Source organism: Nocardioides sp. WS12, from assembly GCF_014108865.1.
Lineage (GTDB): Bacteria > Actinomycetota > Actinomycetes > Propionibacteriales > Nocardioidaceae > Nocardioides.
In genome coordinates this window covers 4,255,960-4,312,346 of the sequence record NZ_CP053928.1, presented here as the reverse complement: position 1 = coordinate 4,312,346, position 56,387 = coordinate 4,255,960, and the positions used below count along the sequence as shown (strand labels likewise).

Sequence of the window (56,387 nt, the reverse complement as noted above, 5' to 3'; positions counted from 1 at the left end):
AGAAGTGGCAGCCGTGGGCGGCAACATCACCGACCTGACCACGCGCCTGGCCGGTGACCTCTACCTGCTCGTCGCCGAACTCGACCTGCCTGCCGGCACCGACGCCTCCGGCCTCGACGCGACCGTCCGCGCGGCCGCCGCGGAGCTCGGCGTGACCGCGACCCTGCGCCCCGTCGAGGCCGACGAACTGTGAGCCCCGAAGAAGGGACCGCGCGACTCGCCGCGTGGTCCGAAGCAGAGCTCGGCATCGAGGGCAATCTCCTCGAGGTCGTCCGAGCGCCGGCTGGCGTGTTGTCCGCCCGCGGTGCCGACGTCGACCCGACCGCACCCGAGATGGTGCAACTGGCGGCCGACTTGGTCGCCACGATGCGGGTCAGCCCCGGTTGCGTCGGCCTGGCCGCCAACCAGGTGGGTGTCGGCGTCCGCATGTTCTGTGTCGACGTCACCGACCACCCCAAGGCCCGCACCCTGCACGGCACGTTCGTGCTCTGCAACGCCGAGGTGATCGAGGCCAGCCGCAACGAGAAGGCCCGCGAGGGCTGCATGAGCGTCCCCGACTTCACCGGGGACGTGAAGCGCGGATCGCGGCTCACCGTGCGCGGCCAGCTGCCCCTCACCGGCGAGGAGGTCGAGTTCGCGACCGACGCCTTCGAGGCGCGCGCCCTCCAGCACGAGATCGACCACACCGACGGACTGTTGTTCCTGGACCGCGTCGCCGGTGCTCACGCGATCTACCCTCGCCAGACGTACTTATAGGCCCGCGCCTGCGCGGCCCCCGTATCCCAACTGGCAGAGGAAGCCGACTTAAACTCGGCACAGTCTGGGTTCGAATCCCAGCGGGGGCACCAGTTTCAGAACGCGCGATGCTCGATCAGTTCGTGCATCGTCGGTGGCGTGTGCCGGACCAGGTGTTGCTGTGACTGCGGTGTCGCCCACACCTTCTGCAGCGCGACGCTGAAGGCACCGGCCTCGTCAGGGGAGTCGAAGTCGAGGTCGATCATCACCTCGTGCGCGTCGTCCGCTCGGCGAGTGACGCGGTAGGAACGGACGCCCTGCTCGGCGCGGAATCTGTCGAACTTGTCGAACACCTCCTTCCAGGCAACGAAGTCGTGGACGGTGTTCTCGATGTGGAGTGTGGTGGTCATGGGACAAGCCTGCGCGGCGGCAGCGCCCCGCAACATCCCCGAACTCGGGGATCCTGCGCGTCCCTGAACGGACCTACGCTGCAGACGTGGACCTGATCGCACGTGCCGAGCAGCACTGTCGTGCCGGCCTCTCCGACCGTGTGTTGCGGGAGCGTCTGCTCGAGGCCGTCCGCTCCGCCGTGCCCTTCGACGCCCACGTCTTCGCCCTCACCGACCCGGTCACCGGTGTGGGGAGCTCGCCCCATGCCACGGTCCCGCCCGAGGCGATGGCCCAGTTGCGGGACGTGATCCGGCGGCGATACCTGGACCCCGACCCCGACGAGTGGTGTGGGTGGCTCGGCAGGTTCGGGGTCACCGACGTGGCCCGGGTGAGCTTTGCCGACCGGTACGGCGCCTGGGGCTGGCTCGAGCTCTGGCGGACCGGTGGGCAGCCGTTCGGGGCCAGCGAGCGGGTCGCGCTCGACGCCCTGGGGCCGGTGGTGACGACCGGGTTGCGCGCCGCCGCGGCCCGCACCTTCGTCGATCCGCCGGAGGGCCAGGTGTCACTGGAACCGGGCATCGTGCTTCTCGACGCCGACCTGCAGGTGCGGTCGCAGACGGATGCGGCCGCCGAGGCATTGTTGCGCCTGCTTCCGCCGGAGGAACCCGTCCCACCCGTGCCCGCGGCGGCGTACAACGTCGGCGCGGCTCTGCTCGCTCGCGAAGAGGCTGGCCGCCCGTGGGAGCCCTCGGCGCGGGTGCACCTCGGAGCCAATCGCTGGGTCAGCGTGCGCGCGGCCCGGTTGGGTGCGGACATCGCGGTGTCGATCGGACCGGCCACGGGTGCGGAGCGGACGGACCTCCTGGCCCGGGTCCACGGCCTGTCCCCGCGAGAGACCGAGGTGCTCGGACTGGCCGTGCACGGGCTGGACTCGCGTGCGATCGCCGAGCGCCTGACCATCGCTCCGACAACCGCCGAGGACCACCTCCGTGCGCTCCTCGCGAAGACCGGCGCCGCGTCGCGCCAGGTCCTCCTGTCGCGCGTGCTCGGCATCTGATTGCGTCCGCTTGACTTCATGTTGGCCTGAAGCGAGAGAGTGTTCCCATGCGCCATCACGATCACCGGCACGACCACGGGCACTCGCACGACGAGGGCCTCGAGACGCTCCGCCAGGCGCTGAGCGCCGAGGCCTGGAACGAGCGGTACTCCGGCAGCGACCGCGTCTGGAGCGGCAAGCCCAACCAGCGCCTGGTCGAACAGGCCAAGGACCTCGATCCCGGTACGGCGCTCGACGTGGCCTGCGGCGAGGGCGGCGACGCCATCTGGCTCGCGCGGCAGGGCTGGGAGGTCACCGCGGTCGACGTCTCGGAGGTCGCCCTGGAGAAGGTCGCAATCCACGCGGAGGAAGCGGGCGTCTCCCGCCACCTCAGGATCGGCCTGTACGACGCCCTGAGTGACCCGCGTCCTGCGGGCCACCGCACCTTCGACCTGGTGACCGTGAGCTTCCTGCACGTCCCGATCCCCGACTTCAACGACATCTACCGCGGCATCGCCGAGGCGGTCGCTCCGGGAGGACGGTTGCTGGTCACGGCGCACCACCCCCACGACGTCGAATCGGGCGCTCGCCACTCGCACGGCGACGGGTTGCTGTTCGAGCCCGAGCGGGTGCTCGAGGCGCTCGGCGTCGGCACGGACGACAGCCCGTGGGTGATCGAGGTTGCCGAGACCCAGGACCGCGAGCAGGCGATGCCGGAGGGCCCGATGAAGGTGCGCGACACCGTCGTGCGACTGCGCCGCGAGGGCTGACCGTCCAGCGGGAGGGTCACCTTCCGGCGCCCGCGTCGTTGAACGAGCGTGCGGACTGGAACACGTTCTACCGTCCTGGCGGCTGCGGTCGCCCTGCTGGCCGGCGCGCTGACGGGCCTGAGCCCGGCGCGCGCCCAGGAGTCGGCTCCGCTCGCGCAGCCAGCGGTCGTCGTACCGGCTCAGGCGGCGGGTGAGCCCGAGCCGGTTCCGCAACTGCGCCGCCAGGGGCGCTGGCTGGTGGACGAGCGCGGCCGGGTCGTCATCGTGCACGGCTTCAACCTGGTGTGGAAGCTCGACCCGTACGTGCCGCCGGACAGCGCCGAGGGCTTCACCGAGGCCGATGCGGCGTGGCTGGCGCAGTACGGGTTCAACGGCGTGCGCCTCGGCACCTTGTGGGCAGGCCTGACTCCGGACGCGCCCGGCGTCGGTGACCCGGCGTACCGCGACGGGTGGCAGCGGGTGATGGACCTGTTCGCCGACCGCGGCATCTGGATGCAACTCGACATGCACCAGGACCAGTGGCACGAGACGTACGGCGGCGAAGGGGTGCCGGACTGGGCGCTCCATCGCCCGAAGCTGTTGAGCCTGCTCCCGCCGATCAACCTGCCGTTCCCGATGGGTTACTGGACGCCGGAGAACTCACTGATCTTCGACGAGTTCTGGGCCAACCGGCACCGCGGTGTGGACGACTGGGCGGCCGCCTGGCAGGTCGCGGCGGGTTGGTGGAAGGACCAGCCGCACCTGATGGGCTATGACCTGATGAACGAGCCGTGGATGGGTCTGGAGTGGCTCGCCTGCTTCACCGGCGGCTGCGAGAACTCCTACGTCAAGGAGCTCCAGCCGGCGTACGAGAAGGTCACCCGGGCCATCCGCCAGGTCGATCCCGACAACGTGGTCTGGTGGGAACCGCAGCAACTCGCGGCCGGCCGACAGGTGCCGACGTACCTCAAGCCGATGGCAGGCGAGGACCAGCTCGGCTACTCGTGGCACAACTACTGCCAGGACGTGTTCCTGGAGTCCCAGGGCCTGCCCTTCGGCAACGTCGAGAACTGCTGGAAGTTCAGCCAGGAACGGTCGACGACGGCGCTCACCCAGGCCCGGCGGATCAATGCCGCGCCGATGATGAGCGAGTGGGGCGCGACCGACAACCTCCGCGCGATCGAGATCGACTCCGCGGTGGCCGACCAGAACCTGATGGGCTGGTCGCACTGGGCCTACAAGCAGTGGCAGGACCCGACGACCGCTGACGACGCGCAGGGGATGTTCCACGACGACACGGACTTCTCCACGGTCAAACAGGAGAAGCTGCGGCTGCTGGTGCGGACCTATGCGCAGGCGACCGCCGGCGAACCGCTGGCGATGAGCTTCGACGCGACGACGGGAGCCTTCTCCTATCGCTACCGCGCCAGCGCGATCGAGGCGCCGACCGAGATCTTCGTCAGCCCCCTGCACTACGCCGACGGCTACCGGGTCGAGGTCACCAACGGCGCCTGGGAAGTTGGTCAGGCCGGCCGGATCCTGGTGCGCCCGGTCGTCGTCGGCGCGGACGTGGTCGTCCAGATCACGGCACGCTGAGGCGCAGCGCGGGAACGTTCCTGCCCGGTTGAGCGTTTTCTCTTCATCGAGCCGCCTAGACTGGCGGTACAGACGACAGCGTGACCAGGGCAGCCACCGTGGCGGTCCGGCAGACGCCCAAGCCTGCGGAGGAGATCATGCGCAGCAACAACCCGGTGTTCAACCGCTCGGAGGAGTTCAACCGCTCCGGTGGTGCCGCCTACCAGGACTTCGGCCAGCAGTACGACGGCTACGCCCAGCCGGGCAGCCCCACCACCGAGTCCCGCACCCAGGGCCGGATGACGATTGACTCCGTCGTCCAGTCCACCGCCATCACGCTCGGCATCACGATGATCGCGGCGATCGCAACCTGGCTCGTGACGCCGGAGATCACCCCCGAGACGGGTATCCCCAGCAGCCTGCTCGCTGCGGTCACCCTCGGCAGCGGCGCGGCGTTCATCCTGTCGCTGGTCAACTCGTTCAAGCGGGTCATCAGCCCCGCGCTCGTCATCGCGTTCGCGGTGGCCGAGGGCGTCGCGATGGGTGCGCTCAGCGAGCTGTTCAACGCCGTCTACGGCGGCAGCATCATCGTGCAGGCCGTGCTCGGCACGTTCGCAGCCTTCGCTGGCACGCTCGCCGCCTACAAGTTCTTCGACATCCAGGTCGGCAACAAGTTCCGCACCTTCGTCATCGCGGCCATGTTCGGCATGGTGGCGCTGAGCCTCCTCGAGGTCGTGCTCGGCATGTTCGGCGGCAACAACCTCGGACTGTTCGAAGACGGCATGCTCGGCCTGGTGTTCGCCATCGCCGGCCTGGTGCTCGGTGTGTTCATGCTGATCCTCGACTTCGACTTCGTCGAGCGGGGTGTCGCAGCCGGCATCCCCGAGCGCGAGTCGTGGCGTGCAGCCTTCGGTCTGCTCGTCAGCCTGGTCTGGATCTACACCAACCTGCTCCGGATCCTCGCGATCCTGCAGTCCGACTGATCTGATCGTCGTACGACGGCCCCGGCCCTCCACTTCGGTGGGGCCGGGGCCGTTGTGTTTGCGCGGGGGTGGCGGTTCAACTACCGAATTTGCTCTGCTGAGCGCCTGAGAAGAGCAAATTCGGTAGTTGAACCGCCACCCCGCGCACTACGGTGCGACCTCACGACGCGAGTCGGCGCAGCCAGATTCGCCGCGACTCGTCATCCAGGGAGCGGCGCAGGGCCACCGTCGAGGTGTCGGTCCACCAGTGCGGCTGCTCCAGCGTCCATCCGGTGGACCTCGGCCGTCGCGCCGATCGACGGTACGCCGCTTCCAGCCGATGGTCGAAGGAGCCCAGGTCGCGCAGGTCGCGCGAAACCATGGACACCACCTCGAGTCCGAGGTCGCGGCAGAGTTCCTCGGCCTCGAGATCGCGTCGGCGGACCCTGAGTTCGGTGTGAACGATCCCGTCGTACTGCCCGATCACCCCGGCCGCGGGATCGAACAGGTCGGGAGTCAGCAGGTGGTTGCCTTGCAGGTCGAAGATCGGGCGATTGCACAGCAGCCGAACGCCGTCGCGTTGGCGCCGCCACCTCATCAGCATGGTGACCTCCTGGGGTGACCACACATTCTCGTCCGACAGATCGATCGCGGCGTTGAGCCTGCGGGTGTGGGGCCGTCCCCGAATGCGGGCCGCGTAGGCGCCGATCTCCATCAGATCCGCCAGATCGTTGGCCATGGCCATGCAGATGATGCGAACGGTGTCCTCGAGAGACCTCGCTCTCAGCGCCGCGGCGCAGATGGACCGTTCCGGGCGAGTGACGGGCAGGCCATCGACGTCGATGATGTCCCCGTCGAACAGCCAGTCGCGCCACAGTTGGACACCGGTACGGCGAACAAGGTGCGCCCGGTCGCCGATCGCCAAGGGGACGGGGAGCGGCTCGCCCCGCGCGGTCCGGCCGGGGAACCAGCGGGCACCTTGCCAGTGCAACGCAGCCCAGCCGGTTGCGGCTGATCCCTCGGGGGCGCTGGCGACTGCTTCGACGATCCGTTGTGGTTCGGCGTCTCCGCAGACGTGGGACGGGACGAACATCCCGGTGCCTGCGCCACCAGTGCGGCGCCAGCGCGGTCCGCGCGCCTGTCCCGGGGTCGGGCCGGTGAGTCCGCGAGGGTCGACGCGCACCGGAACCGTGATGTCGGGTCGGCGGATGTGCAGGTCCATCGCCCCAGCATCGGTGCCGTCGGCGTACAGGCCGGAGGTTCTCCACAGGGCCGCTCCGGGGGTGGCGGTTCAACTACCGAATTTGCTGCCTCCGGGGGCCGGACACGACAAATTCGGTAGTTGAACCCGAGCCAGACCAGCCACGAGCCAGACCGGCCACGAGCGAGGTCAGGGCGCAGCCGGCGCGTTCTCATGCTCCTCGGGTGCCTCACCGGGCACGTGCTGGCGACTGCGGCGGTGCCGCAGTTCGACCCAGAGGCCGCGGACGCCGGCGCGCAGGCCGCCGATCTCGGTGCCGTCCAGCTCGGTACCGGGCTCGTTGACGGCCTGGATCGCGGCCCGACTGACCGGGAGCACGCCCTCGCCACGGACCGCCTCGAGCTCGGTCTCGGCAGGCGGCACCTGTTCCAGGGCGGCCAGGACGGACGGGATGAGGACACCGGCGAGGGCCCGGTAACCCTCCACCGACGGGTGGAACTGGTCCGGGCCGAACAGCAGCGCAGGGGCGGCCGCGAACTCCGGGCCGAGCACGTCGCCGAGCGAGACGGTACGCGCGCCGGCCTGGATGACGGCGATGGTCTGCGCGGCAGCGAGGCGGCGTGACCATGCCCGGGCGACCTGGCGTAGTGGGGGAGCGATCGGCTGGACGGTGCCCATGTCGGGACAGGTGCCGACGACGACCTTCGCGCCGGCATCCATCAGGCGTCGTACGCCCTCGGAGAGGTAACGCACGGACTGGGACGGTCGCATCGTGTGGGTGACGTCGTTGCCACCGATCAGGATCACGGTGACCTCGGGCTCGATGGGCAGCGCCCGATCGACCTGGGACGCGAGGTCGGAGGACTTCGCGCCGACGACGCAGAACTCCTTGAGATAGACCCGCCGGTTGGCGTGTTCGGCGACGGCTGTGGCAATCAGCGCACCGGGCGTCTCCTCGACCCGGTCGACGCCGTAGCCGGCCGCGCTGGAGTCACCGAGCAGGGCGACCTTGATCGCCGGACCGGGGCGGCCGCGGCCGTACCAACCGGTCGCGTCCGGCGGCGGCTCTTCGCGAGCAGGACCGATGGTGCGGCGGGCGAGCTTGGCCTCGGCGCTGAGGACGCCGTAGAGACCGGCGCCCAACGCGGACAGGCCACCTCCGCCGTACAGGGCGGCGGCGGCCAGCTTGCGTGCTGCAGCGGCTTTGCTCACGCGCCAACCTTACGGAGCGGCGGCTACGGTGAGCGCATGGAGTACGTCGAGTCACTGCTGCAGCTCATCGGGAACACCCCGCTCGTCCGGTTGAACAAGGTCCTGGACCTGCCCGGCGACGGACCGTTGGTCCTCGCGAAGGTCGAGTACCTGAACCCCGGCGGGTCCGTGAAGGACCGGATCGCGAGCCGGATGATCGAGGCCGCGGAGGAGTCCGGTGCCCTCAAGCCCGGTGGCACGATCGTCGAGCCGACGTCGGGCAACACGGGCGTGGGCCTGGCGATGGTGGCCCAGCAGAAGGGCTACAAGTGCATCTTCGTGTGCCCCGACAAGGTCAGCGAGGACAAGCGCAACGTGCTCAAGGCGTACGGCGCCGAGGTCGTCGTGTGCCCGACCGCTGTCGCACCCGAGCACCCCGATTCGTACTACAACGTGAGTGACCGGCTGGCCTCGCAGCCCGGCGCATGGAAGCCCGACCAGTACTCCAACCCGCACAACCCGCGCTCCCACTACGAGGAGACCGGTCCGGAGATCTGGCGCCAGACCGAGGGGCGGATCACGCACTTCGTCACCGGAATGGGCACCGGCGGCACCATCAGTGGCGTCGGCCGCTACCTCAAGGAGCAGAACTCCGCCGTCAAGGTGGTCGGCTCCGACCCGGCCGGTTCGGTCTACTCCGGTGGCACCGGCCGCCCGTACCTCGTCGAAGGTGTCGGCGAGGACTTCTGGCCCGAGACCTACGACCGCGACGTCGCTGACCGGGTCATCGAGGTCTCCGACGCCGACTCGTTCGCCTTCACCCGGCGACTGGCCCGCGAGGAGCAGATGCTCGTCGGTGGCTCGTCCGGCATGGCGGCCTTCGCTGCCCGACAGTTGGCGCACGAACTGGCCGCCGAGGGCAAGACCGACGCGATCATCGTGGTGCTGTTGCCTGACTCCGGCCGCGGCTACCTCAGCAAGGTCTTCAACGACGACTGGCTGGCGCAGTACGGCTTCAGCACCGGTCAGCCCGCCCCGGCCCGGACCGTCGGCGAGATCCTGCACGGCAAGACCGGCGGGCTGCCCACCCTCATTCACACGCACCCGAACGAGACCATCGCCGAGGCGGTCGCCATTCTGCAGGAGTACGCCGTCTCGCAGATGCCCGTCGTCCGCGCCGAGCCGCCGATCGTGGCTGCGGAGGTCGCGGGATCGGTCTCCGAGCGGGCGCTGCTGGACGCGCTTTTCACCGGAAAGGCCAAGCTGACCGACCCGGTCGAGGCGCACATGTCGCCGGCGCTGCCGACGATCGGATCGACCGAGGACGCCACGGACGCCGTGCCGCTGCTGGAGTCCGCGGACGCCGTCCTCGTGCACGAGGACGGCAAGCCGATCGGTGTGCTCACGCGGCACGACCTGTTGATGTTCCTCGCCCGCGGCTGACCCGATGCAGTTGCCTCACGGTGTCCGCGAGGCCACGCCCGCGGACGTCCCCGACATCCTGCGCCTGATCCGGGAACTCGCGGCCTACGAGCGGGAGCCGGACGCGGTCGCGACCACCGAGGAGTACCTCCACACGTGGCTGTTCGGGTCCGACCCGGTGGCCTCGGTGCTCGTCGCCGAAGCGGCCGAACGGGTGGTCGGGATCGCCCTGTGGTTTCGCACCTACTCGACCTGGACCGGGGTTCCGGGGATCTACCTCGAGGACCTGTACGTCGAACCCGGTCAGCGCGGCAGTGGCCTCGGCAAGGCGCTGCTGGCCTCCCTGGCCCGGATCGCCGTCGACCGCGGCTACCAGCGCGTCGAGTGGGCAGTGCTGGACTGGAACACGCCGTCCATCGAGTTCTACGAAGCGCTCGGCGCGAAGCCGATGCAGGAGTGGACGACCTACCGGTTGACCGGGGACGCGCTCGCAGAACTGTCGGGGCTCGGCGGCGCGTAGTACCGACAGGCGTGGTGCGGGGCCAGGCCCAGCGCCGCCCACAACGCCTGCGCGCCGGGGTTGTCGGTCTCGACGTGCAGCCACGCCGTCATCGCACCCTGCTCCGCCCCCCATTCGAGCAGCTCCGCCACCACGGCCGTGGCGAGCCCGCGGCGGCGATGGGTCGGGTCCACGGTCACCCCGTGCAGGCCGACCCAGTCCCCGTCGATCGCCGCGTGCCCCTCGGCGAGCGGATCGCACCCGGCGCCCACACTCGCGATGGCCCGCGGGCCATTGACCACGAGTTCGACCGGCCGGGCGGACGGCGGGAGCTGTCGTCGTACACGGGAGACGGAGGCGAGCCAGAGCTCGGACTCGCCGTGGTCGAGGGGCAGCCAGCCGGCATCGCGGAAGGCGTCCTCCTCGGGGGATCCGGCCTCGACCTGTGCCAGCGGTTCGCGGCCGCGTTCGGCGTAGAACGCCTCGATCCCGGCGAGGGCCTGGGGGAGAGGGAGGCCGGGCCCGCCCATGGCCAGGCAGGAGTTGGCGCGCTTGAGGACGCGGCCGACAGGCGCGGGGTCACAGCGCAATTCCCAGCCGCCGAGTGCGACGCGCTCCACCGCGGGCCAGAGAGCACCGGTGTGCGCTTCGGACTCACGGGCGCTGACGCGTTGCCTGATCGAGGGGCGCGGCGGCACGGGCTTGCCCGAGACGATGTCGGCGAGTGCGATGGAGACGGCCTCGCCGGTCTCGGGCTGGACGACGCAGACGCCGTCTCCCCACGCGATGCAAACCCCCAGGAGATCGGTCATGGCCGGGCCGCCGGTCGGCCCGGTCTCACCCCGGACGAGGCGTCGTACGACGACCCGCTGGCCGACCACGTGCGGCCCGAGAGCGTGGCCGGTCGGAGGGTCTGCGGATGGATCTTGTCCAGAAGAGGAGGGTCTGCGCACGGAAGGCACGGTGGGGATACTAGGCTGACCCCCTGACACGAAAGTCTTTCGTGTCACCCCCGCAGTCTCCGAAGTTGAAGGCCCTGGTCCAGGAGGAACCCCGATGACCTACATCATCTCGCAGCCGTGCGTTGACCTGAAGGACCGTGCGTGCGTCGATGAATGTCCGGTCGACTGCATCTACGAAGGCAAGCGGATGCTCTACATCCACCCCGACGAGTGCGTCGACTGTGGTGCCTGTGAGCCCGTGTGCCCGGTGGAAGCCATCTTCTACGAGGACGACGTCCCGGAGGAGTGGAAGGACTACTACGACGCCAACGTCAAGTTCTTCGACGACCTCGGTTCGCCCGGCGGTGCCGCCAAGATGGGCGAGATCGACAAGGACGCCGAGTTCGTTGCGGCGCTCGAGCCGCAGATCCACGACGAACACTGAGTAGTTCGTTGGTCGAGCTTGTCGAGACCCCTGTCTCGCGACGGCTTCCTGACTTCCCCTGGGACCAGTTGACGCAGTACGCCGAACAGGCGCGCGCCCATGCGGACGGGATCGTCGACCTGTCGATCGGTACGCCGGTCGACCCGACGCCCGAGGTGGCTCGTGCCGCGCTGGCTGCGGCAGCGGACTCGCCCGGTTATCCGCTGACCATCGGGATTCCCGAGGTACGGCAGGCCGTCGTCGACTGGCTCGCCGGCACGCACGGCGTCACCGGTCTCGGCCTTGACCAGGTGCTGCCGCTGATCGGCTCCAAGGAGTTCATCTCCACCCTGGCCGTGTACCTGGGCCTCGGTCCCGGCGACGTCATCGGTTATCCCGCGCTGGCCTACCCGACCTACGAGGTCGGCGCAGCGCTGGTGGGCGCGACCGCCGTGGCCACGGACTCCCTGACCAGTTTCGGGCCCGAGACGCCCAAGCTGCTCTGGATCAACTCACCGTCCAACCCGTCCGGCCGGGTGCTCCCGAAGGAGCACCTCAAGAAGGTCGTCGACTGGTGCCGCGAACGTGGCGTGCTGCTCGTCTCCGACGAGTGCTACCTCGACTGCGTCTGGGAGGGCGAGGCCGTTTCGGTCCTGCACCCCGACATCTGCGGTGGCTCAGCCGACGGCATCCTGATCGTCCACTCGCTGTCGAAGCGCTCCAATCTGGCCGGTTACCGCTGCGGTTTCGTCGCCGGTGACCGTGCGGTGATCGCCGAGTTGCTCGCCGTCCGCAAGAACCTCGGCCTGCTGATGCCCGGCCCCACGCAGCGCGCGATGGCGGCCGTCCTCGGCGACGAAGCCCATGTCGCTGAGCAGCACGAGCGCTACCGCGCCCGTCGTACGAGGTTGCGCGCAGCGCTGGAGACCGCCGGCTACACGATCGAGCACTCCGAGGCCTCGCTCTACCTCTGGACCACCAAGGGGCCCGACGGACCGGACTGCTGGTCGATGGTCGCTGACCTGGCCGCGCAGGGGATTCTCGTCGCGCCGGGTGCCTTCTACGGGAAGGCCGGCGCGAAGCACGTACGGGTGGCGTTGACGGCCACCGACGAGCGGATCGATGCCGCTGTCGCTCGCCTCACCTCATCGGTCTGACGACGTCAGAGTCCGGACTCCCAGTAGAGGAATCCTTCGGTCCCGCCGACGTGATAGCTGACCCGTTCGAGGGTGGACCCTTCGCGCATCAAAATGATCGAGCAACCCTTGACCGATTCTCCTGCCGCCAGGGTCTGGGGCACCTTGGGGCAGGGCGCGAAGCCCGGGCCACTGCCGAGATCGAGCAGGATGAGTGAGCTGATGAGGGTGCCGTCCTGGTCGCGACCCGACGGCGACCGGAGATCGACCGGAGCATCCGCGTTGTTCTGGAACGTGACGTCGACGTAGAACGGCGTGGTCGCCGCCTCTTCCGGATCGAGTTGGTAGCCGGCGTCGGTGAGGTCCTTGATCGCTCCTTCACGCACGGCGGTGATGGTGACGGTGCCGGGGCCTTGTACGGCGTTGCCGGCTTCGGACGAGAGGAACTCGATGTCGACGGGGGTGCCGAGGGCAGCGGCCTCGATCTCGGGAACTCCACCACCACCTCCGCCGCCACCTCCCGACCCGTCCGTGCCGTCGTCACCGCCGCAGCCGACGAGGACGGGCGCCAGGAGGGCCAGCGCAGCAAGGGCGACTCGGGCCGTGGAGGTGTCCATGGTGGGTGTCCTTCCGGAATGCCCGAGATCCCTTTCGATGGTGGCACCAACGACGCTCGCGCGCATCAGTCCGGCGCCGAATTTCTTCACGCCGGGATGGTCGCGAGCTTCTCGAGCATGTGGTTCATCACCTGCAGGTGCTCGTGCTGGGCGCTGAACAGGATCACGTCGGCGTCCTCCTCGACACGCACCGAGTGGCCGGCGGGCCAGTAGAAGACGTCGCCGCCGCTGCAGAACTCCTGGGAGTCGTCGGTGTAGGTGACGACGACCTTGCCGTTCAGCATGTAGCCCCAGTGCTCGGCCTGGCAGGCGTCATCGGGCAGTCCCTGCAGGAGTGGCGCGATGTCGACCCCGGCGGCGAGGGTGAAGTACTCGGCCGCCAGCGGGCCGGACCCGATGCCGAAGTTGGGCAGGTGGCGGGCGGTCGCGCCGAGGGCGTTCATCTTGATCGGGAGATCGGTCTTGGGGAGGTGCATGACGGGCTCCTGGTGGCTGGAATGTCGGGTTTGTGCTTCACCCCTGAGGCGTGACAAGCGGTGTCACAATGCGACAGTGACGCCCGTCGACGCCCCTGCTGCGCTGGAACTGCGCGCGATGGAGGCGTACGGCGCCGGGGAGTTCGAGGCGTCGATCGCCGCCTGGGAGCGTTTGTACGACGTCCAGTCGGCTGCCGGCGAACACGTGGATGCCGCTCGGGCGGCTGCGATGGTCGCCCTGAACCTGCTGTGTGAGACCGGTCTGCTGGCGCCCGTCCGGGGTTGGGTGGTGCGTTCGAAGCGATCGCTCGGAGACGCACCGGTGGGCCCGGTGCACGCACTGCTCGCAATCACCGACACCTACGAGCGGTTCCTGTCCGGCGATCCCGAAGCGGCGCGGGAGCCCGCACTGGCGGCGGTCGAGCTCGGCAAGCGCTTCGGCGTCGACCCCGCCCACGGCCTGGGGCGCACGGCGCTGGCCCGGTTGGCGATCCATGCCGGTGACATCGATCGCGGGATCGCCATGCTCGACGAACTGGCGGTCGACCTGGGCGCTGGTGCGTTCGATCCGCTGACGACTGGCAATGTCTACTGCGAGTTGATCTGCGCCGCGCAGTGGCTCGGACGCCACGACCGCGCGCAGGAGTGGACCGAGGTGATGGACCGCTGGCGGGAGGGGCGCGCGTTCGGCGGGACGAACGGCCGGTGCCGGATCCACCGCGCCGAACTGTTGCGTGTTTCCGGCCCGGCTGCTGCTGCCGAGGAGGAAGCGCTCGCCGCGTGCGTCGAATTGCGGCCCTGGATGCGTCGCGAGTTCGGGTGGCCCCTGGTCGAGCTCGGCAACATCCGGCTGCTCCGCGGTGACCTGGTTGGCGCCGAAGAGGCCTACCTGGAAGCCCATGAGCGGGCGTGGTCGCCGCAGCCGGGGCTCGCGCTGGTGCGGCTCGCACAGGGTCGTGCCGACGTCGCCGAGCAGATGGTCCGCGGCGAGATCGAGCACCCGATGGAGGTGCCGTGGAAGGAGCGACCGCCGTTCGGTGACCTGCGCCTGGTGCCGTTGCTGGTGGCACGGTCCGAGATCGCGGAGGCCCGTGGCGACCGGGTCGGCGCCGACGAGGCTGCCGAAGGCCTCACCGCGATCCAGGCCCGCTACCCGAGTCCGGTGGTGCGCGCCCAGGCGGCGCTGGCGCGGGCCCGCGCTGCGCTGGTTGCTGGTACCCCGGACGCTGCTGTGGAGCCGGCTCAGACGGCTGTCGCGTGCTGGGCCGACCTCGGGGCGCCGTACGACGTCGCGACCGCGCGGGTCGTCCTGGGCCATGCCCGTCGTGGTGTCGGGGCGGAGGACCTCGCAACGATGGAGTGGCAGTCGGCGGTGACCGGGTTCCGGGAGTTCGGGGCCGAGCATCGGGCGGTGGCGGTCGAGGCGCTCCTCGGTGCCGAGCGGGCGTCGTCAGCGCCGGCCGGGGCGACCGGTCCGACCGCGGCGTTCTTGGTGCGTTCCGGTGACCGGTGGCAGGTCGGCTGCCGTGATCGCCACGCCTGGGTGCCGGACCTGAAGGGTGTGCGCCTGCTGGCCACCCTGATTGCCGCGCCGGGCAAGGAGTTCCACGTCCTCGACCTCGCGGGCGCCGGGGTCGTGGAAGCGGGGCTCCCGGTGCTCGACGATGAGGCACGGGCGACGTACCGCCGTCGGCTCGCCGATGTGGAGGACGACCTCGCCGAGGCCGAGCGCGACTGCGACGAGGCCCGCCGCATCCTCGCCGAACGCGACCGCGACTATCTGATGGCCGAGTTGTCCAGCGCCGTCGGCCTGGGCGGGCGCGCCCGCACGTCGGCCGGCACGGTCGAACGTGCCCGCACCAGCGTGACCCGATCCCTGCGCTACGCACTGGCCCGGATCACCGACGTCCTGCCCGACCTGGGCGGCCATCTCGACACGGCCGTCCGCACCGGCACGTCCTGCAGTTACCGCCCCGATCCGGTTTCCCCGCTCGACTGGCGGGTCACGACCTGACCCCGGATCAACGCCGGAGCCGCGCTCGGCGAAATTCAGCTGAATACGTCGACGTGGACGTGGTCGCGGTGCTCGAGGATCTTGATGTCGCCCGGTGAGTCGGGTGGCTCGTAGTCGCGCCAGCCCTCGCGGCCGGCGGTCCAGATCCGGTCGTCGAAGATGACGGTGCGGACGTCGAGGCGGGCGGCGTTGGCCACCAGGTAGTGCGCCATCGCCCAGCCGCGGATGTTGTTGGCGTTGTTGATCGGGCGGACGAACACGTCGATGGCGCGGCCCTCGTAGTGCGCGGAGCCCTCGATGTGGCCGCTGTCGACACCCTCGGGGGCGTAGCCGCCGAGCTTGAGGTTGCCGAAGCGCTCCATCAGTTCCTTGCGCGTGGCATCGGCTCGCGCCGTCAGCCCGTTCGGCATCAGTTCGTCGCTGACGGACGGTGCGCCACCGTCGAGGTCGCAGGTGAAGGTGGCGGGGGAGTGACCAGCGAGCGCGGAGGCCAGGGCCCGTCCGTCGGCCTCGTGGTCGGCGTACGCGTCGGGGAAGGCGGACCGCTGCACCTTCTGCGCAGCGACCGTGATCTCCATGTCCTCGTAGCCGTCGACCTTGACCAGGGCGTCGTAGAACGCGTTCGTCGAGTAGATCGGGTCGAGGATCTGCTCGCGCGTTCCCCAGCCCTGCGACGGGCGCTGCTGGAACAGGCCGATCGAGTCGCGGTCGCCGTAGTCGATGTTGTCGAGCTTCGACTCCTGGTAGGCGGTGGCCAGCGCGATCGATGCGGCCCGCGCGGGCAGGCCCCGTCGTACGGCGATCGAGGCGATCAGGGACGCGTACTCGGCCTGTTCGGCGTCGATCTTGACGGAGTGCTGGTCGACGGTGACCTTGCAGTCACCGTCCGGGCCACCGACGAGGTCGTCGGTCACCTTGAGCACGGCAATGCCCACGCCGACGACGGCCGCCAGGGCGGCGACACCGACGACGACCGACGTTGCTCTGCGCTTCACGGCTCCCAGTCTGCGTGAGTGCTGGTGACGGACCGGTGCCGTCAGTTGGCGTGGAGGGCGGCGTTGAGGGCAATGCCCTCGCCCTGCCACGGCACGGCCTCGATGGCGCCGGAGACCGAGTTGCGGCGGAAGAGCACGTTGCTGGCGCCGGAGAGTTCGCGTGCCTTGATGACCCGCGCGTCCTTGCCGGGTTCGAGCACGGTGACCTTCGTGCCGGCGGTGACGTAGCAGCCGGCCTCGACGACGCAGTCGTCGCCGAGCGAGATGCCGATGCCCGCGTTGGCGCCCAGCAGGCAGCGCTGGCCGACCGAGACGACCTCCTTGCCGCCGCCCGACAGCGTGCCCATGATCGAGGCGCCGCCGCCCACGTCGGAGCCGTCACCGACGACGACCCCGGCGGAGATCCGGCCCTCGACCATCGAGGTGCCGAGCGTGCCGGCGTTGAAGTTGACGAAGCCTTCGTGCATGACGGTGGTGCCCTCGGCCAGGTGCGCACCGAGGCGGACCCGGTCGGCGTCGGCGATCCGCACGCCGCCGGGGATGACGTAGTCGACCAGGCGCGGGAACTTGTCGATACCGAAGACGGTGACGTGCTTGCCGGCGGCCTGCAGGCGGGCGCGGGTGAGCTCGAAGCCCTCGATCGCGCACGGGCCGGCGGAGGTCCACACGACGTTGGTCAGTAGACCGAAGACACCGTCGAGGTTCTGCCCGTGCGGCGCCACGAGACGGTGCGAGAGCAGGTGCAGGCGCAGCCACACGTCGGTGGTGCCCGCGGGGGCGGTCGCCAGGTCGGCGATCTCGACGAGCTCGACCTTGCGGGTCACCCCGCGTGCCTCGTCGGAACCCTCGAGGGCCAGAAGGTCGGCCGGAGCCGCTGCGTCGGCAGGCTTCTCGCCGAGGGCCGGGGTCGGGAACCAGACGTCGAGAACGGTCTGGTCGGCGGTGTACGTCGTCAGGCCGAAGCCCCATGCGGAAGTCACGTGGAGGAATCCTATCCGTTGGCGAGGATCGCCAACTGCCGGCTCTGCGCGATCAGCCGTCCCTGGTCGTCCCACAGCTCGACGTCCTCGTCGTGGTAGCCGGCGAGGACGTGGCGGGTGACGACGTGGCCGAGCGCCCAGACGGTGTCGGGGCGGCGCCGGAAGTGCACGGTGAGCTGGATGGTTGCCGAGGCGAGGTGGCCGATCTCCGCGGTGACGGGCGGGAAGGCGTCGGTCATCGCACCGGCGAGCAGGGCGTCGAGCGGTCGTTCGTCGGTCGTGCGGATCCAGCAGAGCGACTCGGTGTTGCCCGAGGGCTTGCCGGTCAGCCAGCCGGGTACCTCAGGCGCGCGGTAGGTGTAGCGGTCGAGGATCGGCGCCCTGCCCAGTGACATCAAGGGGCTGATGTCCTGGCAGTCCTCCGGCCGCGGTACGACGGGCGCCTGGTGCGGAGCGTGCTCGAAGGTGCCGGCGGCGTCCCAGTCGTGGGTGCTCACCACCGCGTGAGCGATCTCCTTGCCCGCCTGGACCAGCACGGCGTCGTACGTGGAGACACGGCGTCCGACGCGTACCTCGCGAACCGTGATGTCACCCGGACCCGGGAGCCCGGGCCGGAAGTAGGTGATGGCGATGCTGAGTGCGTCGGGGTGGACCGATTCCTGCAGCACGGCGTGCAGCAGGAGGGCGAGGATGTAGCCGCCGTTGGGCGTCTGGTTGGCGGTGTTCCAGTCCGCCGTCAACTGGACCCGGTGCACGCCGTCGGCGGTGCGCTCGGAGGCGACCGCGGCGTCGAGGAGGTGACTCACCCGGTCATTCTCCCGTGCGGCCGTCGATGCACTCGCGCAGCAGGTCGGCATGGCCGGTGTGGCGGGCGTACTCCTCGATCATGTGGACGAGGATGTCGCGGACGGTGGACGTCTCGCGATCGCTGTTGAAGACGACCTCGGCGCCCATCGACACGTCGTCCTGGGTGTCCAGCCACTCGTCGGCGCGGGCGACCTGGTTCCGCCACTCGGCGAAGGCCTCCTCGACGCACTCGACCGTTCCGACGGCCGCGTTGAAGTCGAAGTCCCGGTCCGAGGGATCGGTGAACGGACGCGGCTCGTCGAGGTTGCCCTGCAGCGCGCGCTGGAACCACGCCTGCTCGACGTACGCCATGTGCCGGACCAGGCCCACCAGGCTCAAGGTGCTCGGCGGCACGGACCGCGTGGCCAGCTGCTCAGGGGACAGGTCGTCGCACTTGCGGCTGAACATCTTGCGGTACTCGCCGAGGTAGTCACGGTAGTTGGCCAGTTCGCCAGCGGCATCAGACATGCGCCCACCGTAGGAGGTCCGCGCAATCCCATTTTCCCAACCACCCCCGGCCGCCGTACGCTGTGGGCACCAGCGTTCGAGCCGTCATCAGCGGTGAGCTCCGGGAAGAACGGGTTTCGACAAGCTCAACCACCGAAACCTCAGTAGAACCCGGCGGGTGGCCCGTCACAGCCATGAATGAGCGGTCGTCCCCTCGGGGTCGGCAAGCGAGGTGGTACCGCGGCACACGTCGTCCTCGTGGTTTGGACAAGCTCAACCACCGGACGCCCCGCTCAGGAGACCCACCGCATGACCTATCCGAAGGTCACCACCGACCCGACCGCCGACCCGAGCAACGGGCAGGGCGCCGTTCCCGGCTCCCCGAAGTTCCCCGCCATCGAGGAGGGGGTCCTGGCCTACTGGGCCGAGGACGACACCTTCCGGGCGTCGGTCGAGCAGCGCGACCCGGGCGCGTCCGGTGAGAACGAGTTCGTCTTCTACGACGGCCCGCCGTTCGCCAACGGTCTCCCGCACTACGGCCACCTGCTGACCGGCTACGTCAAGGACATCGTGCCGCGCTACCAGACGATGCGCGGCAAGCGCGTCGAGCGCCGCTTCGGCTGGGACACCCATGGCCTGCCCGCCGAGCTCGAGGCGATGCGCCTCAACGGCATCAAGACCACCGACGAGATCGTCGAGATGGGCATCGACAAGTTCAACGATGCCTGCCGCGCCTCGGTGCTCAAGTACTCCGGCGAATGGCGCGAGTACGTCACCCGCCAGGCGCGCTGGGTCGACTTCGACAATGACTACAAGACGATGAACCCCGAGTTCATGGAGTCGGTCCTGTGGGCCTTCAAGGGTCTCTTCGACAAGGGCCTGGTCTACGAGGGCTTCCGGATCCTGCCCTACTGCTGGAACGACGAGACCCCGCTCTCCAACCACGAACTGCGGATGGACGACGACGTCTACCAGGACCGCCAGGACCCCGCTCTCACCGTTGGTTTCCGCCTCGACTCCGGTGAGCTCGCGCTGATCTGGACGACGACGCCGTGGACCCTGCCGTCCAACATGGGCGTCGCCGTCGGCCCGTCGATCGAGTACGTCGTCGTCGAGTCCGACCTGCCCACCGGCTCCGTGGAGCGGTACCTCCTGGCCAAGGCCCGGCTGGCGTCGTACGCGAAGGAACTGGTCTCGACAGGGTCGACCGACGACCTCAAGGTTGTCGAGACGCTGACCGGCGCCGACCTCGCCGGCCGCAGCTACACACCGCCGTTCTCCTACTACGCAGGCAGCGACAACGCCCACCGCGTGCTGGTCGCGGACTTCGTCACGACCGAGGACGGCACCGGCCTCGTGCACCTGGCTCCCGGCTTCGGTGAGGACGACAAGGCGGTCCTCGACGCTGCTGGTGTCGAGACCGTCGTACCCGTGGGCAAGGACGGGCGCTTCACCTTCCCCGTCACCGACTACGAAGGCATGCAGGTCTTCGACGCGAACCCGCAGATCATCGGTGACCTGAAGGCCGGCACCGCCTCGGTCAGCCCGGGCACGGTGCTCCTGCGCCGCGAGTCCTACAACCACTCCTACCCGCACTGCTGGCGCTGCCGCGAGCCCCTCATCTACATGGCGGTCTCGTCATGGTTCGTCGAGGTCACCAAGATCAAGGAGCGGATGGCCCAGCTCAACCAGGACATCCGCTGGACCCCGGACCACATCAAGGACGGCCAGTTCGGCCGCTGGCTCGAGAACGCCCGCGACTGGTCGATCACCCGCAACCGGTTCTGGGGCAGCCCGGTGCCGGTGTGGAAGAGCGACGACCCGACGTACCCGCGGATCGACGTCTACGGCTCCTTCGACGAGATCGAGCGCGACTTCGGTCGCCTGCCGATGAACGCCCAGGGACTGCGCGACCTGCACCGGCCGTGGATCGACGACCTGACCCGTCCGAACCCGGACGACCCGACGGGCAAGTCGACGATGCGTCGCGTCTCCGACGTCCTCGACGTGTGGTTCGACTCGGGCTCGATGAGCTTCGCCCAGGTGCACTACCCGTTCGAGAACACCGAGTGGTTCGAGCAGCACTTCCCGGCCGACTTCATCGTCGAGTACATCGGCCAGACCCGCGGCTGGTTCTACACGCTGCACATCCTGGCGACCGCGCTGTTCGACAAGCCGGCGTTCTCCTCGTGCATCAGCCACGGCATCGTGCTCGGCTCCGACGGCAACAAGATGTCGAAGTCGCTGCGCAACTACCCCGACGTCTCCGAGGTCTTCGACCGTGACGGCGCCGACGCGATGCGCTGGTTCCTGATGGCCAGCCCGATCCTGCGCGGCGGCAACCTCGTGGTGACCGAGCAAGGCATCCGCGAGGCCGTGCGCCAGGTGATGATCCCGCTGTGGAACACGTGGTACTTCTTCGCGCTCTACGCCAACGCCGAGCACTACGACGCCCAGGGCTCGACGGACTCGACCGACCCGCTCGACCGCTACCTGCTCGCCAAGACCCGGCAGTACGTCGAGAAGCTGACCGCCGAGCTCGACGAGTACGCCATCGCGGACGCCTGCGAGACCACGCGTGCGTTCTTCGACGTGCTGACCAACTGGTACATCCGCCGCTCCCGCGAGCGGTTCTGGGAGGGCAAGCCGGAGGCGTTCGAGACCCTGGCTGCGGTGCTCGACGTCGTGTGCCGGGCGATCGCCCCGCTGCTGCCGTTGACCACCGAAGAGATCTGGCGCGGCCTGACCGGCGAGCGTTCGGTGCACCTGGCCGACTGGCCCGACGTTTCGGCGCTGCCGGCGGATGACGCCCTCGTCGCCGCCATGGACCAGGTCCGCGAGGTCTGCTCGGCGACGTCCGCGCTGCGCAAGGCCGGCAAGCTCCGCAACCGGCTTCCGTTGGCCCAGCTCACCGTCGTCGCGGCCGACCCGACCGCCCTCGAGGCGTTCACCGAGATCATCGCCGACGAGTTGAACGTGAAGTCGGTGCGCCTCGTGGCCGCCGACTCCGAGGAGGCCCAGGGCTACGGCGTCGAGCAGAAGCTCACCGTCAACGCCCGTGCGGCCGGTCCGCGCCTCGGCAAGGACGTGCAGCTCGCGATCAAGGGCTCCAAGTCGGGGGACTGGTCCGTGGCCGAGGACGGCACCGTCACCGCGGGTGGCCTCGCGCTGGTCGAGGGGGAGTACTCCCTCGAGACGGCCGCCGGTGACGCCGCCGAGGGAGCCGCGACCGGCATGTTGCCGACCGGTGGCTTCGTCGTGCTCGACACCGTCGTGACGCCCGAACTCGCTGAGGAGGGGCTCGCCCGTGACCTCGTCCGTGCGGTCCAGCAGGCTCGCAAGGACGGCGGTCTCGACGTGACCGACCGGATCGAACTGGTCGTTTCCGGTTCGGCGGCCGTGCTCGCGGCAGCCACCACGCACGAGGCGCTGATCGCGGGGGAGACCCTCGCGACGTCGTACACGGTCAGCGAGAGCGACGTGGATGCCGACGGCGTCACCGCCGTCGTGGTGGGTGACGGCGAGCAGGCGACGATCCGGGTGGAGCTCGCCTGACCCGGCTTCGAGTCAGATGCCTCCGACGCCCCAACCGTCGTTGGGACGCTGCCTCGGCGGAGGCGGCGGCGGGACGTAGGGGTCCTGCCAGCCGAGCTCGGCGCCCTCCAGCTCCTTGTAGTTGGCGCCGAGCTTGTCCTTCGCCCAGCCGTCGCTGTCGCGGAGGTACCCCGCGGCCTCGGCCAGTGACTCACCGGCGCCGACGACCTCGGCGCCGGTGTCGTTGAGCAGCGGCGTGATCTGGTAGGCGAGGTCGCGCCACGCGAAGTAGCAGCCGTAGGTGCCGGCCCCGACGATCCCGGTGCGGATCCAGGCGTTGATCTGGTTGCTGCTCTCGACCTGGTCGGCGGCCTGGAGGAATGCCCGCGCCACGGTCGGCATGGACTCGTAGCCGATGTGCTCGAGCGTGGAGTACTTCACGTTGATGGTGTCGCCGAGAGGGGCCTGGCCCTCACCCGGGTGGACGTGGAAGTTCCGCCGGTTCACCGGATCGGCGACCGCGGTGAGCATGCTCTCGAGCACTGCTTCGAGGCCCTGGTCCTGCGCCTTGGCCTTCTCCTCGAGGGTGCTGAAGGCCTTCTTGAAGTCGTTGTAGACGTCGTTGGGTGACGAGCCGCTGTAGGGCAGCTTCGACTCGGTCGGCTTCGGGAGCAGGCCCAGCGCCGTGCTGAGGAACGAGGTGCCCGCGCTCAGCCCGCCTATCGCCGCCGTACCGACACCGGGTCCGAGGAAGACACCGAGCAGGCCGGTCGACGCGTTGACGACCGTCAGCACGGTGGTGATGGTCTGGAGGTTCGAGTAGTCCTTGCGGGTCTGCCTGAACGCCTCCTTCACGTTCCCGACGAGGTTGGCGACGTCCTCACGGCACGTCTCGAACAGCTTCTGCGTTCCGGTGATCGCCACCCCCAGGGCGGCCACGGCCTCGCAGTGTCCGTCGAGCACCGTCTCCAGGCGGTCAGGCCCGTAGTTCGTGTAAAAAGCGCTGATGGTCTGGCCGGCCTGGTCGGGGCTCGGGATGAAGCTCCGGATGTAACCGATGGCCTCGAGGTCCGGGTTGCCGAACTGCGACCCGCCGTTGCCCGTGCCGCCGGCCAGTTTCTGCACGCCGAGCAGGCATTGCGTCTTGGCGTCGTCGAGGATCGAGGGCTTCGGTACGCCGTCCCAACCGGACACGGTCTGGTCGAGCTTGCTGCGCCAGCCCGACACCATGCCGGCGTAGTCCGCAGCGAGCGACGGGAACGGCTCGGTCGGACTGGTCGCCCCGATGTTGTAACCACCGAGCGTCGCGCGACCGTCGAAGTAGACCGTCTGGACGCTGGAACTCTCGCCGTAGTTCTCGGTCTTGACGACATAGTCCTTGCCGTTGTCGTAGTCCCAGCCGTCCCGCCGGGTGAGGTCGGCGAATGCGGCTTCGCGCGCTGCATCGTCGAGGAGTGAATCGAGTTGTTCGTAGTCGTAGGCCATCCTGCTTCTCCCGAGATCGACAAACCATTCTGGTGACCCTTCTGGGGTACCCGGGCAGATTTTCGCGAAACCATGAGTGAAGCCGGGCCCGGATGGGTGGGCGCCGAGGGCTGGCCTGCTTGACTGGTCAGGTGAGTCCGCCGCACCCCCTCGACCTCTCCACCGATGTCGTCTCCCTGACCCGCGCGCTGGTCGACATCGAGTCGGTCAGCCGCAACGAGCAGTCGATCGCCGACACGGTCGAAGCGGCGCTCGTGGCGCTGCCGCACCTCACCGTCAGTCGGCACGGCAACACTCTGGTCGCGCGGACCGGCCTTGGTCGACCGTCGCGGGTCGTCATCGCGGGGCACCTCGACACCGTGCCCCTGAACGACAACCTGCCGAGCCGCCTCGAGGACGGGCTCCTGCACGGACTGGGCACCTGCGACATGAAAGGGGGCGACGCCGTCATCCTGCGCCTCGCCGCCACCGTGCCCGAACCGGTGCACGACGTGACCTACGTGCTCTACGACTGCGAGGAGATCGACTCCGCGCTCAACGGCCTCCGGCTGCTCAGCGAGTCCGACCCGGCATTGCTGGAGGCTGACTTCGCGATCCTGATGGAGCCGTCGAATGCCGTGGTCGAGGCCGGGTGCCAGGGCACCTTGCGCGTCGACGTCCGCACCCGCGGCGAGCGTGCCCATTCGGCCCGCAGCTGGAAGGGCGTCAACGCGATCCATGCGGCGGCCGCCGTACTCACCCGGTTGAACGAGTACGACGCCCGCAGGCCCGTGATCGACGGGCTGGAGTACCACGAAGGGCTCAACGCGGTCGGGATCAGCGGTGGCGTCGCCGGCAACGTCATTCCTGACGAATGCGTGGTCACCGTGAACTTCCGGTTCGCGCCCGACCGCTCCGAGGCCGAGGCCCTTGCCTTCGTGCGGGAATTCTTCGACGGCTTCGACATCACCCTGACGGACTCCGCTCCCGGCGCGCTGCCGGGACTCGAGCAGCCCGCGGCGCGGGCCTTCGTGGACGCGGTCGGTGGCGTGGTCAACCCGAAGTTCGGCTGGACGGACGTCGCCCGGTTCACCGCGTTGGGCGTGCCGGCCGTCAACTACGGACCGGGCGACCCCCTCCTTGCCCACAAGCAGGAGGAGTTCGTCGAAGTGGCGCAGATCGAGCAGTGCGAACAGCAGTTGCGGCAGTGGCTCCTCACCGATGTTCGAGCAGATGTGTCAGTCGACCCGACACGAGAGGTTCAGCGATGACGAAGCGAAACGGTCCAGGCCCGCGCCCCAGCAAGGGACGCCCCGAGGGCTCCACCACCGACCAGCGGCTGCTCGACAGTCGTGGCGACGGCGGCTGGGTGCACACCGACACCTGGCGAGTGCTGAAGATCCAGGCGGAGTTCGTCGAGGGCTTCAACGACCTCGCCGAACTCGGGCCGGCGATCTCTGTCTTCGGTTCGGCGCGCATTGCCCCGAACCACCCCGCCTACGACATCGGCGTCCGCGTGGGCGCTGCGCTCGTGGAGGCCGGCTTCGCTGTCATCACCGGCGGTGGCCCCGGCGCCATGGAGGCGGCCAACAAGGGCGCGATGGAGGCCGGCGGAGAGAGCGTGGGCCTCGGCATCGAACTCCCGTGGGAGGCCAAGCTCAATGACTACGTCGGGTTCGGGCTGAACTTCCGGTACTTCTTCGTCCGCAAGATGATGTTCGTGAAGTACTCGCAGGGCTACGTGGTGCTGCCGGGCGGCATCGGCACCCTGGATGAGTTGTTCGAGGCGATGACGCTGTCCCAGACCCTCAAGATCACCCAGTTCCCGATCGTGCTGATGGGCGTGGAGTACTGGCAGGGCCTGATCGACTGGATGCAGGGCTCCATGCTCGCCGACGCCCGCATCAAGCAGACAGACATCGACATGCTGACCCTGACCGACGACGTCGACGAGGCTGTCGCGCTGATGGTGGCCGCCCGCGAGCGGCACGCGTGAGGAGACACGCCCTATGTCCCATCCGATGATGTGGGTCTTCGCCGTCCTCATCGTGCTCGCCATGGGTGGCGTAGCGATGCTGGCCGCCGGACACGGTGAGCCGATGGCTCCGGCGTACGACGACCGCCCCGATGCGCTGGTCCCTGCCGACCGCCGGATCGAGGCCGGTGATCTCCGCAAGGTTCGCTTCTCCCTGGCTTTCCGCGGCTACCGGATGTCAGAGGTCGACGCGTTGCTCACCCGGTTGGCGACGGAGATGGAGCCCCGCGCGAAGGTCAGAAGCCCCGATTATTGGGGGCATTCGGAGGTCGAGGAGCCCGAGGACGTCACCGAGGAGCCTTCGGACTGAACTCGAGCCCACGAGGCGACACCCACCCGTGGCTGCGCGGTTTGTGTGGCATGGGCGATAATGGTGCAGCGCACAAGTCGGGTGCACAGGGCGCACGACAAACTCGCAGAAGTTAGTGGAAGAGGGGTGCCGCATGGCGGCAATGAAGCCTCGGACCGGCGACGGTCCGCTCGAGGTCACCAAGGAGGGACGCGGCATCGTGATGCGCGTTCCGCTCGAGGGCGGTGGCCGACTCGTGGTCGAGCTCAACGCCGAGGAGGCCTCTGCGCTCGGCGACGCGCTCAAGACTGTGGTCGGGTGACTTCACCCGCTGCCCCCAGCACCCAGGAGCAGGTCCTTCCGGGCCAGGTCTCACCTCCGGAGTTCGCGCTCAGCGATCTCCTGCCCGGCGCCATCATCGGCGTCGATGTCGTCGCGCTCCCGGTGTTGCCGGGTGACGACGAGGTGCCCTTCCTGCTGGGTCCGGGAGCAGCGGAACTCGCCGACGAGCTCGATCTCGACCTCGTCGGCATCGCCGAGGTGCACGGACTGACCGGAGCGACCGCCGAAGTCGCGACCGTCCCGGTCCCCGGCGGTACGACGACCAATCCCGACCTGCGTCTGGTGATCCTGGTCGGCGTCGGTGCCGGCCTGCCGATCGACCTGCGCAGGGCGGGCGCCGCTCTGGCGCGCGCGACCTTCGACCGCGACGCTGTCGCCACGTCGATCCCGGTTGTTGCCGGCGCCGGAATGTCCGACGTGCACGCGTCCGTCGAGGCGTTCGTGGTCGGCACGATGCTCGGGAGTTTCGTCTTCCACTGGCGTTCCCGGGGCCCGGAGCGACTGCCGGTGCGCCGCGTCGTCGTCGCAGGCCCGGAGGTCGCTGGTGACCGGGCCGTTCTCGAACGTGCGGTCGCGATCGGCGGCGCCGGGTGGCGCTCGCGCCTGCTCGCTACCGTCCCGGCCAACCTGAAGAACCCTGCGTGGCTGGCCACGCAGGCCGAGCAGATCGCCGCGGCCGCCGGTCTCGACCTGCAGGTCTGGGACGAGCAGGACCTCGCCAGCGACGGTTTCGGCGGCATCCTGGCCGTCGGCGCTGCGTCGGCCACCCCGCCGCGACTGATCCGGCTCGACTACACACCCCGCGGTGTCAGTGCCCGCGCGGCGAAGAAGCTCCCCCTCGTGGTGCTGGTCGGCAAGGGCATCACCTTCGACACCGGCGGCCTGTCGATCAAGCCGGCCGCCTCCATGGCGTCCATGAAGCGGGACATGATGGGCGGCGGTGTCGTCCTGGCCACGATGGCTGCCCTGGCGGACGTCGACTGCCCGGTCCGCGTCATCGGGCTGGTCGCGGCAGCCGAGAACGCCATCTCCGGCAGCGCGCTGCGCCCCGGCGACGTGGTCCGCCACTGGGGTGGGCGCACCACCGAGGTCGGCAACACCGACGCCGAGGGCCGTCTGGTCCTCGCGGACGCCCTCGCGTACGCCGTCACCGAACTCGCCCCGGATCTCATCATCGACATCGCGACGCTCACCGGAGCCGTCAAGGTCGCGCTCGGCCAGCAGGTGGCTGGTCTCTTCGCCACCGACGATGCGCTCGCCGCTGCCCTGGCGGCTGCCGGCGAACAGTCAGGCGAACCGCTCTGGCGGTTCCCCCTGTACGACGGCTACGAGGACAAGTTGGCGTCGAAGATCGCCGACGCGAGCAACGACCCCGGGGGAGCGGGCGCGATCACCGCAGCCCTTTTCCTGCGCCACTTCGTGGGCGACGTCCCGTGGGCGCACCTCGACATTGCGTCGGTGGGCGATGTCGAGAAGGAGTGGCACGAGTGGACGGTCGGGCCGTCCGGCTTCGGTCCGCGCTTGCTGCTGACCTGGCTCGGGTCGACGGATCCGCTCGACGGAATCGTCGAGTCATAGGCCGGCAGCGCGGCGGGAGGCGCCTCCAGGCAGCTTGCTGCCTCGCTTGAGCCGGAGACGCGCTCGGCCAGAAGAACTAGTCGGTCTCGGGGATCCATTCCTTCTTGGCCAGCAACAGACCGTCGCCGACGGGCAGCAACACGGGCACGAGACCCTCGGTCGCGGCCACCTGCTGCACGAGGTCCCGGATCGCCACGGTCTCTTCGTCGCGGACGGCCGGGTCAGCGACCTTGCCGTGCCACAGCGCGTTGTCGAACGCCACGACGCCACCGGGACGCAGCAGGCGCAGCGCTTCGGTGAGGTAGGCGCTGTACTCACGCTTGTCGCCGTCGGCGAAGACCAGGTCGTAGTGACCGTCGGTGAGGCGGGGCAGGACGTCGAGTGCGGAGCCGGCGATGGTGCGAGCCCGGTTGGGGGCGACGCCGGCCTCCTTGAAGGACTCGCGGGCGAGGCGCTGGTGCTCGGCCTCGATGTCGACGGTGGTCAGGACACCATCCGTTCGCATGCCGCGCAGCAGCCAGACGCCGGAGACACCGGTGCCGGTGCCGATCTCGACCACGGCGCGCGCCTCGAGCACGGAGGCGAGGAAGCACAGGGCCGCGCCGCCGCCGGAGCCGATCGGGGTGACGCCGACCTCTTCGGACCGTGCGCGGGCAGCGGTCAGGACGTCGTCCTCGACGACGTAGGTGTCGGCGTACGTCCAGCTGGATGCGTTGATCGGTGTCGGAGCCACGGTTCTCACCCTAAGGCTGCCAAGGGCCCAGTCGGCGGACCCGACGCCGGGGAACACAGGATCCTCGCCAATCGTTGTGGCCAATGTTGGGGGAGTTCACAGGGAACACTCAGGACCCGGCTCTACGGTGAGAGGACCAGACCACCTTGGTACTGACGCAGCGGAAGAAGGCCACGATGAAGGAGCCCGTCGATCCCCAGGTCCTCGAACAGGACCTGAACTGGGAAGCAATCGTCGAGCAGCACTCCGATCGCGTCTACCGCCTTGCGCTCCGCCTGACGGGCAACCGCCACGACGCCGAGGACCTCACGCAGGAAGTGTTCGTGCGGGTGTTCCGCTCGTTGCACACCTACTCGCCCGGCACGTTCGAGGGCTGGCTGCACCGGATCACCACCAACCTCTTCCTCGACCAGGCCCGCCGCAAGCAGCGGATCCGGTTCGACACCCTCTCCGACGAGCGCGCCGCGCGGCTCCCGAGCGCTTCCCCCGCGCCCGAGATGGCGTACGCCGACCTGAACTTCGAGGACGACGTCGAGGCCGCCTTGGCGGACCTGCCGCCGGACTTCCGTGCGGCGGTCGTGCTGTGCGACATCGAGGGCCTCAGCTACGAGGAGATCGCCGACATTCTCGGCGCGAAGCTCGGCACCGTCCGCTCGCGCATCCACCGTGGCCGCGCGCTGCTCCGCAATGCCCTCGCGCACCGGGCGCCGCAGGGTGACCGCACCCGTTACCTCGGCCCCGCCACCGTGTCCCTCGCCGGTGGAGCCACGGGATGATCGGGCACCTCGGCAACCGCGTCAGTGCCCTGCTCGACGGACAACTCTCCGCGAAGGACACCGAGGAGGCGTGGACCCACGTCTACGCCTGCCACGCCTGCCGCGACCTCGTCGAGCGGGAGGGCTGGGTGAAGACCCGCCTGGCCGGCCTGTGCGGCGGCGAGCGGATGGCCCCCTCGAACCTCAAGGGTTCGCTGCTCAGCATGCCCCCGGGTGACGCGCTGCTCTCCGAGCATGGTCATGGCCAGCGCCGTGGCGCCGGAGTCGCGATGATCGGCGGCGGCGCGCTGGGTGCGGCGATGCTGGGTGTGCTGGCCTTCGGGCTCACCCCCGGTGGCGTGGCGCCCGCAGACCGCCGTCCGCCGGCCACCCAGATCGACTCCGTCGTCCCGACGGCGCCCACGTCGACCCCGATCGCCGGCAACGGTGCGGGCACGGTCTCCACCACCCTCACCACGGTGCTGCGCATGCCTGTGCGCGGGATGCTGCCGTAGGCCGGATCCGGGCCCGGCTGGGTGGATCAGACATGATGACAACGTGAACGACGAGTACGACGCCGACCGGGAACCCACCGAGCCGATCGAGGGAGCCGATCTGGTCCCGCCCGGCCCCGTGGGTCAGGAAGCCCCGATCGACGCCACGGCGCAGTGGGCGCCGCCGCCCCCGGGCGCCACACCTGCGCCGGTGGACGTCCGTCCCGACTCGACGCCGGAGCCGACGCTCCCGATGCCCACCCTCGCTCCGTCACTGATGCCTCCCGCGCCGGCGGCGCCGCCGACGCCGGCCGACCTGTCGGTCCGGCGCCCCGTGCTGCCGACGCTGCCCGTCGAGCCCCGCACCGGCCCCTCGCGCCGCATCTGGCCCGCCGTGGCCCTGCTGTCGCTCCTGGTCGGTCTCGGTGGCGGCTTCCTCGGTGCCCTCGCCCACGACAAGGTTGCTGATGACGATGGCGGCACCGGATTCGCCGACGGTGGCCTGAACGACGTCGACCTCGAGGAGTTGCCTCCGCTCGAGGCGCCCGGATCGATCGCCGCCGTGGCGCAGGCCGTGCTCCCCAGCACCGTCCAGATCCTCGCCGAGTACGACGGCCAGGAGGCAGGTGCGACCGGTTCCGGCTGGGTGATGGACGGCAACGGCCACATCATCACCAACAACCACGTCGTGGCTTCTGCCGCGAAGAGCAAGGGCCCGATCGTGGTCGTCGACCACGATCGCAACCGCTACGAAGCCACCGTTGTCGGACTCAGCCCGGTCTACGACCTGGCCGTCCTGTCGGTGAAGGACTTCAAGGACCTGGTCCCTGCGAAGCTCGGCTATTCGAAGAAGTTGCGGGTCGGTGAGCCCGTGGTCGCCATCGGATCTCCGCTGAGCCTGCCCGACACGGTCACCTCCGGCATCGTGAGCTATCTCCAGCGTCCGGTCACGACCGGTTCGTCGACCGACCAGTCGTCGTACATCAATGCGGTGCAGACCGATGCGGCGATCAACCCGGGCAACTCCGGTGGCCCGCTGGTCAACATGCAGGGCGAGGTGATCGGCGTGAACTCCGCGATCGCCACGGCGGGCGGCGGGTCGATAGACTCCGACGCCGGCAACATCGGTGTCGGCTTCGCGATCCCGGTCGAGCAGGTGCGGGTCACCGCCGACCAGATCCTCAAGACCGGCAAGGCGCAGTACCCCGTGATCGGCGCCAAGGTGAAGACGGGCGGCATCCCCACGGGTGACGGCGCCGTCCTCGACGAGATCCTCGCTGCGAGCCCGGCCAAGGACGCCGGTCTGCGCAAGGGCGACCTGATCACCCACATCAACGGCGATCGCGTCAGTGACGGCATCGCGCTGATCGTCGCGATCCGCAGCTATCAGCCCGGCCAGACCGTCGAGTTCACCGTCAAGCGCGGGAACAACGACAAGACGGTGAAGGTGCTCCTCAAGGGCGAGGTCGACGGCAAATAGGTCAGTCCGCGTCGGAGTCCACGAACGGGTGGTCGGCGACGTACTGCTCGGCTGACCTGTACTGCTGCTGGATGTACTCCTCCAGGCGCGAGCCCTCGACGCGCCACTGGCCGCGGCCGCCGATCTTGATCGCGGGCAGGTCGCCGCGGCGCACAAGGGCGTAGACCTGCGCGCTGGACGTGTTGAGCACCTCAGCGACGTCGGCGAGCGTGAGGAAACGTGGCGTACCGCTCATGGCTCCATCGTTGCACTCCGCACCACCGTCCGCACCGGCGGCGCGACGGGCTGTGGATGACGAGGTGACGATCGGCGTTCGGCACTGCATGATGTTCGCGTGTCCAGAGATCTCGGGATTTCTCCGGGCGCGTCCGTCCCGCCCCAGGCCACTCGCGTGGCCCGGCCGGGCTGGCGTGACCCCAGGTTGTGGATCGGCATTGCGCTGGTCACCGGTTCGATCGTCCTCGGCGCGCGCCTGCTCGCGGCCGCCGACGACACGGTGCAGGTCTGGGCGCTCGCCCAGGACCGCGGCAGCGGGTCGCCGGTCGTGGCCGACGACCTGCGTGTGGAGCGGATCCGGTTCACGGACGACTCGGCGCTGGGCCGCTACTTCCCGGCCGACGAACCCGTGCCGACGGACCTGATCCTGACCCGCGCGGTGGGTGCGGGGGAGTTGCTCGCGCGATCGGCGGTCGGGGAGGCCGACGCCGAGCAGGTGCTGCGGGTGCCGCTGGAGGTCGACCCGAACCGGGTGCCGCCAGACGTCGAGACCGGCTCGGTCGTCGACGTCTGGGTGAGCGACGGCGCCGGCCTCACGAAGGGCTCGACCGCCGGGGACGTCAAGGTCGACGGGCCTGCCCTCAGCGAGGTGACCGTGGTCGCGGCTCCGGAGTACGACGACACGTTCGCCGTCACGGGGGCACGCCAACTGGTCGTGGCCGTCGACGATCCGCAGGCAGTCGAGTTCGAACTCCTGCTGAGCTCCCTGCAGGACCCGGTCATCCGGATCCTCCAACGGTCCTGAGGTTGCGATGATCGTCGTACTGCTGGTGTCGAGCGGCGCCGCGTGGGAGTCGCGTGGCCTGGCCGCCCTCCAGGACCATCCGGGGACCGTCGTCCTGAAGCGCTGCGTCGACGTGGACGACCTGCTTGCCGCGGCGAGCACCGGCCAGGCGGAGGTCGCCGTCCTCGGCGTCGACCTGCCCGGGCTGGACCAGGGGGTCGTCGACGATCTGACGCGGTACGGCGTCCGTGTGGTCGGGATCGCGACCGGACCCGACGTCACCCAGCCCCGCGCCGCCCGGATCGGGATCACGACGTTGCTCGACGCTGCGCGGATCGACGAGCTCGGTGCCCTGGTGACCGACCTCCCTGCCGACGCGACCCTTCCGGCTGCGCCGCTGCCGCTGCCCGGCGAGGACCCCGTGCCGCCGCTCGACGGTGCCCTCGCAGGCCGGGTCATCGCCGTGTGGGGGCCGGGCGGTGCGCCGGGACGGACCACGTTGGCGTCCGGGGTCGCGGCAGAACTGGCCCGCCGCGGGCTCTCGACGCTGCTCGTCGACGCCGACCCCTACGGCGGCGCCGTGGCCCAGCAACTCGGGATCCTCGACGAGGTGTCCGGGCTGCTCGCTGCCGCGCGTCTCGTCGCGTCCGGAACACTCGAGCAGCGCTTCGTCACCGTGCAGCGGCGGTTGTCCGACCAGTTGCGGGTCATCACGGGGCTGCCGCGCGCCGACCGTTGGGTGGAGGTTCGACCCGGGTCGTTGACCGAGATCGTCGAGGCCGGGCGCCGCGGGGGACAGGTGGTGATCGACACCGGCTTCAGCATCGAGCACGACGTGGCGAGCGACCTGGGCCGGCCCGGACGCAACGACCTCACCCGCGAAGCCCTCGAGATCGCGGACGAGATCCTGCTGGTCGGCTCGGCCGATCCGGTCGGCCTGGCCCGCCTGGCGCGGGCGATGACCGAACTCAGCGAACTCGTCGTGAACCCGCCGGTGCGCATCGTGGTCAACCGGATGCGAGCGACCTTGGGCTGGCGTGAGCCGGACGTCGTGGCCATGCTCAACGGCTTCGGAGCCAGCCTCGGGGTGCACTTCCTGCCCGACGACCAGCCTGCCGTCGACAAGGCACTCGTCGCCGGGCGGCTGCTCGTCGAGTCGGGTGACTCGGCGCTGACCCGCGCGATCGGTGCTGTTCTGGACGACATGGCCAGCACGCGACCGCGAGGTCTTGCGGGCCGTCCGGCAAGATAGGGGCCGTGTTGACCGTCCGCCGTACGCCGCGCACCCGCGTGGCCGTGCCGGCGACGATCGGCAGCCTCGAGAGCGTTGCGGCGCTCGCCCTGGCCCACGTCGCGGCCGGCGGAGAGGTGCCGGGAGCGCTCTGGCTGACCGCCTTCGGCGGTCTCGTGTACGCCGCCAGCGTGGTCGTGCTGCGCCGCAAGGCCGGGATCCGGGTGGTCCTCCCGGTGCTCGTGGCCGCGCAGGTCCTCGGCCACGCGTGGCTGGTCGCCCTGAGCCCGGGCGTGCACGCGACCCACGGCCACGACGCCGGTGGGTTCCTGGGCCTGACGCCGGGCATGCTCGCCGCGCACGCCATCGCGGCCGCGGTCACGGCGGTCATGTGGTCCGTGCGGCGCCGCGCGGTCGTCGTACTCATTGCGTGGTCGGACCTCGGGCGGCTGCCTGCGCCGGTCCTGCGCTTGCCGGCCGTCCGGCAGACCGTCATCACGCTCGTCTCCCGCCGTTTCCTGGCGATCGCACCGACGCGCGGCCCACCGGTCGGCGCCGCCGCGATCGCCTGATCTCTCCCGTCCGGGGAGGTGTTCGGGCAGTCGCTGCTGCCCCGACCCACCTCACCGAACGACAGAGAGAACTCATGAACGTCCGACGCTTCACCCTGCCCGCCCTCAGCGGCACCGCCGCCCTCGCGATCGTCGCCCTGTCGGCCGGCGCCGCCAGCGCGCACGTCACGGTCACGCCGAACGTCACCTCGGCTGGTTCCTACGCCGTGCTGACCTTCAGCGTCGGCCACGGCTGCGAGGGATCGCCGACCACGAAGATGACCATCGCCATGCCGGAGGAGATCCCGTCGGTCACGCCGACGGTCAACCCGAACTGGTCGGTCGAGAAGGTCGCCCAGAAGCTCGACAAGCCGATCAAGGACGCGCACGGCAACGAGATCACCGAGCGGATCGCCCAGGTCGTCTACACGGCGAAGACGCCGTTGGTCGACGGCTACCGCGACACCGTTGAACTGTCCGTGCAACTGCCGGACGCGGTGGGCGAGACCCTTGCCTTCCCCGTGGTGCAGACCTGTGCCAAGGGCGAGACCGGCTGGACCGAGACCGCTGCTGAAGGCCAGGACGCCGAGGAGTTGGAGCACCCGGCTCCGACGGTGACCATCACCGAGGCGTCGGCCGAGGGCCACCACGGTGGCGCGGCGTCTGACAAGAAGGACGCCGACCACGAGGAGACCAGCAACGGCAAGGTCTCCGCCAACGACCGGGGTACCAACGACAACGGCGGTGTGGCCGTCGTCGGCCTGGTCGCCGGCCTTGGTGGGCTCGCCCTCGGCGGACTCGCGCTCGCGCGCACCCGCAAGGCCTGATCGATGAGGCGTGTGCCGGCGTTCATCGTTGCCCTCCTGATCGCCGCCGTCGCGGTGGTCGGGTGGGCGGCTCCGGCGTCGGCGCACGCCACCCTCGTCTCCACGGACCCTGCCGAGGGAGCGGTCCTGGCCGAGGCGCCGACCGCGGTCACCTTCACCTTCGACGAGTCGGTGCAACTGGTCCCGAAGGGGTTGCTGGCGTTCGACGCGTCCGGTGACCCGGTCGAGATCGACGCGTCCGCCAGCGGCAAGGAGGTGGAGGGCGACCTCGCCGACGGCCTCGACGACGGCACCTACGTCATCACCTGGCGCGTCGTGTCCGCCGACGGGCACCCGATCGCCGGCTCGCTGACCTTCCACGTCGGCGCCCCCAGTGCGAAGGTCGAGGCGCCCAAGGTCGGCCCGACCGACCCCGGCGCACTGCCCACGATCCAGGCGATCGTCCACGGCCTCGACTACGCCGCCCTGCTGCTCGCCGGAGGCCTCGCCTTCTTCCTCGCGTGGACGGCACGCGGCGTCCGCCTCACCGATGTCGTACGACGACGGCTGGTGCGGATCCTGCGCGGCTCGGCGGTCGTGGCGGTGGCGGCAGCCGCGGTCGCCGTACCGCTGTCGGGGGCGTACCAACTCGGCTCGGGACCGGGTGGCCTCTTCGATCCGGCATCCCTCGACCCGGATCTCGTGCGCGAGGACCTGATCGTCCTGGCCCTGCAGGCGCTCGGTCTCGGCGCCGCCGCATGGTCCGCGACCCGGGAGAAGTCCGCGCTGACCACCGATCTGGCCACGGCGCTCGCGGTCTGGTCGCCCGCCCTGGTGGGCCACACCCGTGCCTACGAGCCCGGGACCCTGCTCGTCGTCACCGACGCGCTCCACCTCACGGCGGGTGCGGTCTGGCTCGGCGGCCTCGTGGGACTTGCCCTCACGCTGCCGGCGATCGCCGGACGCCCGCGGGACGCCGTACAACTGCTCAGTCGGTTCTCGACAGTCGCTGCGGCGCTGCTCGTGGTGCTGTCGGCTTCCGGGGTGCTGCTCGCCTGGCGGATCGTCGGTTCGTGGTCACGCCTGTTCGGGGAGACCTACGGACGCCTGATGCTGATCAAGGTCGCCCTCGTGCTGGTCGTGGTCGCGATCGCCGCGTGGAACCGGTATCGCCTCGTCCCGCAGGTGACCGCCGGCGTCGGCCACGATCGCCAGCGCACGGCGACCGGTCTCGTCCGCCGGGTCGTCGTGGCCGAGGCTGCGGTGCTCGTCGCGGTGCTGGCCGTGACCGGCTTCCTCACCCAGAAGCCGCCCGGTGGGGAACCACCGGCCCAGCCCCCGACCGCCGACACCGGCGTCGTCACCGGCATCGCGAACGACGACCTCAAGGTCCTCGCCGTCCTCGACGCCGGAACCGGCCTGCAGCGCCGTCTGATCGTCCAGGTGCAGGACACAGCCGGCGAGCCCCTCGACCTGTACGACGCCCCCGCAGTTGCCCTGCGATCGAGCGACGTCGACCTCGGCGAGATCCCGGTGGTGCCGACCGCGACGGGCACCTACGTCGCCGACGTCGTGTTCCCGACGACGGGCACGTGGGTGCTCCAGGTCAGCGTCCGGGTGGACGAGTTCACCAGCCCGGTGACCACGGTGGACCTGCTGGTCGACTGACCAGCAGGTCCACCGTGGTTGAGGGGCTCAGCCCTGGCTGAGCTCGGAGTACTTGATGGTGTCGGCGTCCTTCGGCGTGGTGATGTCGAGGTCCACGCCGTAGTCGGTGTACGTCTGCACGCTCTTCGAGGTCATGCCCTGGATGTCGAACGAGATACTGAACTTCACCGGCCGGTTGTCCTCGTCGACCCACATGTCGAACGGGAGCTTCGGCGGCAGGATGGTGCTCACCTCTGCGGGGAGACCGAGCTCCTTGGCGTAGTTGGACGTGACCATGACCGCCTTGTAGTGGGTGGTCTTCACGCCGTCGACCGTCTCGGGGCCGACCTCGTCGAGTGCGTCCAGCTCGCCCATGGCACGAAGCGCGACCTCGGGGTCGGCTGCCGCGGCGATTCCGGCGAGCGGGTTGTCGGCGTTCTCCGGGTCCTTCGGGTCGAACTTGAGCCACTTGCCGGCGGGAACGCCCAGGCCTTCGCCCTTGAGGTAGATGACGCCGTCGGAGATGACGGTCTCGATCTGCTGGGGGCTGGCGGCCGTGCTCTTCGCGTGGCCCCGGAACCCGCCGTCCTCGTAGATCGCCTCGGACTCGAGCTCCGTGGTGACGCCTGCCGCCGACGTGGTGGACGTCGACCGGAAGCTGCCCGCGCTCTGCTGTGCACGGATCACGGTCTCGAAGAAGCTGTCCTTGTCGAGGTCCGAGGAGTCAGCACCACCGTCGGACGAGGCGGCAGCCCCGGACGTCGCACCGCTGGTCCCGTCGCTCGCGCTGGTGTCACTCGAGGAACCGCCGAGCGGCTTGCTGTCCGACTTGTCACCGTCACCGTCGTCACCGCAGCCGGCGAGGAGCAGGGTGGACGTCAGAAGGACGGCGATCGCGGTACGTGTGGGCCTGAGGTTCATGGGTCTCCTGCGGTCGGGCCTGAGGTCGTGCCTGAGGTCGGGTTGGGCGGAAATCTACGGGGCGGTGACGGTGGCCGTCACCGCTACCTGGTGCAACAGGCCGTCCACGCGCACCTGCACGAACATCCGGTAGTCGCCCGGCTCGGTGAAGGTCGTGTGGAAGGTCAGCACGGTGCCGTCGTCGGTGATCTCGGGGGCGCCGTACGGATGCACGTGCACGAAGCCCTGCGAGTCGAGGGCGAATCCGGTGAGGTGCGCAGCGGCACCCAGGAAGGAGCCGAGGGTCAGCGGCTGGTCGTCGAGGTTGGTGATGGCGAGGCGCAGGCGGCCGTTCTCGCTGACTGTGCCGGTGCCCAGCAGGCGCACCCGGGCCACGCCGTCGTCGCTGGTCGTGGCTGCTTCGCCACGGGGTACTGCGACCTGCTCCCAGTCGCCGGGGACCTCGACGGTCGTTCCGAGCACCAGGGGCTGCGCCGCACCCTCGGGCGTGAACTCGGCGACCACGCGCCACGGGCCGGCGTCACCGAGGTCGGCGCGGGCACGCCACGTGCCGTCCTCGCCCAGCGCCGGATGCAGGTGCCGGAAACCGCTCAGGTCCGACCGGACGACGTACAGATGGAGGAGCTTGGTCTGCTCGGGGACGTACTTCGTGACGGCAGCCCCCGACTTGTCGAGGATCCGGAAGGAGACGTCGCCGGGCTTGCCGACGGCGGGCACGGTCACCGCGGTCATCCGGTAACCGCCGGCGGTCGCGGTGGTGCCGTCACCGATCGGTGCGGCGCTCGCGTGCCCCTGCCCGGGGGCGTGCGTGTGGTCGGCACCCCCTTCGCCCTCGGAGGGAGGGGAGAGCACGATCCGGTCGGAGTCGGCCGGTGCCTCGTCCGAGCACCCGGTCAGTGCGAGCGCGACGGTGACGGCGGCCAGCGCCGCGAGTGCCCGTCGGGTCATGGCGCCACGGTGAGGAGCAGGAACGCGGCGAGCAGGACCAGGTGGACCACGCCGTTCATCGGCTTCGCGCGACCGGGTACGACGGTCAGCACGCTCACGATCGCCGACAGGATCAGCAGCACCAACTGGATCGGCTCGAGACCGAGCGCCAGTTCGCCCTCCAGCCAGATCGACGCGACCGCGATGGCCGGGATGGTGAGACCGATCGACGCCATCGCCGACCCGTAGGCGAGGTTCAGGCTGATCTGCACGCGGTCGCGCCGGGCGGCGCGCACGGCGGCGATCGTCTCCGGAGCCAGCACGAGCAGCGCGATGACCACCCCGACCACGGCATGGGGGAAGCCGAACCAGTCGACGGCGTCCTCGATCGAGTAGGACTCGACCTTGGCCAGACCGACGACGGTGAGCAGCGAGAGCACCAGCAGTCCGACGCTGATCCAGGCTTCACGAGTCGTCGGCGGGTCGGCGTGCCCGTCGCCGTCGATGTCGTTGTCGGCCGTCCAGCCGGCCGGTGTGGAGACCGTGTTCGGGAGGAAGAAGTCGCGGTGCCGGACGGTCTGGGTGAACACGAACGACCCGTAGAGGACGAGCGAGGCGAGCGCGGCGAAGGTCAGTTGGGACCCGGTCAGGAACGGTCCGGCCTCGCTGGTCGTGAAGGCCGGGACGACCAGCGTCAGACCGGCGAGGGTGATCACGGTGGCCAGGGCGGAGCCGGTGCCCTCGGGATTGAAGGTCGCCAGGTGGTGGCGCAGCGCGGCCACCATCAGGGCGATGCCGACGATGCCGTTGAGCGTGATCATCAGGGCGGCGAAGACGGTGTCGCGCGCCAGGGTCGCGGTCTCGCCGTTCCCCGACGCCATCAGCATGACGATCAGGCCGACCTCGATCACCGTCACAGCGACGGCGAGCAGCAGCGACCCGAACGGCTCGCCCACCTTGTGGGCGACGACCTCGGCGTGGTGAACGCCCGCGAGGACGGCGCCGATCAGGGCGACACCGATGAGGGCGGCGGCGACGGGCGGGGGATGGGTGCCCCAGGAGAAGGCAAGCACGATCGCGGCAACAGGCGGCGTGAAGACCGTCCACCCGAGTCGTCCCGTGGTGGAGGCACTCATGGTGCGGATCCTACGGGCGCGACCCAGCGCTCTCGCCACGACGATGCCTGCAGCACCCGGGGCGGACCGTAGAATCGGCCCCATGTCCGTGGAGTCCGTCTTTCCCCAGTTGGAGCCGCACCTGCTGTCGGTGTCCAAGCCGATCCAGTACGTCGGCGGCGAGCTCAACATGGTGACGAAGGAGTGGGACGACGTCGAGGTGCGCTGGGTGCTGATGTACCCCGACGCCTACGAGCTCGGCCTGCCCAACCAGGGCGTGCAGATCCTCTACGAAGTGCTCAACGAGCGCGAGTGGATCCTGGCCGAGCGCACCTACTCGGTGTGGCCGGACATGGAGAAGCTGCTGCGCGACAAGCAGATCCCGCAGTTCACGGTCGACAGCCACCGTCCCGTGGGCGCCTTCGACCTCTTCGGCATCAGCTTCTCGACCGAGCTGGGCTACACGAACATGCTCAACGCGCTCGACCTGGCCGGCATCCCGCTGCACGCCGTCGACCGCAGCGAGGAACACCCGGTCGTCATCGCGGGCGGCCACGCCGCGTTCAACCCGGAGCCGATCTCGGCCTTCATCGACGCCGCCGTGCTCGGCGACGGCGAGGAGGTCGTGCTCAAGATCTCCGAGGTCGTCCGTGAGTGGAAGGGCGAGGGGCGTCCGGGAGGGCGCACCGAACTGCTCCGCCGGCTCGCGGTCAGCGGCTCGGTCTACGTGCCGCAGTTCTACGACGTCGAGTACGACGACGCCGGCGCGATCGCGGCCGTCGTACCCAATCACCCGGAGGCTCCCGAGCGCGTCCGCAAGCACACGCTGATGGACCTGGACCAGTGGCCGTACCCGCGCAACCCGCTGGTGCCGCTCGCCGAGACCGTCCACGAGCGCTTCAGCGTCGAGATCTTCCGTGGTTGCACCCGCGGTTGCCGGTTCTGCCAGGCCGGGATGATCACCCGCCCGGTGCGCGAGCGCTCGATCGAGACGATCGCGGCGATGGTCGACAACGGCGTGAAGAAGACCGGCTTCGAGGAGGTCGGGCTGCTCTCGCTGTCGAGCGCCGACCACACCGAGATCGGTGAGGTCGCGAAGGGCCTGGCCGACCGCTACGAAGGCACCAACGTCTCCCTCTCGCTGCCTTCGACCCGTGTGGATGCCTTCAACATCACGCTGGCCAACGAGTTCTCCCGCAACGGCCGTCGTTCCGGTCTGACGTTCGCGCCCGAGGGCGGCAGCGAGCGGATGCGCAAGGTGATCAACAAGATGGTCACCGAGGAAGACCTGATCCGCACCGTCGCGGCGGCGTACAGCCACGGCTGGCGCCAGGTGAAGCTCTACTTCATGGTGGGCCTGCCCACCGAGCAGGACGAGGACGTCCTGCAGATCGCCGAGCTCGCGAAGCGCGTGATCGCGACCGGCCGCGAGGTCTCGGGTCGCAATGACATCCGCTGCACCGTTTCCATCGGCGGGTTCGTGCCGAAGCCGCACACCCCGTTCCAGTGGGCTGCCCAGCTCGACGTCGAGACCACCGACCGTCGCCTGCGCGAGCTGCGCGACACGGTGCGCGCCGACAAGCGCTACGGCCGCGCCATCGGTTTCCGCTACCACGACGGCCAGCCCGGCGTCATCGAAGGACTCCTGTCCCGCGGTGACCGCCGCGTCGGCGCGATCATCGAGGAGGTGTGGCGCGACGGCGGTCGCTTCGACGGCTGGAGCGAGCACTTCTCCTACGAACGCTGGACCGCTGCCGCCGAGCGCGGCCTCGAAGGCACCGGCGTCGACCTCGACTGGTTCACCACCCGTGAGCGCGAGTACGACGAGATCCTGCCGTGGGACCACCTCGACTCCGGCCTCGACAAGGACTGGCTCTGGGCCGACTGGGAGGACGCCCTCGCCGTCGGTGACGGCTCCTCCGACGTCGAGGTCGAGGACTGCCGCTGGACGCCCTGTTACGACTGCGGTGTCTGCCCCGAGATGGGGACCGAGATCCAGATCGGCCCGACCGGCAAGACGTTGCTGCCCCTCAGCGTCGTCTGACCTTCGGATCGTGGGTGCGGTTGCGTGCTCGCGGCCGCGTGGCTGTAACACGCTGTCGGCCTGACTACCTGTCGGTTGTCGTACCTTGCACGCCGTTGCAGCACGTCATTTCCGACGACAAGCGCCGACCAGTGGGGCGGACGACGTGTTACAGCAGCGCCTAGCCTGACGTCGTGATCATCATCGCCGGCCACCTGCGGGTCGCCGCCTCTGAACGTGAGCGCTACCTGGCAGCGACTGCTAACGCTGCCGTGCAGGCCCGTCAGGCACCCGGGTGTCACGACTTCGTGCAGTCGGCCGACCCGATTGATCCGGAGCGGATCAACATCTTCGAGCGCTGGGACACCGACGACGCACTGATGGCGTTCCGCAACTCTGGTTCCGACGAGAGCGAACAGCCACCGCCGCCGGACCTCCTCGGAGCAGACGTCGCGAAGTATCGGATCTCTGCTGTCGAGAGTCCGTAGACGTCGAACCCAGGCTGCGCTGGGACGCCTTCCCCGCGCTGAGCACTCACGTGGTGCGGGCCGAGCGCGGGAAAGACCGCGTCAGGGCAAGTCGATCGGTGCTGCGTGGACGAACCACGCGAGTGCCGCGCAGTTCACGACAACGGTGAGCCAGAAGATCGTGCGGAACGGCTGCTTCGAGACCTTGTGGCGGAAGTACTCCTGCGCCACGAGAGCCCCCGGCCAGCCGCCGACGACGGCAATCGTGTGCAGGGTGGATTCCGAGGTGCGCCACTTGCCTTGCTGGGCGGCAGACTTGTCGCCGCCGTACGTCGTGAACGCGATCAGGCTGAACGCGGCGTACAGGGCGACCACCACGATCGACAGTCGATCGAGGGCGACGAGCATTCCGAGGATGCCGAAGAACATCGCCGCGATGGCGAGGGCCAGTGGAACTTCACCGGGGCCCGACTTGCTCGTCGGCCCGCGGCCGACGTAGCGAACGTCCGAAGCCTGCGCCCGGTTCCGGTCGTCGCGCTTCGGGGCGTAGGTGACCTCGCAACCGGCGACAGGTCGGCGTCCACGCGGGAAAGCGCTGACGTGGACGAAGACCCGTGGTCCGCCGTTCGCCGGCGTGATGAAGCCGAATCCGCGTTCGTCGTTCCAGTCCGCGATCACGCCCGTGAGACGTCCGGCTTGCTCGGGGGAGGGCATGCCGTCAGCGCTTCGTGTTCTTCGCGCTGCGCTTCAGCGGCTTGAGTTCGGGGTTGGCCAGGATGCAGGTGATCGTGCGGTCGGCCAGCACCCAGCTGTCCGCGCTCGGGTAGTAGCTGAACCCCTCGTAGGTGGACTTCCGGTACGGCACGCCGACGTACTTCCGGAAGAGGGGGAGGCAGCGATCCGTCTTCTTGATCATCGCCTTCTCGCCCGGGAAGGCGCCGTCCCCCTTGACCTCGAACGCTCCGTAGACCTCGAAGTCGTGAGGTTCGGTGCAGGGCAGCACTTCGAGTTCGCCCAGGGCCTTGCCCGGTTCGTCCGGCTTCAGACCGCGCAGGACCGGGTCGTTGAAGCAGTCGCCGACCGTCACGTCGTCGGCCATGACCGGCCGGTCCGCGTCGGTCCCGGTCGTGGAGTCGTTGACCTCGTCCTTGACCGAGTCCACCAATGCCACGCCCAGGGCGGCCTGACCTGCGGTGAAGAGCAGTCCCAGAACCAGGGACAGTACGGCGATCCAGCGTGGCTGGAACCGCCCGCGCACCAGCGCGACCAGGGAGGCGCCGGCACCGAACAGCGGGAACAGCGGCATGCAGAAGGCCATTGTCAGGCCGAAGCCGGTCCAGCCCAGCGGCTTGTCGCCGCTCATGCGCCCGTCGACGAACCGGAGGCCGGCAGCGCCCCCTCGTACTTCTCTCCGTCGACTCGCTCGACGTAACAGAAGAACCAGTCACCCCCGTCGGGATCGTCCTCGTCGAAGGCGTCGATCGAGATCCCGAACTTGAAGTCGCCGGTTTCCACGGCGTCGAGGTACTGACCGTCCGGTTCGAGGCTTTCGCAGAAGTCCGCGACGGACTGGTTGTCGAAGCGGTCGGCCTGCTCGGTGGTGAACCGGGCGGCCGACGAGATCTCGGCGTAGTGCGGGTCGGCGCAGGTGGACTTCTCCGGGTCGTTGAACAGGTCCCGGCCGAAGCACTGGCCGACCGAGGCCTCGTCCTCCCAGACGGTCTTCGTCCCCATGATTCCGGCGAAGACTATGAAGGCCAGGCCGAAGACCAGGACCAGCGAACCGAACACCAGTCCGGTGATCGCTGCCCAGCGACCGGAGCGCTTGCCGCCGCTGGTGCGGACCAGGCCGGCGATGCCGAGACCGATACCGACCGGCGCCGCGCAACAGGTCAGCGAGCAGACCAGTGCAGCGATCGACACGCCGTCCGTCGAGGTGGGGGCAGCGTTCCCGGCGTACGGGGTGCTGGCCGGGTTGTTGGAGCCGTACTCGCCGTAGGAACCACCGGTCGGCGGCTCGTACGGCGGAAAGCCGCCACCGTAGGAATTGCTCATGCTCACCCTCAGATCTGTGTGTTCTTCGCGCTGCGGGTCCGCTCCCTGACGTCAGGGTCGGACAGGACGCAGGTGACCGTACGATCGCCCATCGACCAGCTGTCCTCGCTGGGGTGGTAGCTGTAACTCTCGTAGGTCGATCTCGAGAACGACCGACCGACGTAGTCCTTGAACAAGGGTAGACAGCGGTCTGTCTCCTTGATGATCGCCGCATCGCCGGGGAACTTGTCACCCGTGATCACGAACTTGCCGTACACCTCGAATTGGTGCGGTCCGTTGCAGGGGACCCGATGCAACTGGCCATCCGCTGCACCGTGCTGCGCAGACTCAAGGTCGCCGAGGACCGTGTCGTCGAAGCAGTCGCCGGTCACAAGGTCGATGACCTCGATTGACTGGTCTGACGTGTACTCGGGGTCGGTCCTGGCTGGTTCGCCACCGGTCTCGGTCAGTCGACCTTCCATCTGATTGCCGTCGGCGCGTTCGACGTAGCAGAGGATCCAGTCACCCTCCTCGGGTTCGTCGAACGACTCGATGAAGATCTCGACGGTGTAGTCGTCGCCTTCCAGTGCGGTGAGGTGCTCGGGCGTGAGTGCTCGGGCGGCGCAGAAGTCCTCTGACGAGTGGTTGCGCCACTGGTCCACGAGGTTGGCGTCGAGGCTGCTGACCCAGATCACCTCGGCGTCGTGTGGCTCGCCGCATTCGCCCTCGGCGAGGCCGTCGAAGACGTCGAAGTTGATGCACTGGCCGACCTGGGTCTCTTCGACGTACAGGGCGCGCACGCCCAGCAGGGTCGCGAACCCGACGAACCCGATGATGAGGACTGCGCCCAGGATCAGGCCGGTGATCGCGGCCCACCGGCCGGATCGCATCCCGTCCCGGGTGCGGACGATGCCGGCAATGGACAGGCCGACACCAATGGGCGCAGCGCAGCAGGTCAGCGAGCAGACCAGGGCGGCGATCGAGACACCGTCTCTGGAGACCTGCACGGATTTCGGGTCGCCCCAGGGGACGCCGGAAGGCGTGGGCGAACCACCCGCCGGCGGCTCGTACTGGGGGAAGCCGCCGTACGGGTCGGTCACGTGATCAGAGCAGCGGCTTGTCGAGCTTGTCGTCCGGGTGGACGTAGCAGACGAGGGTGTCGCCGACGGAGACGTCGTTCGGGTCCTCGATGACGGCCTCGACGTCAGCGAGAGATGCCCCGAGCTTGGCGAGGTCTTCCTGGTCGATGGCCTCGGCGCAGTACGTCGTCATGCCGGTCTCGACCGCTTCGAGGTTGTCATTGGTGACCTCGGCGACGCCCACGATCTCGGCGTCGTGCTCCTCGGTGCACTCCTTCTTGTAGAGGAAGATCGATCCGTCCTCCTCCTTGATGTTCACGCACTGCCCGACCTCCGCGTTGGCCGGCGTCACGACCTTGTCGGCGAAGATCGCCAGGGCCGCGATGCCGGCACCGGTGGCGAGGCTCATCAGGATGCCGATGACGATCGCGGCGATCGCGATCCCGCGGCCCTTGCGCTTGCCGCCCTTGGTGCGCGACAGGCCGACGAACCCGAGGATCACGCCGACGGGGGCGAAGCAGCAGAGGAAGCTCACGACCAGGGCCGCGATCGACAGTCCGTCGGTCTTCGGCGGCAGGGGATCGGACCCACCCGTGTAACCGCCACCGGCCGGCGGGCCGTAGCCGCCACCGCCACCGGGCGCGCCGTAGCCGCCACCGGCGGGTGTGCCGTAGGGGTTCGGCTGTCCGCCGGGGGTCTGGCCGCCAGGGTTCTGGCCGTACGGGTTGTTGCCGTAGGGATCGCTCACCCGCACACCCTAATGGGCAACGATGGTGGGGTGCTTCACATCACCGATGCAGATCGCCGCCGTCGTCTCGCGGTTCGGCACGGCCTCGCCCGACGGCTTCCTTCCGTCGATGAAGCGGCCCACGCGATGACCGTTCTGCACGCGACCGAGGCAGCGACGGTCCACCTCGCCCTGTGGGCGCGGGTCGAGGGCGTCACGGTGGCCGACGTCGACGCCGCGTTGTACGACGACCGGAGCCTGGTCAAGCAGTTGGCGATGCGGCGCACCCTCTTCGTGTTTCCACGCGACCTGCTGCCGGCGACGTGGGGGAGTGCTTCGGCGCGCGTCGCGGGGCAGCAGCGCGCCCAGCTCGCCAAGAACGTGGCTGCGGCAGGCCTTGCGGAGGGGCCGGAGGCGGTGGCTGCGTGGATCGACGAGGCGGCGGCCGCCGTACTCGCGGTCCTCGCCGACGGCCAGCCGCGCACGACGCGGGAGGTGCGCGACCTGGTCCCCGTCCTCGACGACCGGATCAGCATCGGTGACCCCGGGAAGAAGTGGGGCGGCAACTTCCCGGTCGGTTCGTGGGTGATGATCATGCTCGGCGCGGAGGGACGCGTCGTACGGGCGAGCAACGCCGGACACTGGCGGCGCAACTTGCCGACCTGGACGACCACTGCCGCCTGGCTCGGTGCCGACGTGTCGCCCGTGCCCGACGCGGAGGGGTATGCCGAACTCGTCCGCCGTTGGCTCACGACCTTCGGCCCCGGCACCGAGAACGACGTCGTCTGGTGGCTCGGGGCGACGAAGACGATCGTGCGCCGCGCCCTCGCCGACGTCGGTGCGGTCGAGGTCGGGCTCGACGGGGGCGCGACCGGCTGGGTGCTGCCCGACGACACCGACCCCGCCGAACCGGTCGAACCGTGGGCCGCGCTGCTGCCGACACTCGATCCGACGGTCATGGGGTGGAAGGAGCGGGCCTTCTACCTCGACCCCGCCGACACGCCGTACCTCTTCGACAGCAACGGCAACGCCGGCAACACCGCGTGGTGGGACGGCCGGATCGTGGGGTGCTGGGTGCAGGACGACGACGCCCGGGTGCACCTGGTGCTCCGCGAGGAGGTCGGAGCACAGGCCCGCGCTGCGCTGGAGCGCGAGGCGGAGCGGCTGACCGGGTGGCTCGACGGCGTCCGGATCACCAACGTCTATGCCTCGCCGCAGATGCGCGGCGCCGTCCTTCCCTGACCTAGCATTCGGCCCGTGAGTCGTCAGCAACCCGAGCAGCAGGCACCCCCGGTCCAGAAGGTGCGGATCAGGTACGCCAAGCGCGGCCGGTTGCGCTTCACCAGCCACCGCGACGTCAGCCGTGCGATCGAGCGCGCCGTGGTGCGTGCCGGGATCCCGATGGCCTACTCGTCCGGGTTCCACCCGCACCCCCGCATCTCCTACGCCGGCGCGGCGCCGACCGGTTCGGCCAGTGAGTCGGAGTACGTCGAGCTCGGACTGTCGATGGCCGGGGACCCCGCCGACATCGGCCGCGAACTCGACGCGGTGCTCCCCGACGGACTGGACGTCGTCACGGCCGTGGACGGCGCGAACACCATCCCCGGGTCGCTGTCGGACCTGCTCACCGCCAGCCACTGGCAGATCGACCTGCCGGACGCGCCTGCGGACCTCGCCAGCGCCGTCGCCGCTTTCCTCGCCACCGAGTCGGTTCTCGTCGAACGGATGACCAAGAAGGGCGTGCGCAGCTTCGACTGCCGCGCGGCCGTGGTCCGGCTCAAGGTCACCGCCGAGGGGGGCCTGGACCTCGTGCTCGAGCACTCCGTGCCCGCCGTACGACCCGACGACCTGCTCACGGGTCTGGCTCAGGTCGCCGGCTTCGACACCCCTCCGACGGTCCTGCTCACGCGGGTCGCCCAGGGGCTGCTCGACCGGGAGACCGGCGAGATCGGCGACCCGCTCGCATCTCGTTGATACCTCCCGGGTGAACCCTGTGTGCGATACTCGCCACAGGATCCACCCCGTGCGCGTCCTACAGGAGAGCGCAGGGAGATCTGACGACGTTCTCGCCGCCCGGTAGGTGTGACTGCCGGACGGCACGGTGGAGATCAGACCCCGCCCGACGCGACGCACAAGGCGACCGCGGCAGGTGAAGGTCCGAATTCCAGTGACGCTGTGCGGAGGGTGTCGTCCCACGAAGGCTTACGACACGACCCCCGGGTGCGTGTCGATGACACCCCGGGGCGCGAGAGCGGGCCCGGGTGAGGAGTACCGCAATGACGGACGCGCCCACCAACAACCCGATCGACACGCCGGGCGACACGCCGGCAGAGGCTCCCGCCGAGGCGGTCGCCACGGTCGAGACCCCGGCCGAGGCATCTGCGCAGAAGCCTGCCGCGAAGACCGCGGCGAAGAAGACCGCCCCGCGCAAGACGGCGGCGAAGAAGACCACCGCCAAGAAGACGGCCGCGAAGCCCGAGGCTGACGCTGGCGAGTCCGCAGGCGAGAAGCCCGCGAAGAAGACGGCCGCCAAGAAGACGGCTGCGAAGAAGACCACGGCCAAGAAGACGGCCGCGAAGAAGACCCCGGCGAAGAAGGCCGCGGCTCCCACGTCGGAGCAGTTGCTCCTGACCGACGAGCCCGCCACCGAGCCCGCCTCCGAGCCGGCCACCGAGCCGGCTGCCGAGACGGCACCGGTCTCCGAGGCGCGCACCACCACGGTGACGACCCGGACCCGCTCCTCGCGGCCGGCCCGCAACACCGCTGTCCTGTTCCAGGCTCCTGACACGACCGCTGTTCCCGCAGCGACCGACGAGGAGACCGAGGAGGACGAGGAGACCACCGACGCCGTGGTCACGCCCGCCGACGCCGAGGCGCCTGCCGCCGAACCGGACGAGGACTCGGACGACGACGAGGGTGACGAGGACGACGACGAGGGCACCGAGGGTGGCTCGACGTCGGCCAACGCTGCTCGCCGCCGCCGCCGTCGCGGCGGCCGCCGTCGCCGCAAGCCTGCTGGTGCGGGCAACGCCGGCGGCGAGGGCGACGAGGACTCCGACGACGCCGAAGGTGCCGAGGGCTCCGACTCCAACGAGTCCGACGAGACCGACGAGTCCGGCGAGAGCACCGACGCCGACCAGGAGAAGGCGCCCGCTCGCGCCGCGAATGGTGGCAACAACGGCCAGCGCCAGCGTCAGCGCCAGGGCGGCGGCAACGCCCAGGCCCGCGCGAAGGCCGACGCCGATGCGGCTGCGGCCGCCGAGGGCGACGACACGTCCGACGAGAACGACGAGAACGACACCGACGGTGAAGGCGGGGGACCGGGCGGTTCGACCTCCTCGCGTCGTCGGCGTCGCCGTCGTCGTACCGGTGAAGGTGGCGGCGGCCAGGGTGGCGACGGCGGGGATGACCCCGAGAACACCGTCACCCGTGTCCGCAAGCCGCGCTCGGCCGAGGACGAGATCACCAGCATCGCCGGGTCCACCCGCCTCGAGGCCAAGAAGCAGCGCCGCCGTGAAGGTCGCGAAGCCGGCCGCCGCCGCGCACCGATCGTGAGCGAGGCCGAGTTCCTGGCCCGCCGCGAGTCGGTCGAGCGCGTCATGGTCGTGCGCCAGCGCAAGGACCTCACCCAGATCGCCGTTCTCGAGGACAAGGTCCTCGTCGAGCACTACGTCGCCCGCGAGTCGCAGACCTCGCTCATCGGCAACGTCTACCTCGGTCGGGTGCAGAACGTCCTGCCGTCCATGGAGGCCGCGTTCATCGACATCGGCAAGGGCCGCAACGCGGTCCTGTACGCCGGCGAGGTCAACTGGTCCGCCCTCGGCCACAAGGACGGCCAGCCCCGCAAGATCGAGTCGGTCCTGCAGTCCGGTCAGACCATCCTGGTCCAGGTCAGCAAGGACCCGATCGGTCACAAGGGCGCCCGGCTCACCAGCCAGGTCAGCCTCGCGGGCCGCTTCCTGGTCTACGTGCCCGACGGCACCACCTCAGGCATCTCGCGCAAGCTGCCGGACACCGAGCGGTCGCGCCTGAAGGCCCTGCTCAAGGAGGCCGTCCCCGCGTCGGCCGGTGTCATCGTGCGTACCGCCGCCGAGGGTGCGTCCGAGGACGAGCTCACCCGCGACGTCGAGCGCCTCAAGGCCAAGTGGGACGACATCGAGGCCAAGGTCGCCAAGGGCAACGCCCCGCAGCTCCTGCACGGTGAGCCCGACCTGACCCTCAAGGTCGTCCGCGACCTCTTCACCGAGGACTTCTCCAAGCTCGTCATCCAGGGCGAGGACGCCTGGAGCTCCGTCAAGGAGTACGTCGACCAGATCGCTCCCGATCTCTCGGACCGCGTCGAGCGCCAGGACCCCTCGGCCGCCGACCTGTTCACGGTGCACCGGATCGACGAGCAGATCGCCAAGGGCCTGGACCGCAAGGTCTGGCTGCCCTCCGGTGGCTCGCTCGTCATCGACCGCACCGAGGCGATGACGGTCGTCGACGTCAACACCGGCAAGTTCACCGGCTCCGGCGGCAACCTCGAGGAGACGGTCACCAAGAACAACCTCGAAGCGGCCGAAGAGATCGTGCGCCAGCTCCGCCTGCGCGACATCGGCGGCATCATCGTGGTCGACTTCATCGACATGGTGCTCGAGGCGAACCGTGACCTGGTCCTCCGCCGCATGGTCGAATGCCTGGGCCGCGACCGCACCCGCCACCAGGTCGCCGAGGTCACCTCGCTCGGCCTGGTCCAGATGACGCGCAAGCGCATCGGCACCGGCCTCGTCGAGGCGTTCAGCGAGACCTGCTCGCACTGCCAGGGCCGTGGCCTCATCGTCCACGACCTCCCGGTCGCCCCCAAGGGTGGCGGCGGTGGCGGTGAGCCCGAAGAGGGGCGTCGCAGCAACAACCGTCGCAAGGCCAAGCCGAAGGGCCAGGGCGACGCTCCGGCGGACAACGGTGCGGCCGCCAAGCCGACTGTTCCGTCCCCGAAGGACGTCGCAGCGATGGCCAAGCACGCCGACGAAGGCCAGGACGACGTGACGGACGAGGCCCCCGTGGTGGTTGACGAGGCCCCCGTGGTGGTCGAAGAGGCCCCCGTGGTGGTCGAAGAGGCCCCCGTGGTGGTCGAAGAGGCCCCCGTGGTGGTCGAAGAAGCTCCCGTGGTGGTCGAAGAAGCTCCCGTGGTGGTCGAAGAGGCTCCCGTGGTGGTCGAAGAGGCCCCCGTGGTGGTCGAAGAAGCCCCCGTCGAGGAGCCGGCGCCTGCGCCGGTCGCAACGACCAAGGTCGTCACGCGGACCCGCCGCAGCTCGGCCAGCCGTCCGGCTGGACCGCCTGCCGCCGCCGTACCGGCTGTCGAGGCGCCTGGTGCAGACGCCGAGGAGCCGCACGTGGCCCACGTGCCGATCAAGAAGAAGGGCGCTGGCAAGCGCTGACAGGACGGGGCGGGTCCATCGTTTTGGTGGATACCGGCCCGAACCGTAGTATTGACCGTCGGTGCGCCGCAGGTGCGCCGTTCTGCTGGCGCCCGGCGAAACCTAGCTGTGTGTGCCGCAGACCCGAACGTTGACGTGAGAAGGAGCCCGCGGTGGTGTACGCGATCGTGCGCGCAGGCGCGAAGCAGGAAAAGGTCGAGGTCGGCGACGTCTTCGAGATCGACAAGTGCGCTACGCCGGTCGGCGACACCCTCACGCTGCCGGTGGTCCTCACCGTCGACGGTGAGACCGTGACCAGCACTGGCCTCGAGAAGGCGTCGGTGACGGTTGAGGTCCTCGGTGCCACCAAGGGCCCGAAGATCATCATCCAGAAGTACAAGAACAAGACCGGCTACAAGAAGCGCCAGGGTCACCGCCAGAAGTACACCCAGGTCAAGGTCACCGACATCTCTCTCTGAACCCTGCGGGTTCTCTCCTCCTAAAGGACTGAAACATGGCACACAAGAAGGGCGCAGCGTCCACCAAGAACGGGCGCGACTCCAACGCTCAGCGCCTCGGCGTGAAGCGCTTCGGCGGCCAGGTCGTCAGCGCCGGCGAGATCATCGTTCGCCAGCGTGGCACCCACTTCCACCCGGGCTCCGGCGTGGGTCGCGGTGGCGACGACACGCTGTTCGCGCTGATCCCCGGTGCCGTCGAGTTCGGCAAGAAGCGTGGCCGCAAGGTCATCAACATCGTCCCGGGTGAATGAGCTGACGCTCATCTGACCTGGTTTCGAAGGGCGTCCCGTCACGCGGGGCGCCTTTCGCCATTTTCTACTGAAAGACTGATCCCATGGCTGTTCCCTCCTTCGTCGACCGCGTGACGCTCACTGTCGCTGCCGGCCGGGGCGGTCACGGGGTCGCGTCCGTCCACCGTGAGAAGTTCAAGCCGCTCGGCGGCCCCGACGGCGGCAACGGCGGGCCCGGCGGCTCGGTGATCCTGCGGGTTGACCCCGACGTCACCACGTTGCTGGAGTATCACCACAGTTCCAAGCGCCAGGCCGAGCACGGCGCCATGGGTGCCGGTGATCACAAGAATGGCGCGCACGGCGCGGACATCATCCTGCGGGTCCCCGACGGCACCGTCGTCAAGCACCGCAACGGCGAAGTCATCGCCGACCTCACTGGCGCCGGAACCGAGCTCGTCGTGGCCGAAGGTGGCCGTGGCGGTCTCGGCAACGCGTCTTTGGCATCGAAGTCGCGCAAGGCGCCCGGCTTCGCTCTGCTGGGTGAGCCCGGCGACGAGCTCGAGATCGTCATGGAGCTCAAGGTCGTCGCGGACGTCGGGCTGGTCGGGTTCCCCAGCGCGGGCAAGTCCAGTCTGATCGCCGCGATCTCCCGGGCCCGGCCCAAGATCGCCGACTACCCCTTCACCACACTCATCCCCAACCTCGGTGTCGTCACCGCGGGTGACTTCACCTTCACTGTCGCCGACGTCCCCGGCCTGATCGAGGGGGCCGCGGAGGGTCGTGGCCTGGGGCACGACTTCCTGCGCCACGTCGAGCGGTGCGCCGCACTGGTGCACGTCCTGGACACCGCGACACTGGAGCCCGGCCGCAACCCCGCCGATGACCTCGACGTCATCGAGGGCGAGCTGAGCCGCTACGGCGGCCTCGAGGACCGTCCCCGCCTGATCGCGCTCAACAAGGTCGACGTCCCCGACGGCCGCGGCATCTCCGAGATGGTCGTGGAGGACCTGCGCGCGCAGGGACACCGCGTCTTCGAGATCTCCGCCATGTCGGGCGAAGGGACCCGCGAACTCATCTTCGCGATGGCCGAGATCGTCCAGGAGTCGCGCAAGGCCCAGTTGGCCGAGATTCCGACCCGGATCGTCGTGCGCCCCAAGGCGGTCGACGACGACGGCTTCACGATCACGCAAACCAAGGCCGGCTGGCGGGTCATCGGCAAGAAGCCCGAGCGCTGGGTGCGCCAGACCAACTTCAGCAACGACGAGGCCGTCGGCTACCTCGCCGACCGACTCAACCGACTCGGCGTCGAGACGCGCCTGCTGCAGTTGGGGGCCGAGGCTGGTGACCCCGTGCTGATCGGGCCCACCGACAACTCGGTGGTCTTCGACTTCAAGCCCGGTGTGGATGCCGGTGCCGAGAACCTGTCTCGCCGTGGCGAGGACGATCGATTCCAGGACGACCGCCAGGCGGCCCTTCGCCGTCGTGAGATCCAGGCCAAGCTCGGCGAGCGCGCCGAGGGTGAGACGCGTGCCGACGTGGCCCGCCGTATCGACAAGCCCGAGGTCTACGGGCCGACCTCCTACGAGATCGGCTCTGAGGAGGACCCGGACGTCGCTCCGGCCGTGCCCGAAGACGAGGCATGGCTCGAGGAAGACCCCGGTGAGTGAGACCTCGACCCGTGAGGTGGTGACCGGCGCCCGCCGGATCGTCGTCAAGATCGGGTCCTCGTCGCTGACCACCGCTGCCGGTGGGATCGACCCCGACCGGGTGAGCTCACTGGTCGACGTCCTGGCCGCCGCGCGCGCCCGGGGTGCTGAAGTCGTGCTCGTCTCCTCGGGAGCCATCGCGGCCGGCCTGGCACCGCTCGGGCTGAAGAAGCGTCCGCGTGGCCTGGCTGCGCAGCAGGCCGCCGCATCGGTCGGGCAGGGCATCCTCGTCCACCGCTACACCGAGGAACTGGCACGCCACGGTCTCACCGCCGGCCAGGTGCTGCTGACCCTTGACGACGTCACCCGTCGCGCGCACTACCGCAACGCCCACCAGACCTTCGCCAAGCTCCTCGAGTTCGGTGTCATCCCGATCGTCAACGAGAACGACACGGTGGCGACCAGCGAGATCCGGTTCGGAGACAACGACCGCCTCGCGGCGCTCGTCGCCCACCTGGTGCACGCCGACCTGCTGGTGCTGCTCTCCGATGTTGATGGCCTGTACGACGGCCCGCCGTCCCGCCCCGGCGCGAAGCTGGTCACCGACGTGCGCAGCGACGACGACCTCGCCGGCATCACCGTCGGTTCCGTCGGCGCCGCCGGTGTCGGCACCGGTGGCATGGTCACCAAGGTCGACGCGGCAGCCATCGCCACCGGGTCCGGGATTCCGGTGGTCCTCACCTCGGCCGACGGTGCCGCCGCGGCCCTGGCCGGCGAACCGGTCGGGACCCTGTTCCACGCGACCGGCAAGCGCCGGCCGATCCGGCTGCTCTGGCTGCGCCACGCGACCGAGGCCAAGGGCTCACTGGTGCTCGACGCCGGTGCCGTCCGTGCCGTCGTCGAACGACGTGCCTCGCTCCTCGCTGCCGGCATCACCGGAGTCCAGGGCGACTTCGTCGCGGGCGACCCGGTCGACCTGCGCGACCCCGAGGGCGCGGTCGTCGGCCGTGGCCTGGTCAACTTCGACGCCGCCGAGTTGCCGCCCCTGCTGGGCCGGTCCTCGAAAGATCTCAAGCAGGAGCTCGGCGCTGCCTACGAGCGCGAGGTCATCCACCGCGACGACCTGGTCGTCCTGGCCTGACCGCCCAGGCGCCTTCGGCGCCTCCCGGCCCGACCCCCGCCGGCTTGAGCGGGGGCCCCGCCGTCGGCGTCGTGCACCGAGCACGAAAGAGGAACCGCCGTAAAGGACGCCGACGGCACCCCGAGTCGCCGGCGGGGGTCGGCCGTCCGGCGCCTACGGCGCCCGGCCGCTCAGGTCCGGCACCGAAGGCACCCGGACGATCAGTCCCCGACCGCATCGATCCCGCGCTGGACGATCTGCGGGTCGGGGGTACCGACTGCGGCGTGGTCCTTGCCGTCGTACTCGAACTGGGACAGGAAGTGGCGCATGGCGTTGATGCGGGCGCGCTTCTTGTCGTTGGACTTCACCGTCATCCAGGGCACCACGTCGGTGTCGGTGCGGCGGATCATCGCTTCCTTCGCGACCGTGTAGGCCTGCCACTTGTCGAGCGACTCGAGGTCCATGGGGGAGAGCTTCCACTGCCGGACCGGGTCGACCTGGCGGATGATGAAGCGGGTGCGTTGCTCGGACTGGGTGACTGAGAACCAGTACTTCGTCAGGGTGATGCCCGACTCGACGAGCATCTCCTCGAAGTAGGGCACGTGGCGCAGGAACGTCTCGTACTCGTCGTCGCTGCAGAAACCCATCACGCGTTCGACGACCGCGCGGTTGTACCAACTGCGGTCGAACAGGGCGATCTCGCCGGCGGTCGGCAGGTGCTGGACGTAGCGCTGGAAGTACCACTGGCCCTGTTCGCGGTCGGAGGGCTTGGTGAGCGCGACGACGTGGGCGTAGCGGGGGTTGAGGTGCTCCATGAAGCGTTTGATGGTGCCGCCCTTGCCTGCGGCGTCGCGACCCTCGAACACGATGACGTGCTTGGAGCCGTTCTTCTTCGACCAGGCCTGGAACTTCAACAGTTCGACCTGCAGCAGGTACTTCTGTTCGTCGTACTCCTCGCGGGCCAGTCGCTCCGGGTATGGGTAGTTCTCGCGCCACGTGTCGACGGCCTTGCCGAAGGGATCGATCAGGACCGGGTCGTCGTCATGGTCCTCGCCGATGGAGTGCCCGGTGACGTCGAGGCGGTCGATGTATTCACGTACGTCGTGCAGCATGTTCGCGACCGTAGGGGGCCGCGGTGAACGGTTGGTGACCGTCAGGTGCCCGGAACTGGTGACCGGAACTGGTGGCCGGAAGTGGCTGCCCTGTACAGCGGCGCCGTACCCTTGACACGACATGAAGGACGCCCCGACGGTCTACCTCGACCACGCCGCAACGACGCCGATGACCGACGTCGCCATCGAGGCGTTGACGGCGCGACTCCGTGAGGTCGGGAACGCGAGTTCGCTGCATGCCTCCGGACGCCGCGCGCGACGCATCGTGGAGGAGTCGCGGGAGACCATCGCCCAGGCCCTGAACTGTCGTCCGGGCGAGGTCGTCTTCACGTCGGGTGGCACCGAGGCGGACAACCTGGCGGTGAAGGGCCTGCACTGGTCGCGCCGCGCCACCGACCCGCGCCGCCTGCGCTTCCTCGCCTCGGCCGTCGAGCACCACGCCGTGCTCGACCCGCTGGAGTGGCTCGAGGAGCACGAGGGTGCCGCGGTCAACCTGT

At 69.5% G+C, this 56,387-nt stretch carries 56 protein-coding genes, 1 tRNA gene and 1 pseudogene (2 of these 58 only partly in view); 36 read left to right on the top strand and 22 right to left on the bottom strand.

Translation table 11 applies throughout. The features are described from left to right. The 3 genes from HRC28_RS20880 to HRC28_RS20870 form a co-directional block, all read left to right on the top strand. Positions 1 to 193, top strand: the 3' portion of a protein-coding gene (locus HRC28_RS20880) for an ACT domain-containing protein (RefSeq protein ID WP_182377302.1). Its footprint begins 332 nt before the window's first position; only the last 193 of its 525 coding nucleotides appear in the window; the start codon falls outside the window, past its left edge; its stop codon occupies positions 191 to 193. Beyond that, positions 190 to 756, top strand: coding sequence for a peptide deformylase (locus HRC28_RS20875; RefSeq protein WP_182377301.1), 567 nt, complete (start codon positions 190 to 192; stop codon positions 754 to 756). The genes HRC28_RS20880 and HRC28_RS20875 overlap by 4 nt, the downstream gene beginning before the upstream one ends. 15 nt (positions 757 to 771) lie before the next feature. Continuing rightward, a tRNA-Leu gene (locus tag HRC28_RS20870) sits at positions 772 to 848 on the top strand. A 3-nt stretch (positions 849 to 851) separates the two neighbouring features. Here HRC28_RS20870 and HRC28_RS20865 read toward each other — a convergent pair. Beyond that, positions 852 to 1,145, bottom strand: a complete 294-nt coding sequence (locus tag HRC28_RS20865) for a hypothetical protein (RefSeq protein ID WP_182377300.1) — start codon at positions 1,143 to 1,145, stop codon at positions 852 to 854. 86 nt (positions 1,146 to 1,231) lie between these two features. Between HRC28_RS20865 and HRC28_RS20860 the strand changes: the two genes are divergently transcribed. From HRC28_RS20860 to HRC28_RS20845, 4 genes are all read left to right on the top strand, one after another. Next, complete coding sequence (locus tag HRC28_RS20860) at positions 1,232 to 2,182, top strand: LuxR C-terminal-related transcriptional regulator (protein WP_182377299.1); 951 nt, start codon at positions 1,232 to 1,234, stop codon at positions 2,180 to 2,182. 47 nt (positions 2,183 to 2,229) lie between these two features. Beyond that, the gene (locus HRC28_RS20855; RefSeq protein ID WP_182377298.1) at positions 2,230 to 2,931 is read left to right on the top strand and encodes a class I SAM-dependent methyltransferase; all 702 of its coding nucleotides are present in this window, start codon (positions 2,230 to 2,232) and stop codon (positions 2,929 to 2,931) included. A gap of 48 nt (positions 2,932 to 2,979) precedes the next feature. Next, a complete protein-coding gene (locus HRC28_RS20850) occupies positions 2,980 to 4,506 on the top strand; it encodes a cellulase family glycosylhydrolase (protein ID WP_182377297.1) in 1,527 nt (508 codons plus the stop codon). Between the two features lie 80 nt (positions 4,507 to 4,586). Next, entirely contained in the window at positions 4,587 to 5,468 is an 882-nt protein-coding gene (locus HRC28_RS20845; RefSeq protein WP_237111591.1) for a Bax inhibitor-1/YccA family protein, read from the top strand. Between the two features lie 160 nt (positions 5,469 to 5,628). On the opposite strand, the gene HRC28_RS20840 is transcribed toward HRC28_RS20845, so the two are convergent. Further along, a complete protein-coding gene (locus HRC28_RS20840; protein WP_182377296.1) occupies positions 5,629 to 6,669 on the bottom strand; it encodes a hypothetical protein in 1,041 nt (346 codons plus the stop codon). A gap of 168 nt (positions 6,670 to 6,837) precedes the next feature. Continuing rightward, positions 6,838 to 7,860: an SGNH/GDSL hydrolase family protein gene (locus HRC28_RS20835; RefSeq protein WP_182377295.1), complete on the bottom strand. Its 1,023-nt coding sequence runs from the start codon at positions 7,858 to 7,860 to the stop codon at positions 6,838 to 6,840. 36 nt (positions 7,861 to 7,896) lie between these two features. Between HRC28_RS20835 and HRC28_RS20830 the strand changes: the two genes are divergently transcribed. Both HRC28_RS20830 and HRC28_RS20825 read left to right on the top strand, forming a co-directional pair. Further along, positions 7,897 to 9,282, top strand: coding sequence for a cystathionine beta-synthase (locus tag HRC28_RS20830; protein ID WP_182377294.1), 1,386 nt, complete (start codon positions 7,897 to 7,899; stop codon positions 9,280 to 9,282). 4 nt (positions 9,283 to 9,286) lie between these two features. After that, a complete protein-coding gene (locus HRC28_RS20825; RefSeq protein WP_182377293.1) occupies positions 9,287 to 9,781 on the top strand; it encodes a GNAT family N-acetyltransferase in 495 nt (164 codons plus the stop codon). Here HRC28_RS20825 and HRC28_RS20820 read toward each other — a convergent pair. Continuing rightward, positions 9,727 to 10,641 carry a GNAT family N-acetyltransferase gene (locus HRC28_RS20820; protein WP_182377292.1) on the bottom strand — a complete coding sequence of 305 codons (915 nt, stop codon included), beginning with the start codon at positions 10,639 to 10,641 and terminating at the stop codon, positions 9,727 to 9,729. The genes HRC28_RS20825 and HRC28_RS20820 overlap by 55 nt on opposite strands. Positions 10,642 to 10,816: 175 nt before the next feature. Here HRC28_RS20820 and fdxA point away from each other — a divergent pair, with 175 nt between their 5' ends. Both fdxA and dapC read left to right on the top strand, forming a co-directional pair. Then, entirely contained in the window at positions 10,817 to 11,146 is a 330-nt protein-coding gene (gene fdxA, locus HRC28_RS20815) for a ferredoxin (RefSeq protein WP_056707383.1), read from the top strand. Between the two features lie 8 nt (positions 11,147 to 11,154). Continuing rightward, positions 11,155 to 12,282 carry a succinyldiaminopimelate transaminase gene (gene dapC / locus HRC28_RS20810; protein WP_202033138.1) on the top strand — a complete coding sequence of 376 codons (1,128 nt, stop codon included), beginning with the start codon at positions 11,155 to 11,157 and terminating at the stop codon, positions 12,280 to 12,282. Between the two features lie 5 nt (positions 12,283 to 12,287). Here the strand turns inward: dapC and HRC28_RS20805 are convergent, their stop codons facing one another. Continuing rightward, the gene (locus HRC28_RS20805) at positions 12,288 to 12,878 is read right to left on the bottom strand and encodes a hypothetical protein (RefSeq protein WP_182377290.1); all 591 of its coding nucleotides are present in this window, start codon (positions 12,876 to 12,878) and stop codon (positions 12,288 to 12,290) included. A gap of 86 nt (positions 12,879 to 12,964) precedes the next feature. Further along, a complete protein-coding gene (locus HRC28_RS20800) occupies positions 12,965 to 13,354 on the bottom strand; it encodes a cupin domain-containing protein (RefSeq protein ID WP_182377289.1) in 390 nt (129 codons plus the stop codon). A gap of 76 nt (positions 13,355 to 13,430) precedes the next feature. Here HRC28_RS20800 and HRC28_RS20795 point away from each other — a divergent pair, with 76 nt between their 5' ends. Further along, positions 13,431 to 15,368 carry a hypothetical protein gene (locus tag HRC28_RS20795; protein WP_182377288.1) on the top strand — a complete coding sequence of 646 codons (1,938 nt, stop codon included), beginning with the start codon at positions 13,431 to 13,433 and terminating at the stop codon, positions 15,366 to 15,368. A 35-nt stretch (positions 15,369 to 15,403) separates the two neighbouring features. On the opposite strand, the gene HRC28_RS20790 is transcribed toward HRC28_RS20795, so the two are convergent. From HRC28_RS20790 to HRC28_RS20775, 4 genes are read right to left on the bottom strand one after another with little or no spacing between them, the layout of a single operon-like run. Then, on the bottom strand, positions 15,404 to 16,363 hold the full coding sequence (locus HRC28_RS20790; protein WP_182377287.1) for a hypothetical protein: 960 nt from the start codon (positions 16,361 to 16,363) through the stop codon (positions 15,404 to 15,406). A 41-nt stretch (positions 16,364 to 16,404) separates the two neighbouring features. Then, complete coding sequence (dapD, locus tag HRC28_RS20785) at positions 16,405 to 17,343, bottom strand: 2,3,4,5-tetrahydropyridine-2,6-dicarboxylate N-succinyltransferase (RefSeq protein ID WP_182377286.1); 939 nt, start codon at positions 17,341 to 17,343, stop codon at positions 16,405 to 16,407. An 11-nt stretch (positions 17,344 to 17,354) separates the two neighbouring features. Further along, positions 17,355 to 18,149: a thioesterase family protein gene (locus HRC28_RS20780; protein ID WP_182377285.1), complete on the bottom strand. Its 795-nt coding sequence runs from the start codon at positions 18,147 to 18,149 to the stop codon at positions 17,355 to 17,357. 4 nt (positions 18,150 to 18,153) lie between these two features. Then, positions 18,154 to 18,657 (bottom strand): DinB family protein, encoded by a 504-nt coding sequence (locus HRC28_RS20775; RefSeq protein WP_182377284.1) that lies wholly within the window; start codon positions 18,655 to 18,657, stop codon positions 18,154 to 18,156. Positions 18,658 to 18,945: 288 nt separating this feature from the next. On the opposite strand from HRC28_RS20775, the gene ileS reads away from it, so the two are divergent. Further along, entirely contained in the window at positions 18,946 to 22,191 is a 3,246-nt protein-coding gene (gene ileS, locus HRC28_RS20770) for an isoleucine--tRNA ligase (protein WP_182377283.1), read from the top strand. A gap of 12 nt (positions 22,192 to 22,203) precedes the next feature. Here the strand turns inward: ileS and HRC28_RS20765 are convergent, their stop codons facing one another. Then, positions 22,204 to 23,655 (bottom strand): hypothetical protein, encoded by a 1,452-nt coding sequence (locus HRC28_RS20765; protein WP_182377282.1) that lies wholly within the window; start codon positions 23,653 to 23,655, stop codon positions 22,204 to 22,206. A gap of 92 nt (positions 23,656 to 23,747) precedes the next feature. Here HRC28_RS20765 and dapE point away from each other — a divergent pair, with 92 nt between their 5' ends. The 5 genes from dapE (at position 23,748) to HRC28_RS20740 (ending at position 27,878) form a co-directional block, all read left to right on the top strand. Next, the gene (gene dapE / locus HRC28_RS20760; RefSeq protein ID WP_182377281.1) at positions 23,748 to 24,905 is read left to right on the top strand and encodes a succinyl-diaminopimelate desuccinylase; all 1,158 of its coding nucleotides are present in this window, start codon (positions 23,748 to 23,750) and stop codon (positions 24,903 to 24,905) included. Next, positions 24,902 to 25,630, top strand: coding sequence for a TIGR00730 family Rossman fold protein (locus tag HRC28_RS20755; protein ID WP_182377280.1), 729 nt, complete (start codon positions 24,902 to 24,904; stop codon positions 25,628 to 25,630). The genes dapE and HRC28_RS20755 overlap by 4 nt, the downstream gene beginning before the upstream one ends. A gap of 13 nt (positions 25,631 to 25,643) precedes the next feature. Next, positions 25,644 to 25,979, top strand: coding sequence for a DivIVA domain-containing protein (locus HRC28_RS20750; RefSeq protein WP_237111590.1), 336 nt, complete (start codon positions 25,644 to 25,646; stop codon positions 25,977 to 25,979). A gap of 133 nt (positions 25,980 to 26,112) precedes the next feature. After that, complete coding sequence (locus HRC28_RS20745) at positions 26,113 to 26,280, top strand: DUF3117 domain-containing protein (protein ID WP_082574114.1); 168 nt, start codon at positions 26,113 to 26,115, stop codon at positions 26,278 to 26,280. Further along, on the top strand, positions 26,277 to 27,878 hold the full coding sequence (locus HRC28_RS20740; RefSeq protein ID WP_182377279.1) for a leucyl aminopeptidase family protein: 1,602 nt from the start codon (positions 26,277 to 26,279) through the stop codon (positions 27,876 to 27,878). Before HRC28_RS20745 ends, HRC28_RS20740 begins: the two co-directional genes overlap by 4 nt. A 76-nt stretch (positions 27,879 to 27,954) precedes the next feature. Here the strand turns inward: HRC28_RS20740 and HRC28_RS20735 are convergent, their stop codons facing one another. Continuing rightward, positions 27,955 to 28,611, bottom strand: coding sequence for an O-methyltransferase (locus HRC28_RS20735; protein WP_237111589.1), 657 nt, complete (start codon positions 28,609 to 28,611; stop codon positions 27,955 to 27,957). Between the two features lie 176 nt (positions 28,612 to 28,787). On the opposite strand from HRC28_RS20735, the gene sigE reads away from it, so the two are divergent. Genes sigE through HRC28_RS20720 form a run of 3 tightly spaced genes read left to right on the top strand, consistent with a single transcriptional unit; the run spans position 28,788 to position 31,340 of the window. After that, positions 28,788 to 29,387 carry an RNA polymerase sigma factor SigE gene (gene sigE, locus HRC28_RS20730; RefSeq protein WP_182377278.1) on the top strand — a complete coding sequence of 200 codons (600 nt, stop codon included), beginning with the start codon at positions 28,788 to 28,790 and terminating at the stop codon, positions 29,385 to 29,387. After that, a complete protein-coding gene (locus HRC28_RS20725; RefSeq protein ID WP_182377277.1) occupies positions 29,384 to 29,881 on the top strand; it encodes a hypothetical protein in 498 nt (165 codons plus the stop codon). The genes sigE and HRC28_RS20725 overlap by 4 nt, the downstream gene beginning before the upstream one ends. A gap of 43 nt (positions 29,882 to 29,924) precedes the next feature. Beyond that, positions 29,925 to 31,340, top strand: coding sequence for a trypsin-like peptidase domain-containing protein (locus tag HRC28_RS20720; RefSeq protein WP_182377276.1), 1,416 nt, complete (start codon positions 29,925 to 29,927; stop codon positions 31,338 to 31,340). A gap of 1 nt (position 31,341) precedes the next feature. Here HRC28_RS20720 and HRC28_RS20715 read toward each other — a convergent pair whose 3' ends face one another. Continuing rightward, positions 31,342 to 31,575, bottom strand: a complete 234-nt coding sequence (locus HRC28_RS20715; protein WP_182377275.1) for a helix-turn-helix domain-containing protein — start codon at positions 31,573 to 31,575, stop codon at positions 31,342 to 31,344. A 99-nt stretch (positions 31,576 to 31,674) separates the two neighbouring features. On the opposite strand from HRC28_RS20715, the gene HRC28_RS20710 reads away from it, so the two are divergent. From HRC28_RS20710 to HRC28_RS25680, 5 genes and pseudogenes are all read left to right on the top strand, one after another. Further along, positions 31,675 to 32,361 carry a hypothetical protein gene (locus HRC28_RS20710; protein WP_182377274.1) on the top strand — a complete coding sequence of 229 codons (687 nt, stop codon included), beginning with the start codon at positions 31,675 to 31,677 and terminating at the stop codon, positions 32,359 to 32,361. A gap of 436 nt (positions 32,362 to 32,797) precedes the next feature. Then, positions 32,798 to 32,920 (top strand): annotated as a pseudogene (locus tag HRC28_RS25760) (ATPase); the annotation flags it as partial. 677 nt (positions 32,921 to 33,597) lie between these two features. After that, the gene (locus HRC28_RS20700; protein WP_182377272.1) at positions 33,598 to 34,143 is read left to right on the top strand and encodes a cell division protein FtsQ; all 546 of its coding nucleotides are present in this window, start codon (positions 33,598 to 33,600) and stop codon (positions 34,141 to 34,143) included. 74 nt (positions 34,144 to 34,217) lie between these two features. Then, a complete protein-coding gene (locus tag HRC28_RS20695) occupies positions 34,218 to 34,949 on the top strand; it encodes a YcnI family protein (RefSeq protein ID WP_182377271.1) in 732 nt (243 codons plus the stop codon). A 3-nt stretch (positions 34,950 to 34,952) separates the two neighbouring features. Further along, positions 34,953 to 36,596 (top strand): copper resistance protein CopC, encoded by a 1,644-nt coding sequence (locus HRC28_RS25680; protein WP_182377270.1) that lies wholly within the window; start codon positions 34,953 to 34,955, stop codon positions 36,594 to 36,596. A gap of 27 nt (positions 36,597 to 36,623) precedes the next feature. Here the strand turns inward: HRC28_RS25680 and HRC28_RS20685 are convergent, their stop codons facing one another. Genes HRC28_RS20685 through HRC28_RS20675 form a run of 3 tightly spaced genes read right to left on the bottom strand, consistent with a single transcriptional unit; the run spans position 36,624 to position 39,559 of the window. Beyond that, entirely contained in the window at positions 36,624 to 37,496 is an 873-nt protein-coding gene (locus HRC28_RS20685; protein ID WP_182377269.1) for a hypothetical protein, read from the bottom strand. Between the two features lie 54 nt (positions 37,497 to 37,550). Continuing rightward, complete coding sequence (locus HRC28_RS20680) at positions 37,551 to 38,444, bottom strand: hypothetical protein (RefSeq protein ID WP_182377268.1); 894 nt, start codon at positions 38,442 to 38,444, stop codon at positions 37,551 to 37,553. After that, positions 38,441 to 39,559, bottom strand: coding sequence for an ionic transporter y4hA (locus HRC28_RS20675; protein WP_182377267.1), 1,119 nt, complete (start codon positions 39,557 to 39,559; stop codon positions 38,441 to 38,443). Before HRC28_RS20675 ends, HRC28_RS20680 begins: the two co-directional genes overlap by 4 nt. An 82-nt stretch (positions 39,560 to 39,641) precedes the next feature. On the opposite strand from HRC28_RS20675, the gene HRC28_RS20670 reads away from it, so the two are divergent. Beyond that, positions 39,642 to 41,582 carry a TIGR03960 family B12-binding radical SAM protein gene (locus tag HRC28_RS20670; RefSeq protein WP_182377266.1) on the top strand — a complete coding sequence of 647 codons (1,941 nt, stop codon included), beginning with the start codon at positions 39,642 to 39,644 and terminating at the stop codon, positions 41,580 to 41,582. Between the two features lie 173 nt (positions 41,583 to 41,755). Further along, positions 41,756 to 42,049, top strand: coding sequence for an antibiotic biosynthesis monooxygenase family protein (locus HRC28_RS20665; RefSeq protein WP_182377265.1), 294 nt, complete (start codon positions 41,756 to 41,758; stop codon positions 42,047 to 42,049). Positions 42,050 to 42,130: 81 nt separating this feature from the next. On the opposite strand, the gene HRC28_RS20660 is transcribed toward HRC28_RS20665, so the two are convergent. From HRC28_RS20660 to HRC28_RS20640, 5 genes are read right to left on the bottom strand one after another with little or no spacing between them, the layout of a single operon-like run. Then, complete coding sequence (locus tag HRC28_RS20660; protein ID WP_182377264.1) at positions 42,131 to 42,742, bottom strand: DUF1294 domain-containing protein; 612 nt, start codon at positions 42,740 to 42,742, stop codon at positions 42,131 to 42,133. A 4-nt stretch (positions 42,743 to 42,746) separates the two neighbouring features. Beyond that, entirely contained in the window at positions 42,747 to 43,391 is a 645-nt protein-coding gene (locus HRC28_RS20655; RefSeq protein ID WP_182377263.1) for a septum formation family protein, read from the bottom strand. Further along, positions 43,388 to 44,083, bottom strand: coding sequence for a DUF4190 domain-containing protein (locus HRC28_RS20650; RefSeq protein WP_182377262.1), 696 nt, complete (start codon positions 44,081 to 44,083; stop codon positions 43,388 to 43,390). Before HRC28_RS20650 ends, HRC28_RS20655 begins: the two co-directional genes overlap by 4 nt. Before the next feature lie 8 nt (positions 44,084 to 44,091). Next, positions 44,092 to 45,162 carry a DUF4190 domain-containing protein gene (locus HRC28_RS20645; RefSeq protein WP_182377261.1) on the bottom strand — a complete coding sequence of 357 codons (1,071 nt, stop codon included), beginning with the start codon at positions 45,160 to 45,162 and terminating at the stop codon, positions 44,092 to 44,094. A 4-nt stretch (positions 45,163 to 45,166) separates the two neighbouring features. Next, positions 45,167 to 45,889: a DUF4190 domain-containing protein gene (locus HRC28_RS20640; protein ID WP_182377260.1), complete on the bottom strand. Its 723-nt coding sequence runs from the start codon at positions 45,887 to 45,889 to the stop codon at positions 45,167 to 45,169. A 126-nt stretch (positions 45,890 to 46,015) separates the two neighbouring features. On the opposite strand from HRC28_RS20640, the gene HRC28_RS20635 reads away from it, so the two are divergent. The 7 genes from HRC28_RS20635 to proB all read left to right on the top strand — a co-directional run bounded on the left by HRC28_RS20635 (position 46,016) and on the right by proB (position 54,799). After that, entirely contained in the window at positions 46,016 to 47,110 is a 1,095-nt protein-coding gene (locus HRC28_RS20635; protein WP_237111588.1) for a winged helix DNA-binding domain-containing protein, read from the top strand. A 15-nt stretch (positions 47,111 to 47,125) separates the two neighbouring features. Further along, positions 47,126 to 47,842, top strand: coding sequence for a TIGR03936 family radical SAM-associated protein (locus HRC28_RS20630; protein WP_182377258.1), 717 nt, complete (start codon positions 47,126 to 47,128; stop codon positions 47,840 to 47,842). Positions 47,843 to 48,144: 302 nt separating this feature from the next. Beyond that, entirely contained in the window at positions 48,145 to 51,285 is a 3,141-nt protein-coding gene (locus tag HRC28_RS20625) for an Rne/Rng family ribonuclease (RefSeq protein ID WP_182377257.1), read from the top strand. A gap of 155 nt (positions 51,286 to 51,440) precedes the next feature. Continuing rightward, positions 51,441 to 51,743 (top strand): 50S ribosomal protein L21, encoded by a 303-nt coding sequence (gene rplU, locus HRC28_RS20620; RefSeq protein ID WP_182380835.1) that lies wholly within the window; start codon positions 51,441 to 51,443, stop codon positions 51,741 to 51,743. A 35-nt stretch (positions 51,744 to 51,778) separates the two neighbouring features. After that, complete coding sequence (gene rpmA / locus HRC28_RS20615) at positions 51,779 to 52,033, top strand: 50S ribosomal protein L27 (RefSeq protein WP_056713888.1); 255 nt, start codon at positions 51,779 to 51,781, stop codon at positions 52,031 to 52,033. Between the two features lie 83 nt (positions 52,034 to 52,116). Beyond that, positions 52,117 to 53,679 carry a GTPase ObgE gene (gene obgE / locus HRC28_RS20610; RefSeq protein ID WP_182377256.1) on the top strand — a complete coding sequence of 521 codons (1,563 nt, stop codon included), beginning with the start codon at positions 52,117 to 52,119 and terminating at the stop codon, positions 53,677 to 53,679. Further along, on the top strand, positions 53,672 to 54,799 hold the full coding sequence (proB, locus tag HRC28_RS20605) for a glutamate 5-kinase (RefSeq protein ID WP_237111587.1): 1,128 nt from the start codon (positions 53,672 to 53,674) through the stop codon (positions 54,797 to 54,799). The genes obgE and proB overlap by 8 nt, the downstream gene beginning before the upstream one ends. Before the next feature lie 200 nt (positions 54,800 to 54,999). Here the strand turns inward: proB and ppk2 are convergent, their stop codons facing one another. Further along, on the bottom strand, positions 55,000 to 55,890 hold the full coding sequence (gene ppk2 / locus HRC28_RS20600; RefSeq protein ID WP_182377255.1) for a polyphosphate kinase 2: 891 nt from the start codon (positions 55,888 to 55,890) through the stop codon (positions 55,000 to 55,002). A gap of 121 nt (positions 55,891 to 56,011) precedes the next feature. Here ppk2 and HRC28_RS20595 point away from each other — a divergent pair, with 121 nt between their 5' ends. Next, positions 56,012 to 56,387: the start of a cysteine desulfurase family protein gene (locus HRC28_RS20595; protein ID WP_182377254.1), read on the top strand. It continues 800 nt past the right edge of the window; the window shows 376 of its 1,176 coding nt (coding positions 1–376); its start codon is at positions 56,012 to 56,014; its stop codon lies off the right edge, out of view.

Bases quoted from the DNA above. Each gene is read 5' to 3' on its own strand.
- HRC28_RS20865 (WP_182377300.1), bottom strand. From the start codon at position 1,145: ATGACCACCACACTCCACATCGAGAACACCGTCCACGACTTCGTTGCC.
- HRC28_RS20855 (WP_182377298.1), top strand. From the start codon at position 2,230: ATGCGCCATCACGATCACCGGCACGACCACGGGCACTCGCACGACGAG.
- HRC28_RS20840 (WP_182377296.1), bottom strand. From the start codon at position 6,669: ATGGACCTGCACATCCGCCGACCCGACATCACGGTTCCGGTGCGCGTC.
- HRC28_RS20830 (WP_182377294.1), top strand. From the start codon at position 7,897: ATGGAGTACGTCGAGTCACTGCTGCAGCTCATCGGGAACACCCCGCTC.
- HRC28_RS20825 (WP_182377293.1), top strand. From the start codon at position 9,287: ATGCAGTTGCCTCACGGTGTCCGCGAGGCCACGCCCGCGGACGTCCCC.
- fdxA (WP_056707383.1), top strand. From the start codon at position 10,817: ATGACCTACATCATCTCGCAGCCGTGCGTTGACCTGAAGGACCGTGCG.
- HRC28_RS20805 (WP_182377290.1), bottom strand. From the start codon at position 12,878: ATGGACACCTCCACGGCCCGAGTCGCCCTTGCTGCGCTGGCCCTCCTG.
- HRC28_RS20800 (WP_182377289.1), bottom strand. From the start codon at position 13,354: ATGCACCTCCCCAAGACCGATCTCCCGATCAAGATGAACGCCCTCGGC.
- HRC28_RS20775 (WP_182377284.1), bottom strand. From the start codon at position 18,657: ATGTCTGATGCCGCTGGCGAACTGGCCAACTACCGTGACTACCTCGGC.
- ileS (WP_182377283.1), top strand. From the start codon at position 18,946: ATGACCTATCCGAAGGTCACCACCGACCCGACCGCCGACCCGAGCAAC.
- HRC28_RS20765 (WP_182377282.1), bottom strand. From the start codon at position 23,655: ATGGCCTACGACTACGAACAACTCGATTCACTCCTCGACGATGCAGCG.
- dapE (WP_182377281.1), top strand. From the start codon at position 23,748: ATGGGTGGGCGCCGAGGGCTGGCCTGCTTGACTGGTCAGGTGAGTCCG.
- HRC28_RS20755 (WP_182377280.1), top strand. From the start codon at position 24,902: ATGACGAAGCGAAACGGTCCAGGCCCGCGCCCCAGCAAGGGACGCCCC.
- HRC28_RS20750 (WP_237111590.1), top strand. From the start codon at position 25,644: ATGTCCCATCCGATGATGTGGGTCTTCGCCGTCCTCATCGTGCTCGCC.
- HRC28_RS20745 (WP_082574114.1), top strand. From the start codon at position 26,113: ATGGCGGCAATGAAGCCTCGGACCGGCGACGGTCCGCTCGAGGTCACC.
- sigE (WP_182377278.1), top strand. From the start codon at position 28,788: ATGAAGGAGCCCGTCGATCCCCAGGTCCTCGAACAGGACCTGAACTGG.
- HRC28_RS20725 (WP_182377277.1), top strand. From the start codon at position 29,384: ATGATCGGGCACCTCGGCAACCGCGTCAGTGCCCTGCTCGACGGACAA.
- HRC28_RS20715 (WP_182377275.1), bottom strand. From the start codon at position 31,575: ATGAGCGGTACGCCACGTTTCCTCACGCTCGCCGACGTCGCTGAGGTG.
- HRC28_RS20695 (WP_182377271.1), top strand. From the start codon at position 34,218: ATGAACGTCCGACGCTTCACCCTGCCCGCCCTCAGCGGCACCGCCGCC.
- HRC28_RS25680 (WP_182377270.1), top strand. From the start codon at position 34,953: ATGAGGCGTGTGCCGGCGTTCATCGTTGCCCTCCTGATCGCCGCCGTC.
- HRC28_RS20685 (WP_182377269.1), bottom strand. From the start codon at position 37,496: ATGAACCTCAGGCCCACACGTACCGCGATCGCCGTCCTTCTGACGTCC.
- HRC28_RS20680 (WP_182377268.1), bottom strand. From the start codon at position 38,444: ATGACCCGACGGGCACTCGCGGCGCTGGCCGCCGTCACCGTCGCGCTC.
- HRC28_RS20675 (WP_182377267.1), bottom strand. From the start codon at position 39,559: ATGAGTGCCTCCACCACGGGACGACTCGGGTGGACGGTCTTCACGCCG.
- HRC28_RS20670 (WP_182377266.1), top strand. From the start codon at position 39,642: ATGTCCGTGGAGTCCGTCTTTCCCCAGTTGGAGCCGCACCTGCTGTCG.
- HRC28_RS20660 (WP_182377264.1), bottom strand. From the start codon at position 42,742: ATGCCCTCCCCCGAGCAAGCCGGACGTCTCACGGGCGTGATCGCGGAC.
- HRC28_RS20655 (WP_182377263.1), bottom strand. From the start codon at position 43,391: ATGAGCGGCGACAAGCCGCTGGGCTGGACCGGCTTCGGCCTGACAATG.
- HRC28_RS20650 (WP_182377262.1), bottom strand. From the start codon at position 44,083: ATGAGCAATTCCTACGGTGGCGGCTTTCCGCCGTACGAGCCGCCGACC.
- HRC28_RS20635 (WP_237111588.1), top strand. From the start codon at position 46,016: ATGACCGTTCTGCACGCGACCGAGGCAGCGACGGTCCACCTCGCCCTG.
- HRC28_RS20625 (WP_182377257.1), top strand. From the start codon at position 48,145: ATGACGGACGCGCCCACCAACAACCCGATCGACACGCCGGGCGACACG.
- rpmA (WP_056713888.1), top strand. From the start codon at position 51,779: ATGGCACACAAGAAGGGCGCAGCGTCCACCAAGAACGGGCGCGACTCC.
- obgE (WP_182377256.1), top strand. From the start codon at position 52,117: ATGGCTGTTCCCTCCTTCGTCGACCGCGTGACGCTCACTGTCGCTGCC.
- ppk2 (WP_182377255.1), bottom strand. From the start codon at position 55,890: ATGCTGCACGACGTACGTGAATACATCGACCGCCTCGACGTCACCGGG.